This window comes from Pseudomonas mandelii, from assembly GCF_900106065.1.
Classification (GTDB): domain Bacteria; phylum Pseudomonadota; class Gammaproteobacteria; order Pseudomonadales; family Pseudomonadaceae; genus Aquipseudomonas; species Aquipseudomonas mandelii.
Genome location: NZ_LT629796.1, coordinates 5,661,613 through 5,719,283, shown reverse-complemented (window position 1 = coordinate 5,719,283; position 57,671 = coordinate 5,661,613). Strand labels below are relative to the sequence as shown.

Genomic DNA, 57,671 nt, shown 5'->3' with positions numbered 1-57,671 from the left:
TGAACATTTTGCCCGCAGCTGGGAAGACAAAGGTTTGCTGCGCGCCGTGCGCCGGGATGACCTGAGTTTTGATGTGGCGTTTCATCTGGCGCGCCATCGTGCCCAGGTGCCGGGGGATGCGCAGAAAGCCTTTGAAGAAGACCTGCTCGCCGCGTTTGAATGAACACGCACGGACCTGTGGCGAGGGAGCTTGCTCCCGTTCGGCGGCGCAGACGTCGCAAGATCTGCACACAAGGTGTGGTTGAAGGAATGCCGGGGGCCGCTACGCAGCCCAACGGGAGCAAGCTCCCTCGCCACAGCTCCGTGTGTATCGTTTGCCCTCGGTGCCCGCTGCTGGCATCCTGCGCCTCCATTTTTTGACCTGGCCCCTGGCGCTTTCCTCGTGACCTCTTCCGAACACGCAAAACCCCAGCCCCGTTCCGACCTGATCTACGGCCTCAACGACCGCCCACACCTCACCGCCACGGTCTTCGCCGCCTTGCAGCATGTGCTGGCGAGTTTTGTCGGCATCATCACGCCCACCCTGATCATGGGCGGTGCTCTGGGCCTGCAAAGCGAAGTGCCGTACCTGATCAGCATGGCGCTGTTTGTCTCGGGCCTGGGCACCTTTGTTCAGGCGCGTCGGTTCGGCCCGATCGGTTCCGGCCTGTTGTGCCTGCAAGGCACCAGTTTCTCGTTCATCAGCGTGATTCTCAGCGCCGGGTTCATGGTCAAGGCCCGGGGTGGCGGCACCGATGAAATCCTCTCGACGATTTTCGGCGTGTGCTTTTTCGCGGCATTTATCGAAGTGGTGTTGAGCCAGTTCATCGGCAAGCTGCGGATGCTGATCACACCCGTGGTGACCGGCACCATCATTACCCTGATGGGGCTTTCGCTGATCAAGGTCGCGATGACCGACATCGCCGGCGGCTTTGGCGCGGCGGACCTTGGCGCGGCCAGTCATCTGGGGTTGGCGGCGTTGGTGCTCGGCACGATCGTGGTGCTGAACCGGGTCGATGTGCCGTTCCTGCGCCTGGGGGCGATTGTCATTGGCCTGACCCTCGGTTACGTCGTGGCCTGGCTGATGGGCGACGTCAATTTCGCCAGCCTGCCCGACGTGCCGCTGATGAGCGTGCCGGTGCCGTTCAAGTACGGCTTCAATTTTGACTGGGTGGCGTTTGTGCCGGTGGCGGTGATTTTCCTGGTGTCGCCGCTGGAAGCCGCCGGTGACCTGACCGCCAACTCGATGATTTCCCGGCAACCGGTCAAGGGTCCGATTTACATCCGCCGGATCAAGTCCGGCCTGCTGGCTGACGGCCTGAACTCGGCCATGGCGGCGGTGTTCAACAGCATGCCGATGGTGACCTTCGCGCAAAACAACGGAGTGATCCAGCTCACCGGCGTGGCCAGCCGTTACGTGGCGTTCTTCATCGCCGGCCTGCTGGTGTTGCTGGGGCTGTTCCCGATGATTGGCGCGGTGCTGCAATTGATGCCCAAACCGGTGCTCGGCGGCGCGGAACTGGTGATGTTCGGCACCGTGGCGGTGGCCGGCATCAAGATCCTCGCCGAGGCCGGTCTGCATCGGCGCAACATGCTGATCGTGGCGATTTCCATCGGCATGGGCCTGGGGGTCGCAGCGGTGCCCGAAGTGCTGCGCGAGCTGCCCAAGGCGCTGCACAACATCTTCGAATCACCGATCACCGTCGGGGCGTTGTGCGCTATCGTGCTGAACATCTTCCTGCCCGAGGAATTCATCGAGCTGGAAGAGGACGATTTCGATCCGGAAGCGTCGATCTTGCAGGTCATGGAAAACCCCGATGTCCCGGCCAAGGGTGAACCCCCACGGCCTGCGGCAGTCGCACAGTTGAACCGCTAGAAAGCTCGAGGTCTGAGCCCGTGGCGGCTCAGCCCTTTTATTTATGAGAGCGTCTACATGCGCAGCGTCCACGCCGTCATCCTTTCTCTGCTGTTGCTCTCCCTGAGCGCCTGCGCCCTCTTCCCCCATCGCGATCCGTTGAACATCAACGTGGTCGGCATCGAGCCGCTGCAAAGCCAGGATATGGAAGTGCGCTTTGCCGTGAAGATCCGGGTACAGAACCCCAACGAAACGCCGATCGACTACAACGGCGTGGCGCTGGATCTGGAAGTCAATGGCCAGCCACTGGCGTCCGGCGTCAGCGATCAGTCGGGCTCGATTGCACGCTTTTCCGAAACCGTGCTGAGCGTGCCGGTGAGCGTTTCGGCGTTCTCGGTGTTACGCCAGACGTTGGGGCTGAGCCAGACGCAGACACTGAATAATCTTCCCTACGTGTTACGCGGCAAACTGGCGGGCGGCTTGTTTGGAACGGTGCGCTTCGTGGACACCGGGAAGCTGAGTTTGCCGGGGTCGACAGCCGGAACTCGGTCATACCGACAATGAATATCCCCTGTGGGAGCGAGCCTGCTCGCGAATGCGGTGTGTCAGAAAACACATGCATTGACTGACACTCCGTCTTCGCGAGCAGGCTCGCTCCCACAGGGGTGATGCTGTTCAACCAGTGACGGTTATGCGGTGCAACGGACGCCGGGCCGGGCGCGCGTAGTGACCGATCACGTCGTAGTCCTAACGCGCGCGACTTGATCTTCTAGCGCCAATCCAGATAACGAAACAGTTCCTCCTCCTGATCAAAGTGCAGTCGCACGAGGGTATCCAGACGAATCAACTGATGCTGGATCTCATCAGCAGATGCCGTTGCGGGGTCGGAACTGAAGTCGTTACTCATGCGCGTCAGTAAATGGATAAGGCGAAAAATCTCCCGGTGAGCGTGGCTCATAGCCGACATCGGGTCCTCGCCCGGCATGCTTCGCGTCAGCAGCGGGTACAGTATGTTTTCATCTTCGTGTTCATGCTGCGCCAGTGATGTTTGCAGCTTGTCGACCAGTTGCACCAGGTCGGTCTGTGCTTGCGCCAGTGGACGCCGGGCGAAGTCATTGGCCAGTTGATGCAGATCGCTCAGTACGGTGGAGAGTTGCTGGTGTTCATCTTGCAGGCGATCGATATGTTCTGCGGCAAGCTTTCGTTTCCTCAGCACCCACAACGGCCCCAGTGCCCGCAAGGCGTTAAGGATAATCACCACGTCGATACCCTCCTGCACCACGGCGCCAATCAGCGGCGGCAGGTAACCGAGGGCCGCCACCGCCATGGCCAGCAACGACATCCCCATGCCGACCAGCACACCCTGACGGGCGATGTAGCGGGTGCGTCGGGCAATGTCCAGCGCCTCGACCAGACGATCCAGCCGATCCACCAGCAACACAACACCTGCGGCTTGTGCAGAAGCAGTGGCACCGCTGGCCCCCATGGCTACGCCGACGGTGGCCGCCGCCAGGGCCGGGGCATCGTTGATGCCATCACCGACCATCAGTGTGCTGGTGCGCAGGCAACCTTCCTGTACAGCACGCACTTTATCCTCAGGGGTCAACCCGGCACGCAGCTCGTCAATCCCGGCAGATAGCGCAATCATCTCGGCGGTTTCCAGGCGATCCCCGGTGAGCATGACTATCTTTTCGATGCCCCGATTACGCAGTCGATGCAGAGTCTGTGGCGTTTCGCGCCGAACCTTGTCCGAGAAAACCAGCAGGCCCGCGAGTTGCCCATCCACATCGATGAAGCTTCCACTGCACGCCAGGTAATCCATGTGGCGCAGCATGGCGGCGACCCAGTCAGTTTCAGGGGCGTCTTTGTGAGCGAAAGACAACGAGCCGAAACGCACCTGCACGCCATCGACTTGCCCACAAAGTCCAGAGCCGGGGCTTTCTTCTACTTCCTGTGGGACGCTCAGAGGCAATTGACGCTGATGCGCCGCCTCAACGATGGCCTGGGAGACAGGGTGCGTCGAGGCCTGCGCCAGCGAAGCGGCCAGGCCAAGCAGGCGCTGCGGATCGACCAGTCCGTTGACCTCTATCGACTGCAGACGGGCATGGCCGCTGGTCAGCGTGCCGGTCTTGTCGAGGAACACCTGCTTGACTCCGGCCAACGCTTCCAGGGTCACGCCGTCCTTGATCAGTATCCCGCGCCGCGCTGCCCTGGAAATCCCCGACATGATGGCAATCGGTACGGCCAGAATCAAAGGGCAAGGTGTGGCCACCACCAGTACCGCCAGCGCTCGCAAAGGATCACCACTCAATTGCCAGGCCAATCCGGCAATCAGCAACGTCAGCGGGATGAAGAACAATGCATAGCGGTCGGCCAGGCGCACGAAAGGTGCGCGTGAACGACGTGCCTCCTCGGCCAGCCGCACTATGCCGGCATAGGTACTCTGCGCGGCCGTTCGCGTGGCGATTATCAGGATGGGGGCACCGACATTGGAAACGCCGCTGGGCAGTTGCTCTCCTTCTCGACGGGTGACGGGCAACGACTCACCGCTGAGCGCCGATTCGTCCAGAATGGCCGCAGGACTTAGCAACCGACCGTCGACCGGTATCACCTCCCCCAGCCGCACCAGCAATGTCTGATTCAGCTGGACCTGCTCAACGGGGATCTCGCGTAAGCCGCCCTCCTCCTGCAGCCAGGCAAAACGTGGCGCCCGGTCGATGAGCGCACGAAGCTCACGGTCGGCGCGTTGCTTGGTGAAAAACTCCAGGGTCCGTCCGGTCGCCAGCATTAACGCAATCACCGCTGCCACCAGTGTCTGATCAAAGACCAGGGCGGCAGTGATCGACAGCAGCGCGATCAGGTCGACACCGGCCTCGCGCCGGGCCAGGCGCCTGACGATTTCAAGGAGCAGTACCGCAGCCATCACCAGACTTCCGGCGGCCCAGCACCTCGATGCCCAATCAGGTGCTTGCGCAACATACGCAATGCCGCCGGCCAGCAGCGTCAGTGCGGTGAGCAGCAACAGAACAGGGTCCAGCCACTTACTGAGCATCGAAGTGAGTTCCTCAAAAGCGATTTGCAGGCCTCGCTGTAAAACAGCTGTCGCTCATCGAGGTATAGCTTAGGACTCGAATGTCTTTCGTGTCCCCGGCGCGCCGCAATTTCAGCGCTGGACACAACAGAAGTCGCGGTTGTGCCCGGACGAACCAGGTGTAAACCTGTTTCAGGACTAGACAGTGCAAAAGGCTGAAGCAAGGCGTGCGTTAACGCTGCGATCACATCTTCTCTTCCACGAACGAGTCTGATTGTCTGACCGCCAGAATGCTGCCCTGCAACGAATACAGCGCGCGCTCCATAGTGCTGCCGATGAATCGATTAGTACCCACCCGATGCAAGGTGCCCATCACCACGACGTCAGCCTGGTAATCATCGACAAATGCACTGATCACCGGCATCGGCAGCCCCATGAAAAAATGCCGGCGCTCTGGAGCAATGCCATAGCGCTCAGCCAGGGTGTTGAAGGCCTGATGAAGGGACGCTCGCAACTCATCCATGAAGGCCACATTCCAGCAGCCGGTGATCAGCGGCGTATCGCCATTGAATGCAGGCGATAAGTCATAGGCGTAAAGCAGGTGCAGCGATGCGTCGCATTGCACGGCCAGCGTATGAGCTGCCTGAATAATGGCATCGTTCACATCACGGATTTGTGTGACCGTATCAAACAGGTCCACAGCGGCGACGATCTGATGAGGCAACTCATCATGGACCTGGTTGACCAGGTGCAACGCAACGGGACACCCGCGCAGCAAATGGTAATCCAGAGGTGTGACGAACACCCGTCCAAGTACCGGGTCCACCGTGACATCCTTGATGACCAGGTCGGGCTTGAGCTCTTCTACACACTTCACGATGTCGAGCAGTGGTTCGCAGGTGAAGACAACTTGCACGTTCACGTCCAATCCCTGTGCATTGAGCCCCTGAAGTGTCTGGTCCCTCCAGTGGAGATAATGGCGCTGATATCGCTGGTCCCCCTCCTCGTCTCTGTTCTCTTCCCACACATGCGCCATGGCCGCCGGTTCGATAAAGGCTCGTACATCCAGCATGGCTCCACTGGCCCTGGCCAGGGCGATGGCACGCAGCAAGGCTGGGGCCTCTTTGAGGTTTGGGTTGGCGATCAGCAGCAAGCGTTGATAGTGGGCCATGACACACCTCGTCTATACACCGGCCCATAGCGTGGCCATGTTCAAAGACTGCGCTCGTTGCGCCCTATGCCTGTTTGATTTACATCAAATCCAGGCAATTGAGTGCACTGTCACAAGAGATCTGATCCAGATCATATTCAGGCGCAGTCAGCGGAGTAGAAAGAAGTGAATCGCGAGATTTGCCACTGCGCGCCAACCTATGAAGACGGCTGGAGGATCGCATCATGCTCACTGTCAAAGACCATAATGATCGGGCCTCTGAAGCCTATTCCAAAGTCACTGGGAAATACTGGATCGAAGCGCTCAAGGATGGTCGTCACGTGTTGATCCGGCAACTGACGGAAAAAGACCGCGAGCGAGAGTACCGCTTCATCAAACATCTGTGCCCTGAGTCCCGGCACATGCGCTTTCTCATGCAGAGCAACGAACCCGGCAACAAGCAGTGCCTGGCATACATCGCACTGGTCCACGAAAATGGCCAATTGATCGAGATCGGCGTCAGCCGGTATGTCGCCACGGGCGAATACAAGTGTGAATGTACGGTGACAGTCGCCGATCAATGGAAGCGTCTGGGTTTGGGTACGCTATTGCTGGAACATTTGATCACGGCCGCGCGCAAGAACGGTTTTCACCAGATGTATGCGCTCGACGCCTCCAGCAATGCCCCGATGCGCGACCTGGCCAGATCACTGGGCTTCGAGACGCGCGACGATCCCTACGATACCCGTCAGGTGATTCACTGCCTGTACCTGTAAAACAACGGGTCTGTTGAAGCACCTTGATCCGGCGACTCATATAAGCGGCCTATTGACCCGCCAGGCGAGGAATCTGGCCCCCGACACCTTCTCTCAAGCCTTTGCACCCTTTATTGACGAAACTCAATTGTTCATCTGGAGCAAGGCGTAGGAATAATCAAACAGGTGATGAATCGACACAAAAGTTTGCGTTTAAACACAATGTGTCGAGGACCTGCGGATCGATCTCCGGCGGTTGTGCGCAAGCGCAATACCGCTGGCGGTAACCCACCCTTACGGGGACGACGGTCATGAACACACCCTCCCAAGACATGCTGGATAACCTGTATGGCTCACCTCGGCACATTGACCAGGCTGCCATCGCACCGCTTCTGCGCCAATACGCTGAGCCTCTGCCGGCGCTGGACTCATCCGCCTTTGGTGAAATGTTCGATCGCTATGCGGATGCGCGCGTGGTGATGATTGGTGAGGCCAGTCATGGCACCAGTGATTTTTATCGAACCCGGGCAGCGATCACCCAAAGGCTGATTGAGCAACACGGGTTCAACATTGTGGCCGTTGAAGCCGACTGGCCGGACGCCGGCCATGTCGACCAGTATGTCCGGGGGTTGGCACACTCGGCGTGGAAACGTCACATCTTCAGCCGATTCCCGACCTGGATGTGGCGCAACACCGACGTGAGAGCATTCGCCCACTGGCTGCATCTCTACAACCACACCCTCGCCACTGAACGTCGCGTCGAGTTCCGCGGGCTGGACGTCTACAGCTTGCGCAACTCCATCCATGAGGTGCTGAGTTATCTGGACCGGGTCGACCCACAGCTGGCCCACGAGGCCCGGCGGCGCTATGGCTGTCTGACCCCTTGGCAGGATGATCCCGCGTTGTATGGTCACTTCGTCGAACGTGCCGGCTTGATGCCTTGTGAGCAACCGGTGATTGAACAGCTCGACGCCATGCTGGCCGAACAACTGGCCGGGCTTATCCAGAACGACGAGGCCTTCTTCAATGCGGCGCAAAACGCTCGGGTGGTGCAGGCGGCGGAACAGTATTACCGTGCGATTTATCGAGGGTCGACCGCCTCGTGGAACCTGCGTGACCGGCACATGTTCGACACACTTCGGGCACTGCTTGAGCACCGGGGTCCACAAGCCAAAGCCGTGGTCTGGGCGCACAATTCTCATATCGGCAACGCGGCTGCGACGGAAATGGGCTGGAAGGGTCAGTTCAACATCGGTCAGCTGTGCCGCAGTGCTTATGGGCGCGATGCCGTACTGATCGGCATGAGCACCGACCGTGGCCAGGTGGCCGCAGCCGATGACTGGGACGGCGACATGCTCATCAAGGACATCCGGCCCTCTCGCCCGGACAGTTGGGAGCACCAGTTTCTCAAGGCGGGTGTGCCGGCGTCATTGACCGACTGGCGAGACCCAACGCGCAAAGCGCTGCGCCGTGTGCTGTCCAAACCGTTGCTGGAACGGGCCATCGGGGTGATTTACCGCCCTGAAACCGAGCGTGGCAGTCACTACTTCGAAGCGACGCTGGCCGAACAGTTCGACGCCATGATCTGGATTGAACAGACCCAACCCGTGACAGCACTGGCGCTACCGAAAAGCCAGAGACTCGAACCGGAAGACGAAACCTATCCGTTTGGCGTGTGAGGCCGATCAGGCGTTGTCAGGCGGGGTCGTGCAAATACTTCTCGAACCAGTCGCCAGCGAGTCTGGCGACTTCTTCAAGGGCTCCAGGTTCTTCGAAAAGATGAGTCGCGCCCGCCACAATTTCCAGCTGCTGCTCACACCGCAAGGCCTGACTGCTTTGATCATTCAGTTCGAGCACCACCGGGTCCTGGGCACCTACGATTTGCAGAGTGGGTGCCCTCACCTGCGACAATGCCGCCCCCGCCAGGTCGGTGCGCCCTCCGCGGCTGACCACCGCATGCACCACCTCCGGGCGCACGGCCGCCGCCAACAACGCCGCCGCAGCACCGGTGCTTGCGCCGAACAGACCGATTCGCAGCGAGTGCAACTCCACGTCCCGACCGACCCAGTCGATGACGTCCACCAGTCGCCTGGCGAGCAAGGCAATATCGAAACGCAGCTCCCCGGTGAGGTTGTCCAGGCGTTGCTCTGGCTCCGTGAGCAGGTCGAACAGCAGCGACGCCAGCCCCCGCTTGGCCAAGGACTCTGCGACAAACTGATTGCGTGGGCTCAGACGGCCACTGCCGCTACCGTGCACGAAGATCACCAGACCGTCAGTCTGCAGCGGCAGACGCAGATCGGCCGATAACTCAACCTCACGCAATTCCAGCTGTCGAGATTGAGGCTTAATCATCGAAAGGTTCCCGCGAGGCGGAATCGGTGGCGGCTTCTCGCTGCCAGGCCCGTTGCAACAAATCAATGACTTCTTCGTCCGAGGTCTGGGGGAAACTCAAGTACCAATACCCGATCGACATCATCCATTCAGGTATGAGTGGGCAGATCACCTCATCGACTTCGAAGCTCAGCGTGTCCACCGTTTCCCGCGGCGCAACCGGTACGGCAACGACGATACGAGCAGGTGCCTGCATACGCACCGCGCGGATCGCCGCCATCATCGAGGCGCCCGTCGCCAGGCCGTCATCCACCAGAATCACCACCTGCCCCTTGAGCTGCAAGGGTGGCCGGGCGCCCCGGTACAGGTGCTCCCGCCGCTGCAATTCCCGTGTTTCACGCGCGACCACGGCGTCGAATGCGGCCGGGGAAATCGGGTGAGCCCGCAGCGCTTCTTCATTTCGGATCTGGATACCGCCACTGGCGATGGCACCCATGGCGAACTCGGGGTTGGACGGCACGCCCAGTTTGCGCACCAGCATCAGGTCCAGGCGCACGTCCAGGGCCTTGACCACTTCATAGGCAACCGGAACGCCGCCACGGGGCAAGGCGAGGACGATGACATCGGGTCGATGGGCGTATTTGAGCAACGGTTCCACCAGACGTCGACCGGCTTCTGCCCGGTCCTCCAATGTGGTTTGTAATGAGGGGCTTTGACTCATGAAAAACCTCCTCAGGCGATGACGCCTGTCGTTTCGTTACACCATGGCCTTGTCCGGCTAGACTGCCAGAACACTGCAAGGCACCTGGTACAGAATATGTTCGGTCGTGCTGCCCAGCAGCTTCTCCAGGCCGTGGTACTGGACTCGGCCCATCACGATCACATCCACCTGCTGCTCGTTGGCAAAATCGCTCAACGCCGCGACCGGATGTCCGAGAACAAAATGCCGACGGTCAGAGGGGACGCCGTACCGACCGGCCAATTTGCTGAACGATTGTTCCTCGGTGGTGCGCAACTCTTTGGTGATGTCTGGAAGCGCCAGCCCCCCCATGTCTGCCAGATAGACCCCTGAAAGATCGCAGGCATACAGCAGGTGCAGCTCGGCATCGCACTGCAACGCCAGATTGGTGGCTTGCTGAATGATCCGCTCGTTCAGCTCGCTGTCCGCAGGCGCCGTATCCGACGCGTCAACCGCCGCCACGACCTTGCGCGGCAAGGCATGACCACCGCCGCCCACCAGATAGACTGGTATCGGGCAGTGGCGCAACAAATGCCAATCCAGCGGGGTGAAGAACGCGCGTTTGAGCGCTGATTCGTGCTGCACTTCTTTGATCAGCAGGTCGGGCTGCATTTCCGTGACGTGATCAAGAATGTCTTGCTTCATGTCGTCGGCCCACATCACCTCTGTCGTCACTTTGAGCCCCAGCGCATTGAGATTGGTTGCCTGGTTTTTCAGCCAGTCGCGATGGTCCTGAAGGTAGCTTTCCCGGGCTTTTTCCTGCACGCCTTCGTCAAGCAGTGACAGTATCTCCAACGGCTTTACAAGCGCAGCAATATGCAAGCTCGCGCCGCTGGCCTTGGCCAGAGCGGCCGCATGGTTTATCGCTGGGGAATGGCGCAGGGCCGGGTTGATGATGAGTAACAAGCGTTGATATTGGCTCATGATCTGACTCCATACAGGGGGACTCGACGTCCATCGCTGCCCCATTGCTGAGACTAGTCGTAACGCCTGCGCCGGATCAGGCACCCGCGTTGATTCAGCGTCCTCTGTTGATGTCGCCCTGGCGTTGATTTATATCAAATCCCCGCGTAACGCCGTTCATTGGACCAATGCGGGTCATGGATCGGGCTTTCATTTCACCGTACTTGATCAATATCAACAGGGCCGGGCCGAGCAGGATTACGTTGGCAAAATGGGACGGCATTTTTGCTGTGCTCAGGACTTTGATGCTTGCCGGTTCCTTGATGGTGTGATGCCCCCACCGCACCGGCTTTCGACAGGAGACGACAATGTCGACCCAACTTGCGAGTCAGCGTTTGCGCTTGTACGACAGCGATGAACTCGATGGCGTGCTGCAGGCGATGGCTCGCCAAGCGGCGATATTGTTGCCGCCCGCTCAATCGGCACTGATTGGCATCCAGCGTCGCGGCGAGCCGCTGGCACAGCGCTTACAGCAGCATCTTTCGCGTCAGACCGGCCAGCCAGAACTGCCGCTTTACCCCCTGAAGGTCAAGCGTTATGCCGATGACCTCAAGGTCCTGCATGCACAGACGGAATTGACTGAGAACCCACTTCTGGGCGAGCTGGACCTTGCCAATACCACCCTGCTTGTTGTCGACGATGTGCTTTTTGAAGGCCACTCCCTTCTGCGCACCTGTGCCTATTTGGCGCAGCTGGGCGCTCGTCGGGTCTACACTGCGGTATTGGTTGACCGGCATGTTTGCCAGCAACCGATCCGTGCCGACATTGTCGGCGTGCACCTGCAAGTTGCCGCCCATGACATCGTCGAATGCAACGTCCCGCCCTACGAAATGGAGTTCTGCATTGAAGTGTTGCGTCATGGTGCTGCCCGATGATGGCGCAACTGTTCGATAAGCCTCAAAGGAGCCAATGCATGCTCACCGACCGCCCGCTTCTTTTTGCCCTGCAAGGCAGTGAGCACTATGCAACACGCGTCGCGCAGCGGCTTGGCTGCCAACTGGCCCTGCATGAAGAGCGCGACTATGAAGATGGCGAACATAAATGCCGACCGCTGGCGTCGGTTAACGGTCGCGAGGTCGTGGTGTTCCATGCTTTGTATGGGGATGACCGGCAGAGCGCTAACGATAAGTTGTGTCGCCTGTTGTTCTTTTGCGGAGCACTCAAGGATGCCGGCGCTCGCCATGTGCAGGTCGTAACACCCTACCTCTGCTATGGACGAAAAGATCGTCGCAGCCAACCTCAAGACCCCACGATCACCCGCTACCTGGCGGCCATGATTGAAGCCTGCCACGTTGATCGTCTGGTTGCCCTGGAGGTGCATAATCCGGCCGCGTTCGACAATGCCTTTCGCATTCCAACGTGGAACGTGCAGTGCACAGAATTATTCGCCGAGCATTTCGCCAGGTTCGTCGGCGACGCCGACGTGGTGGCGGTGTCCCCGGATTCCGGTGGTGCCAAGCGCGCCGAACAGTTTCGTCAGGCCCTCGAACGACATCTGGGACGCTCAGTGGGCAGTGCGCTGATGGAAAAGCACCGTGCTCACGCGACGCTGACAGGCGCCCTGTTGGTGGGCGACGTATCGGGTAAGACAGCCATTGTTTTCGACGATCTGATCAGTACCGGTGAAACGCTGAAGCATGCGGGCCTTGCCTGTCAAAAGGGTGGAGCCAGCCGATTGTTTGCCGCGGCGACCCATGGTTTGTTCACGGCGGGCAGCCATCTGTTCGACAAGCCGCTTTTCGAGCACATTGCGATCTCTGACAGCGTGCCTCCATTTCGCCTATCCCCCGAGTGCGTGACGCAGCACGTGCACGTAATCGACAGCACCGCCCTGATAGCCACCTTGCTGGCTGAAAGTGGAGCATTCGATACCGTTTGAGCAGATGAAGAGGCCGATCAAAGACAATGGGGAGTGCCTGACGTTGAAAAAGATGAAAATCAACACAGCATTCACACTGATGGAGCCAGGCCCGGTGGTCTTCGTCACCACAAATGATGGCCGCAAGAACAACATTATGACCATCTCGTGGACCATGGTGATGGGCTTCACGCCGATTTTTGCCATCACCACCGGGCCCTGGAACTATTCGTACGCCGCGCTTCTGAAAACCAAGGAGTGCGTCATTTCAATCCCCACTGTCGATTTGATCGATTGCGTTATTGGTGTGGGAACCTGTTCTGGTGCCGACACAGACAAGTTTGCAACCTTCGGATTGACGCCCGTGAAAGGCAAACATGTCAGGTCACCCTTGATTAAGGAATGCCTGGCCAATATCGAATGCAAGGTTGTCGATATCATCGAGAAACACAACATTGTTGTCCTCGAAGGCCTCGCCGCCTACATCGATGAGTCACGCAAAGAGACACGAACCCTTCATTCAGTGGGTGATGGTTCCTTTGTCGTGGACGGACGCAAACTGGATAGAAGAGAAATGATGCAGTCGAAGCTACCAGAGGGTGTCCAGGTGGTTAGTCAATGATAATGAGCGCCACCGGCGTCCACTTGGCAGGCAATGAACAGTCATCGACGAGTCACTGACCTGGTGCGTTCCCGAGCGTTAATAAAAGCCTTCCGGGTAATACGTTGAGACCTGTCAGGTGAAGGCGAGCCAGCGTCAACGTTGCCACGCAATAAGTGCATTTTCCGCTGGCAGAAAGGCGTCTGAGTGCCAGGCGCGTACCCGAGGGGTGTAGCCATCCACGGGCCGCGTGGCAGCGACCGAGGTGGAAAAGATATAGCCTTGGATGGCGCCGGGTATGGGGCCGACAGCGTTCATCGGCAGGCATTCTGCCGGGTGTCCATCGCACGGGGCGGCATAGAGTTCCACCCTTACCCACTCCGGTGCGATCTCCCCCAGATAGACCGGCACGCTGATGTACAGCCACTCGCCGTCGTGTTTCGCATCGACCGTGCCGAAATGTATGTTGTCCCATCCCAAGGCAACCGCCTTGTGCCAGGCATGAAGCCCACGTGCGAGTTCAGCCTTATCCTTGCTACGGCGTCGGAACGCCTGGATCGCCGGTTGGTAACAACAACCCAGGTATTCGAGCAGCATGCGATTGCTACTGAATTGCGGCCCCAGTTGCGACATGCTGGCGCGCATGCGTTGCACCCAGTCTCGTGGAATTCCCTGCGTGTCGCGTGTGTAAAAGGTGGGCACTACTTCTTCTTCGAGCAGGCGGTACAAGCACTCGGCGTCGGCTACATCGTCGCTGGGGGCGTCGTCGCCGATTGCCCAACCGCAGGTGGGCTGGTACGCCTCCGCCCACCAACCGTCCAGTTGGGACAGGTTAAGTCCGCCATTGACCAGAACCTTCATCCCACTGGTGCCACAGGCTTCCCATGGTCGTCGCGGTGTATTGATCCAGACATCGACGCCTTGCACCAGATGTTGGGCCTGTTCAATGTCGTAATCCTCCAGGAACACGACATGCCTTCGCAGATTTGGACGATGAACAAACTCCATCCATGCCTGGATCAGCTGCTTGCCCTGCTCGTCACTGGGATGGGCTTTACCGGCGATGATCAGTTGGACGGGTCGATGCTCATCGGTTAGCAGGCGGCTCAGGCGCTCCGGGTCATGCAGCAACAAATTCGGTCGCTTATAGTCGGTGAATCGCCGCGCGAAGCCGAGCGTAAGGCAATTGGGATCGAGCACCTGCGCGGCTTCTTCGACCCGCTGAGGTGACTCGCCACGCTGTCCAAGGTGCCATGCCAAACGGTGACGCGTGTAATGCACCAGATCGCGGCGTTGCTCGGCGGCCATCGTCCACAAGGCCCTGTCATCACTGTGGGAGACCGTCCCTGAGAGAGACTCCACCGTGCCGAGCCAACGTTCCTTGCCACAGGTGCTAGTCCATAGGTGATCGGACCACACCGAATCCCAGGATGGCACATGGACGCCGTTGGTAATGTGCCCCACAGGTATCTCTTGAAGCGGCCAGCGTGGATAAAGATCACTGAACAATTGACGGCTGACCTCGCCATGCAAACGACTCACGGCATTGCACTGGGCGCACCCACGCAATGCCAGAAAAGCCATGTTGAACGGCTCATCGTCGTCCGCCGGATCACGCCGGCCCAACGCAAGCAGCTCGCGCAATGAAATGCGACAGTCTTCGAGATACTCACGCGCGTACTTGTAAATGAGCGAGGGTGGAAATAAGTCGAAACCCACAGCCACTGGCGTATGCGTTGTGAATACGTTACCTGCACGCGTTGCCCACCATGCTTCCCAGAACGATGTACCCATCTTGTGCATAAAGCGACGGGCACGTTCCAGCACAAGCAGTGCGGCGTGACCTTCGTTAAGGTGGCACACGTCAACGTCGATACCCAGTGCGTCGAGTACCGCCCAGCCACCAATGCCGAGCACCACTTCCTGGAGCAAACGCATTTCCGAGCCGCCGCCATACAACTTAGAGGTGATACCGCGGTCGGCGGGCCCATTGCGCAGATCGTTACTATCCAGCAGATACAGGCGCGTACGTCCGACAATGGCCTGCCATATACGCAAATACAAAGTGCGACCGGGAAGTTGCAGCACGATTTTCAGCCAGGCGCCGTCATTTCCGATCGTTGGCTGAATCGGCAGGCTGGTGGCGTCGTTGTAAGGATAGGCCTCATGCTGCCTGCCTTGCGCGTCGATGTATTGCCGAAAATAGCCTTCCTGATAGAGCAAACCCACCCCAAGTATCGGAACGCCCATGTCGCTCGCCGTCTTCAGATAATCTCCTGCAAGCACACCGAGTCCGCCGGCGTAGAGCGGAAAGGCCTCACTCAAACCGTACTCCATGCTGAAATAGGCGATCCGCGCCGAATCCCTGGCCCCTTGCTGCTGTGCATACCAGCCTGAGTCGTCGAGATAACGCCGGTGCTCTGCGATGGCGTGCGCCAGTTTCTGCGAGAAGTCAGGATCTCGGCAGAGTTCGTCAAGACGCTGCTGCGAAGCATTCTGCAGAATCATCCACGGATTATGGGTACGCACCCAAAGTTCTGGGTCAATCGATTTCCACAGGTCGTCGAGTGCATGATTCCAGGTCCAGCGCAGGTTAAGCGCGAGTTCGGTCAGTGCGCAGAGTTGCTCTGGCAACTCACGTGGCAAGAAGGCGAACACGTCGATACCTCAATGTAATCGGCAGTTTTGCGGATCTTGATCAGGCGTGCCATGAGGCAACGGTTTTACGGTGTGCGATTAAGTGACAGGCGCTTTTCCACCGCCAGAACATGCCGAGTGGTGGCGAGCACTGCATCCGGATTCAGGCTTATCGAGTCGATGCCAATTTCCACCAGAAATTCAGCCATCTCGGGATAGTCAGACGGCGCCTGTCCGCAAATACCGGAGTGGCGGCCGTTACGTTTTGCTCCCTCCACCGCCAGGCGAATCATCTGTTTAACCCCCGGATCGCGTTCATCGAAATCGAAGGCGACGATTTCCGAATCGCGATCCACGCCGAGCGTCAGCTGGGTCAAGTCATTGGAGCCGATGGAGAATCCGTCGAACAGTTTGGCGAAGGCGTCGATCAGGATGACGTTGTTGGGGATCTCGCACATGACGTAGACCTCCAGTCCGTTTTCTCCGCGCTTGAGGCCATGGCTGGCCATCGCTGCCAATACCTTTTCGCCCTCCTCCACTCTGCGGCAAAAAGGGATCATCAACTTGACGTTAGTCAGGCCTATCTCGTCGCGCACCCGCTTCATTGCCGCGCATTCCAGCGCAAAACCTTCGGCATAGGCACTATGGGTATAACGGGACGCCCCACGAAAACCGATCATTGGGTTGTCTTCTTCCGGCTCGAAATACTGACCGCCCAGCAGGGTCGCGTATTCGTTGCTTTTGAAGTCGCTCATGCGCACTACGCAGGGTTTTGGATACACCGCCGCCGCAATTGTGGCCACGCCTTCGGCCAAGGTCTTGACGAAAAAATCTGCAGGATCATTGTAAGCAATGCTCAAGGCCGCGATTTTTTCACGTGTTGCGTCATCCACCTTTTCCGGGTGTACGAGCGCCATCGGATGCACCTTGATGTATTCATTAATAATGAATTCCATACGCGCCAGACCAATGCCATCCACCGGTAGCGAGGCAAGACTAAAGGCCTGATCAGGATTGCCCAGGTTCATCATAATCTTTGTTTTTGGATGTCCCAGCTCGCTGAGATCGGTGTGCTGAATGTCAAAACCCAGAATGCCTTCATAGACATTTCCGGTTTCGCCTTCGGCGCAGCTAATGGTGATCGGTGTGCCGGTTTCTATTTTGTCTGCCGCGTTTGCGGTTCCCACGATGGCGGGAATGCCCAGTTCACGCGAGACGATGGCGGCGTGACAAGTACGTCCGCCCCTGCTCGTCACGATAGCCGCGGCAGTTTTCATGACAGGTTCCCAGTCGGGTGCCGTGGTATCTGAGACCAGCACCTCGCCCGGTTGAAAATCACTGAGATGCTTGGCATCGTTGATGACACGCGCCTTGCCGGCGCCAATTCTGGTGCCGACCGCCCTGCCCTTAAGCAGCACTGTCGATCTTTGCTTGAGATGGTAAATCTCAAGCACGTTGCCTTTCTTTTGCGACTCCACCGTTTCCGGTCGCGCCTGCACTATATATAACCGGCCATCGATGCCGTCTTTGGCCCATTCCATATCCATGGGTTTGTAAAAACCGGCTTTGCCCGAATAGTGGTTTTCAACCTTGATGGCATAGTCGGCCAGCACCATCACATCCGCATCAGAGATGCAGAAGCGGGTTCGTTCTTCGCCGGGCGTATCAATATTCTTGGTGTATTCCACCGCGATAGTGCCGGTATTGAGCTCGCCGGCAAAAATCATCTTCTTTGCTTTGCTACCCAGGCTGCGCTTCAAGACAGCACGATAACCCTGCAGAAAGCTGGGTTTGTGCACATAGAAACTGTCGGGGTCTATCGTGCCCTGCACGACATTCTCGCCGAGCCCCAGCGCGGCATTGATGAAGACGACATCCCTGAAGCCTGTTTCCGTGTCCAGCGAAAACATCACGCCACTGGCCCCTATATCGCTACGCACCATCTTCATGACCACGACGGCGAGATAGACCTTGTAGTAATCAAAGCCATTGTCGTATTTGTAGTGGATGGAGCGGTCGGTAAAGTTGGACGCCAGGCAACGTTTGTAGGCATCGAGCAGATCACCGTCAGTGGCGATGTTGAGATAGGTATCGTTCTGCCCGGCAAATGAGGCCTGCGGCGAATCCTCGGCGGTCGCCGAGGACCGCACCGCCAATGAAATGTTTTCGCCGTATTCCTGTTTGAGTTGGGCATAACTTTGCAAAATCGCCGTCTTTAGATCTTCCGGCAATGAACAGCCATATACGATCGCCCTCGCCTTTTTCCCCCGCGCCTGCAAATCCTTGATGTTGTCGGGGTCGAGTCCGTCAAGTGCCGCATGCAGAGGCTGCCAGGCGCCATTGTGATCAAGCACATAACGATACGCCTCAACGGTGATGGCAAAACCGTTGGGGATGCATACACCCTCAGTCGTGAGGTTCTGGTACATCTCACCCAGCGAGGCGTTCTTGCCACCGACCAGCGATACATCGTTGATACCCAGCTCTTTGAACCAGCGGATATGTGAATGCATCACGATATTTCTCCATTTGATGGGGGGAGACTTTGTCGGCCGCTTCTACTTGATATAGAGCTTTATGGCTTGATGCCGTCTGCGTGTGTTGATTTAGATCAATGAGCGCCCTTTGAGCAGCAATAGCCGGGAGTATCAGCCCGCTTTTTGATGTATGCAGAGGGCGTAGCTGGACGAGAAGTACCGCCGCTACCAAGACCTCACCGTCTGCAATGGCTGCCAGCTCTGGTCACCTGCGCCGATTGAGCGTTGAATGATGTAGCCGAGCCGTCCGCCATCCTATTCAGGATCAAACCCATGACCCGTTCTGTTCCTGTAAACGCCGACGATCTGGAGCGACTGCATAATCGATCGTTCGAGGAAATCGTCATCGGCGAGTCCGCCTCTCTGGAGCGCACCCTGACAGCTCAAGACATTCAGCTGTTCGCACTGGTCTCGGGCGATGTGAACCCGCTGTACGTCGATCCGGAATTTGCTGCCACCACCCACTTCAACACTGTTTTCGCCCATGGCATGTGGGGGGGAGCGTTGATTTCGGCGTTGATTGGTACGCAGTTGCCAGGGCCCGGTTCGGTGCCCTTGGGGCAAACCCTCAAGTTCCTTGCCCCGGTACGCATCGGTGACACACTGACGGTCTCGGTGACGGTTACTGCTCGCGACGTAGCGCGGTATCTGCTCACGCTGGCCTGTACCGGCATCAATCAGGAAGGCGTGGTCGTGCTGGAAGGTGAATCCCTGGTCCACGCGGCCGGCGAGCATATCGATGTGCATCGAGCCAGCCTGCCGGGTATAGAACTGCGCCACAGCGCCGACGGTCTGAATCGTTTGTTGCAAGCCTGCCAGACGCTGGAACCGATCCGCGTTGCGGTGGTACATCCATGCGACGAGGTGAGTTTCGAGGCGGCCCTTGATGCCCGCGATGCTGGGTTGATCGACCCGGTCCTGATTGGCCCAAGAGGCAAACTAGAAGCCTTGGCGGCCAAGGGCGGCCACGACCTTTGCGGTCTCACCATTGAATACGTGCCCCACAGCCATGCTGCCGCCCTGCGCGGTGCGCAAATGGCCCGTGATGGTCTAGTCGAAGCGTTGATGAAAGGTAGCCTTCACACCGACGAATTGATGTCCGCCGTGGTGCCGTCGTCGGCGCTACTGCGTACCAAGCGGCGCATCACCCACTGCTTCGTGATGCAGACGCCTTTTTATCCGCGCCCCTTCATCATCACCGATGCAGCGATCAATATCGCGCCGGCGTTGGTCGACAAAGTGGACATCGTGCGTAACGCCATCGATCTGGCACATATCCTCGGCGTCAGTAATCCCCACGTGGCGATTCTCGCTGCCGTGGAAACGGTGAATGCCAACATGCCCGCCACCCTTGATGCCGCAGCGCTGTGCAAAATGGCTGATCGCGGCCAGATCACTGGCGCGGTCCTTGACGGGCCGCTGGCGTTCGACAACGCCATCTCCCTGGCGGCGGCGCGTATCAAGGGCATTCACTCAGCTGTTTCCGGTAAAGCCGACATTCTCGTCGTGCCTGATCTGGAAAGCGGCAATATGCTCGTCAAGCAACTGGAATACCTGGGCGGTGCCTCCAGCGCGGGTATCGTGCTTGGCGCCAAAGTGCCGATTGTCCTGACCAGCCGCGCCGACTCCGTTGAATCGCGCATCGCGTCCTGCGCCATCGCCGCGCTGGTCGCCCATCACTATCGGGTCACCCCGCCATGAACGACACGGATAACGGTGAAGTGATCCTGGTCCTCAATGCGGGGTCGTCGAGCATCAAGTTCGCCCTGTTCGACGCCACCTGCAGCCCTTTGGCTCGCACACCACTGTGGCGCGCAAAGGTCGACGGCATCACGGGGCCAAACTCGGTGGTCAGCGAAAACGGCGGCGACGATCAGCCACTGACCCTCGATGCAAAACATCCTTATCACGATGCCCTTGGGTATATTCGTGAGCGGTTGCGAACTCAACTGGTAGGCCGTTCGATCAGGGCCATCGCCCACCGCGTCGTGCATGGAGGGATTAAATACTCGAAACCGGTATTGATCGACACGCAGGTGCTGGCCGACCTTAAAAGCTACATCCCGCTAGCCCCTCTGCATCAGCCCTTCGCACTGGAGGCCATCGAAACGCTGCTGCAAACCCACCCCGACCTGCCACAAGTGGTGTGTTTCGATACCGCCTTCCACCAGACCCTGCCAGACGTGGAGAAAATCCTGCCACTGCCTTGGTCGGCCTGGGAAAGCGGCTTGCGTCGTTACGGGTTTCACGGACTTTCCTATTGCTATCAATCCATTGCGCTCGCCGAACGTTATGGCGATCAGGCGCGCGGCCGGACGCTGGTCGCGCACCTGGGCAGCGGTGCCAGCCTGTGCGGTATGCGGGACTTGAAAAGCGTTGCCACCACCATGGGTTTCTCAGCGCTGGACGGTTTGATGATGGGCTCCCGCTGCGGGGCGCTGGACCCTGGCGCGGTGATTTTCCTGATGGAAATCTGGAAGCTGAGCCTGGAGCGGGTCAGCCATATTCTGTATCACGAGTCTGGCCTGCTGGGAGTTTCCGGCATTTCCAGCGACCCGCGCGAACTGCTCAAAGTCGAAGCCACTGAGCCTCGCGCGGCCATGGCCCTTGCGTTGTACCTGCGCCGGTTCATCCACGAAGCCGGTGCCCTTGTCGCGGCACTGGGTGGTCTGGACATGCTGGTGTTCACGGCAGGTATTGGCGAACACAACGCGGCGATTCGCTCTCGTATGTGCGCTGGCCTGCAGTATCTGGGCGTCGAACTGAACGAAACGGCGAACCGGGCCAATGCCTCAGTGATCTCGACCCCGGCCAGCCGAGTCAAGGTGGTGGTCGAAGCCACCAACGAAGAATGGGTCACGGCGCTCGATGCCCTGCGCCTGACAGAGCCAGCCAATCAGCAAGGTCGATCCGCCCCGCGCCTAATCCCCTGAAGGATTCGATGGCTCGCCGACAAGTGCTGTAAAGCACCGGCACCCCGGTCAACCCGCCGACGGTGATCGTTTGAGCTCAAATGAGGTGCCGATCGTGGGGCTGCCCCGGACAACAAGGCGCTCAACGGCCTGACATCAGTTTTGTGCGCTTTGAGGTCGACCGCCACCGCCATCGCGTAAAAACTTCTTGAGTGAGGTCAGCGAACGGGTATTGAGCACATCGTGTTTTTCCAGCCAGGCTCGACGCGCCTGAGCGACGCCGTAGCGCAAACAGGAAAAATCCGCGGCGCGATGGGCGTCCGAATTGATGCTGATGAGCACGCCTTGATCCTTGGCGTATTGGCACTGAAGGTCAAACAGATCCATGCGCTGGGGCTGCGAGTTGAGTTCCAGGCAGCAACCACGCTCAGAGGCTGCCTTGATGATTGCAGGCAGGTCCATGTTCAGGGGCGCGCGTTCATTGATCAACCGACATAGGGGATGTGCCAGTACGCTGAAGTAGCGATGATCCATGGCCCTGAGCAGGCGTTGGGTTTGTTGATGCAGCGTCAAGCCGAAATGACTGTGGACGGCGCCCACCACCAGGTCCAGGCGCCCCAGAATGTCATCTGGCAGATCCAGGCGACCGTCTTCGAGAATGTCGACCTCAACGCCCTTGAGCAAGGTCATGCCCTGCAAGCGGGCGTTGAGCGCATCGATCTGGTCGATTTGCTTCAACAATCGATCAATGTCCAGGCCATGGGCCACCCTAAGGGACCGGGAGTGGTCGGTAATCGCCAGGTATTCCAGTCCGGCGTGCTGCGCCGCAAATGCCATCTCTTCCAGGCTATTGCCTCCATCCGAGTCACGGGTATGAGCATGCAAGTCACCTTTGAGGTCGCTCAACTCAATCAGCCTCGGTAAACGACCTGTCAGTGCCGCCTCGACTTCACCGCGATCTTCGCGCAGTTCCGGTGTGATCCATACCAATCCCAAGGCCTGATAAGAGCGTTGATTCGTATTGCACGTCCTTGACTAACAGGTCGGGCTTTTTCCCGCGCGATTCCTCAAGCAGTGACGATTTTACGAAAGCGGCAATATGCAAGCTCGCCACGGTAGCCGAGTTCAGCGCTAAATGCCGGTGAGGCACATGCTGTGCGTGTTTTGCGATCAGCCGACCCAGCGAATCTCCGGCGCCTTGTGCGAGACCGGTGCAGGCGCCGATTTCGGATGGCCAACGATAATGGGCGCCACTGGCGTCCACTCGGCAGGAAGGCCCAGTGCATGCTTCCCCTGTGGCGTATCAAGAAAACGTTGGGCGAAACCGATCCAGCAGGTACCCAGCCCGTCAGCGTACGCAGCGAGCATCAGGTTTTCGGCAGCCAATGCGCAGTCTTCGACGATCCACTGACCTGGCGCGTTCCCCGAAATAAGGATGAGTACTGGCGCGTGGTAGAAGATGTGAAAGTTTTCGTCATTGAGTAACGAATGGAAGTGCGCGGAATGGGGGCCAGCGGGCATCGTCTTGAGCATGTAGGCCTTTGCTTCCCGCGAGATCCGATCCAGCACTGCTTGGTCTCGGATCACCGTGAACGTCCACGGTTGTTGGTTGACCGCGCTGGGCGCCTGGGCAGCGGCATTGATCAAACGACGAATGACATTTTCATCAACGGCTTCTGTCGTGTATTCACGCGTGGAGCGCCGGCCGGAGATTGCCTTGTCGATGTTCATGAGTGCATACCTCAAGGTAGGTCATTTCATAACGTCGTCCACTCACGCAGACCTGCTGCTGATTTAAATCAGATCAGGGCGGAACCGGTGGCAACCGACGATTCGATCGGCTCACCGTTTGAGTGGCAAACAATGCGTGACGGCACTGCTGCCCGGTACCTTCACCCCTTGCGGATCGAAGGCTCGGCTTCGCCGGATTTCGCCTTTTGCCCCAGATAGGCGATGAGCTTGTCCAGGGTGTCCACGTGTTGGTAATCGCTTTCAGGAATTGCAATTCCCAGGCTCCGATTCAGAGCCTCGATGACACGAAGCCAATCCATGGAATCCAGATCAACCTCTTCGCGCAGTGACCGATCAGATCGCAACTGCTCGATTTCAAGTTCCAGGGCAATGCTTTTCAAGGCTTTCAATACTTCATCGCGGATCATTTGCGGGTTCATATGCCCTCTCCTCAAAGCGCCTCTGGCGTCTGCAGCAAACGACGAACTTCGCCCAGAAAACGTGCGCCGTAATGACCGTCGCTGACTCGATGATCGGCGGACAAACTGCTAATGACAGTGGGCATGACACACAGCTGGCCCTCTTTCACCCAGGGCCGCTCACTGATACGACCGAAACCGACCAAGGCAACCTGGGGCGGATAGATCACCCCCAATACGCTGTCCACGCCCTGATCGCCGAGTTGAGTGACCGTCATGCCGGCGCCTCCCAGCTCGGAGCTGCGCAGGGATCCGCTGCGGGCGCGCTCGACCAGGCTGGCCAGTTCACTCATCAAATGAGTCAAGGATGTGTCCGCCACATGATGCAGCACCGGGGCGACCAGGCCACCCTGGCGCAAGGTGATTGCCACCCCAAGGTCGGTATCGAGTGCGGGCTTGAAGGCGTTATCCAGCCAGAAACCATTGAGCTGCGGATAGTCGCGCAAGGCCAGCGCCACTGCTTTGAGCAGCAAGACGCTGGGCAGCAGGCGCTCTTGAAGTGTGCTTTGCGCATTGTGTGCCTGCAGCCAGGCCATGGCTTTATCCAGGGCGATGGTTTCGCTGAGGTAGTAATGGGGAATCTCGCGTTTTGAACGAGTCATGGCCGCCGCAATGGCGTGCCGCATGGCCTGGTCGGGGTCCGGCGGGTGCGCCACATGAGCGGCTGCCTCGATGTCCTCCAGGGTAACGACTCCCTGTGGCCCATGGCCTTTCACATCAGCGGTGCTGACGCCTAGCTCGGCAGCACGCTTGCGCGCCGCGGGAGATATCCGCGGGCGTCTGCCGGACGATGCCTGCTCTTCGATCAGCAGCGGCGCCGCCGTCGTTGTTCGTCGCGCACTGTGCGGATCTTCGCCCGGTTCCAACAACCGGGCGATGGTGGTACCGACCGGGACTTTGGCGCCGATATCGATCAGCAGTTGCGACACCGTGCCCTCATGCCAGCACTCGACATCGATGGCGGCCTTGGCGGTATCGACGACGGCAATCACCTGGCCCGGCTTGACCACATCGCCCGGATGGACTTTCCACTCCAGCAACGTGCCTTCATCCATATCAGCCCCCAGAGAGGGCAATTTGAATTCGATCATCGTTTACCTTCCTGGCCTGATACTTGAATACGCCACGTCATTGCGCTCACCCTGATGTCCCCCGGCACAGTTCATGAGCGGCCGCGACGATCGTCGACACTTGTGGCAGGGCTGCCTCTTCCAGATGCCGGGGATAAGGTATCGGCACTTCGGCGCTGCACACCCGTGCCGGCGGTGCATCCAGCTCGAAAAAGCCTTGTTCTATGATCCGTGTAATGATCTCGGCGGATAGACTGCCGCTGCGCCATCCCTCATCGACCACCAGGGCCCGACGGGTCTTGCAGACAGAAGCCATCAAAGTCTTGTCATCCAGAGGGCGCAGGACACGCAGGTCGATGACTTCGCAATCAATGCCCTCCCCGGCCAGTACCTGCGCAGCCTCCAAGGTCTTGCCGAGTGTGCCGCCGTAAGTGATCAGGGTCAGGTCCTTGCCGGTTCGGCGGACCTTGGCGGAGCTGATGTCCACCGTCTCCCACTCGCCCGCATCACCCTCCAGGTTGTAGAGCTGGGCGTGTTCGAATATCAGCACCGGGTCCGGATCCAGCAGCGCTGGCCAGAGCATGCCGCGTGCATCTTCGATGGTCGCCGGCGCCAGGATTTTCAGCCCGGGAATATGGGCGTACCAGCCCTCCAGGCTGTGCGAATGTTGCGCCGCAAGCTGGCGTCCGGCGCCTGTCGCCATGCGCACAACCAGGGGCACGGAGAACTGTCCACCGGACATGTGCCTCAAGGCAGCAGCCGTATTCATCAACGGATCGAGGGCGAGCAGACTGAAGTTCACGGTCATGATTTCGACAATCGGCCGCATGCCCCCCAAAGCCGCCCCTATACCGGCTCCCACGAAACCCAGCTCGGACAATGGCGCGTCTCGAATGCGCTCGGGGCCAAACGCCTCAAGCAACCCCAGGGACACGGCATAACTGCCACCGTAGCGACCGACGTCTTCGCCCATCAGAAATACCCGTGGGTCCCGCTGCAGCGCCTCACGTATTGCCTCGCGCAGCGCCTCGCGATAGCTCATACGAATGCTCATGGCGCCGCCCTTGGGGTGTAGACATCGCGAGACAAATCCTCGAGCGGCTCCAGGCTACCGCTTTCGGCATAAGTAACGGCGGCTTCCACTTCAGCGTCCACCTGGGCGAGGATCGCCAGAAATCCGGGTTCGTCCAAAAGGCCCTCGGCCTTAAGCTGTGCACTGTACGTATGGATCGGCCCATGGGTCTTCCATTGCTCCACCTCGTCCTTGTCACGATACAGCTGTGGGTCGAACATCGAATGGGCGCGAAACCGATAGGTGCGAAACTCCAGAAAAAAAGGCCCACGCCCCGCACGGATGTGTTCAACCGCATCACGAGCGGCGTCATACACCGCGATCACGTCCATGCCATCGACGGACCGGGTATCGACTTTGTAGGCCGAGGCTTTCACACACAGGTCCGTTTGCGACTGCGAACGGTCCAGGGCAGTCCCCATCGCATAGAGGTTGTTTTCACAGCAAAACAGCATCGGCAGTTGCCACAATGCGGCCAGGTTGATGGACTCGTGGAAAGCCCCTTCCGCCATCGCGCCTTCACCAAAAAAACAGGCTGAAAGACGCGCTCCACCTTGCATACGTTCAGCGAGTGCCAGACCCACCGTCAGTGGCAAGCCACCCGCGACAATGGCATTGCCCCCGAAGAATCGTGTCGTGGCATCAAACAGGTGCATTGAGCCGCCGCGCCCTCGCGAGCATCCTTCCTGGTGCCCATACATTTCGGCCATGATTGCTTTCATGGGGACGCCCTTGATCAGGGCGTGGCCATGTTCGCGATACGTCGCGACCACCGCATCGTTGGCTGCCAGTGCATGCAGTACGCCGACGGCGACCGCTTCTTCACCGATGTACAGGTGCAGAAAGCCACGAATCTTGCCCTCCCCGTACAACTCGCCAGCGCGCTCCTCAAGACGACGGATACGCACCATGTCCCGCAGCAGGTCGAGAGCAATGTCCTGGGACCGCGGTGGGAGGCTCATGGCGGGCTCTCCATGCTGGAAGTGTCGCCTTCAGGCAAACCCAGTTCCCGGGCCTTGAGCAGACGCCGCATGAGTTTTCCGCTACGGGTGTGCGGAAGCACTTCCACAAATTCCAGTTCCTTGGGCGCAACGACCGCCCCGAGGCGCTTGCGTCCATGACCGAGCAACTCGTCGTGCAGGGCCTGGCTGGCAGTGAAACCACGCTTGAGTGAAACAAAGGCTTTCACGGTTTCACCCAACAGCGGGTCGGGCTTGCCGATCACCGCGGCCTCGGCTACGGCCGGGTGTTCCATGAGGGAGCTTTCAACTTCGAACGGACCGATCAGGTGACCCGCCGACTTGATGACATCGTCGCTGCGACCAATGAACCAGTAGTAACCATCGGCATCGCGACGCACGAGATCGCCGCTCAGGTACCACTCGCCGACAAAGCAGTGACGATAACGCTCCTCCTGCCCCAGGTAGGTACGGAACATGGCAGGCCATGGCTGTTTCAAGGCAAGGTCACCGACCTCGTTGTCACCCAGAAACGCCAGTCCGCCCTCTTCTCCTCGAACGACGATGGCCGCCTCGACACCCGGCAGCGGCTTACCCATGGAGCCTGGTTTGATGGGCATGGCAACCGTGTTGGCAATCATGATGCCGCCGGTTTCGGTCTGCCACCAATTGTCGTGGATCGGCAGCCCAAGCACCTCTTTGCCCCACCAGACAGCCTCGGGATTAAGCGGCTCGCCGACACTGGCAATAAACCGCAGACTCGGAAAACGATGGCCGCGCGCCAACTCCGCACCCGCTTTCATCAGCAGGCGAATGGCCGTCGGGGCGGTATACCAGACCGTCACCTGTTGCTTCTCAAGTATCCGGTACCAACGCTCGGCATCGAATTCGTTGCCCTCGACCACACTGGTGACGCCCAGCAACAACGGGGCAAAGATCCCGTAGGAAGTACCCGTCACCCAACCCGGATCGGCGCTGCACCAATAGACATCTTCGGGGTGCAAGTCCAGGGCGTATTTCCCGGTGACGCGGTGGGTCAGCGCCGCGCCATGGGCATGCAACACGCCTTTCGGAGTGCCTGTCGTGCCGCTGGTGAAGTGTAAAAGTGCGGGGCTGTCGGCGGTCGTATTGGCAACGGTGAAGGCTTCCTCTGCCTGCGCCAGCAGCTGATGCAGATTGAGCGTCCCCTCGATCTGCGCCGTATCGCCACCGTTTTCGTCGTACAGCAGCACATGTTTGAGGGCCGGCAAACGCTCGCGTATGGCCGCGACCTTGCGCCGGTAGAGGGTTTCGCTGGTCAGCAACACACTGCCTTCGCCAAGACGCATACGGGTTTCGATGGGCTCCGGGCCGAACGCACAGAACAATGGCGACACCACGCAACCGAGTTTCAGGCCACCGAGCACCCCCAGATACAGTTCCAGCCCTCGGCCACAGAGTACAAATAGTCGCTCGCCGGGCATCACGCCCAGCTTTTTCAATACATTGGCAAACCGGTTGGTCAGGATGCTCAGTTGGGCGTAACTGATGTCGCAACTCCCCCCGTTGCGATCAAGAATGCGCAATGCCGTATGCCGTCGATGCGCACCCTGCGCATGACGATCCACGGCCTCATACGCCAGGTTCAAACCGCCGCCCGGCAAACCGGCCAGCGCATTGGCTTCCACCTGCCAGGAAAAGGCCTCCCGAGCTTGCACGCTATCGAGCCAATTCGGCGCTAACGGCAAGTTGGCCAGGGTTTTCTTAATGATCGCTGGATGCATGTTTGCCACCTTGAGTCGTCTTCGGTCCGTCCCTAGACCGCCAGGACACTGCAGGGCACCTGATACAGAATATGTTCGGTCGTGCTGCCCAGCAGTTTCTCCACCCCGTGGTACTGGACTCTGCCCATCACGATCACATCTATGTTGTGCTTGTTGGCGAACTCGCTCAGCGCCGAAACGGGATGTCCCAGAATGAAATGTCGACGGTTAGCAGGCACACCGTACCGACCGGCGAGTTTCAGAAACGATTGTTCCAGCTCTTTGCGCAGCCCCTTGGTCAGCTCCGACAGTTTCAAGCCACCGCCCAATTCCTCCAGGTAGTCTTCCGTAATGTCATAGGCATACAGCAGGTGCAACTCGGCATCACACTGTATGGCGAGGCTGGAAGCCTGGTGGATAATGCGGTCATTCAACTCACTGTTCTCAGGCCCACCCGCCGAAGCATCAACCGCCGCCACAATCCTGCGCGGCAGGACATGGTGAGCCCCGCCCACCAGATAAACCGGTACCGGACAGTGGCGCAGCAAGTGCCAGTCCAGCGGGGTGAAAAACGTGCGCTTGAGCGCTGATTCTTGCTGGATTTCCTTAATCAACAGGTCGGGCTGCAATTCCTTGACGTGATCCAGGATGTCTTGCTCCATGTCATCAGCCCACGCCACCTCGGTGGTCACCTCGATCCCTCTGCCACGCAGAAGTTTGGACTGGTCCTCCAGCCAATCGTGATGGTCCTGCAGGTAACGCTCCCGAGCCTTTTCCCGGTCGCCTTCTTCGAGCAGCGACAACAGTTTCAACGCAGGAATCAACGTCGCAATATGCAAACGTGCACCGCTGGCCCTGGCGAGCGCTGCTGCATGGTCGATTGCCGGAGAATGGCGCAGGGCCAGGTGGAGGATGAGTAACAGTTGTTGATACTGGCTCATGGTCTGACTCCAGGCAGAGGGTTCAACGCCTGCCGTTGGCCTCGTAGGGCTCAGCCGTTGCGTCCACGCCGGACCAAGCACCAGCGCTGATTCAGGTTGCTCCGCCGGAAAGTGCCTGACGTTGATAAATATCAACTACCGACGTGAGCCCCCATAAGAGGAGCAGCCTTTCATTCCACCGTACTTGATCAATATCAATCGGAGCGGGCCTTCCCTTCTTCACACTGCCGAAAAGTCCGCAGACGACGTGGAGGCGAGAATGCACACCCCGCAAGACGAGGTCATAGCCTTTCTTTCCAGGCCGTCCAGCTATGGCACGTCAAACCAGCCCGTGGAGCGTATCGAGACCCATGGTTCGGTGATTTTTCTGCATGCCAACCGCGCCTACAAACTCAAACGCGCCGTGGCGTTTGCCGAGCTGGATTTCCTCAGCCTGGAAAGCCGCAAAAACGCCTGTGAGGCAGAGTTACTGCTCAATCGACGGACTGCGCCGACGCTGTATTTGAGCCTGTGTCCGATCAATCGCCAGGCGAATGGCCAGTTGGCGCTCAACGGTTGCGGACCAGCGGTTGACTGGCTCGTGGTGATGCGCCGCTTCGCTCAGGATCGGCTGTTTGACCGTATGGCCATTGAAGGACGTCTGACTGAACCGATGATGGAACAGTTGGGGGCTGAGATCGCCCGCTTTCATGCCAATGCACCCATCACTCCTTCTTACGGTCACATCCCGGACCTGTATGAAGAAATCGAGAAAAACCATCGGGAAATGTCTCGCTACCCACCCATCCTCGATTTCGCGACAGTCACCGCGATTGCTCATACCTCCCGGACCCTGTTGGAGTCGTTGACCGGCTGCCTCGAAGATCGCCGCCGTGAGGGCCGCGTTCGCCGTTGCCATGGTGATATGCGCTTGGCCAATATCTGCCTGCTCGACGGTCAGCCCACCCTCTTCGATGGCATCGAGTTCAGTGAGCGGCTTTCCTGCATCGATGTGCTCTACGACCTGGCTTTTGTGCTGATGGACCTGCAACACCATGGCCTGAACAGGTTAGGTGCTCGGCTGTTGTCCAGTTACCTCAACCACAGTGATGTGCAGGAAGACTGCAAACCCTTGGCGTTTTTCCTTTCTTTGCGGGCTGCCACGCGCAGCTTCTCCCTTGCGGGTGCAGCGCTACGTCATGCCGATCCGGCCAAGCGATACGAGAAAAAAGAAAAAGCTGTCCAGTTGATGCACCAGTCACTGAGTTACTTGCACGGCGAAAACCCGATTCTCAATCACCTGGCGATGTCTGAGGCGGCCTCCTATACATGACGTTACCCACGATGGGCGTTTCATTCAGGGAAAGGGGCCTGGGCTGGTGATTCCTTTTCCGGAATATCCGTCATGGTCGCCTCGGTCAGCAGCAAGATACTGGCGACTGAAACAGCATTTTCGAGGGCAATACGCACCACCTTGGTCGGGTCAATGATGCCGGCTTCGTACATGTCGACATAGCAATTGGCAGACGCATCGAAGCCAATGTTCCCAGGTTCCGCGAGCATGCGCGCAACCACGACGCCGGCATCCACTGCCGAATTTTCAGCGATGAGTCTGGCCGGAGCTTCCAGCGCCCGGCGAAGAATCTGCAAGCCGGTCCTGGCATCGCCCTCATATCGGGCCTCTTCGGCTGCGATAATCGGGACGGCCTTGAGCAACGCAAGACCACCCCCCGGCACAATGCCTTCGGCGATCGCCGCCCGGGTCGCTGAGATGGCATCATCCAGCGCATCCTTGCGCGCCTTCATTTCGGCTTCGGAAGGCGCCCCGACCCGGATCACCGCAACACCGCCAGACAGCCTTGCCAGTCGTTCCTGAAGCTTTTCACGGTCGTAATCGCTGGTGGTACTGTCTAGTTGCGCACGGATCTGCTGCAAACGCGCCTCGATGGCCTCGCGCGTACCGGCGCCCCCTATCAGCGCCGTGCTGTCTTTTTGCACCACGACTCGATGTGCACGTCCCAACTGGTTCAGTTCCACCTGTTCCAGAGTGACGCCCAGTTCGCTGGAAACCACCGTTGCCCCCGTCAGAACGGCCATGTCCTGCAACATTTCCTTGCGCCGATCACCAAAGCCCGGAGCCTTGATCGCCACCGCTCGCAGAACACCGCGTATCTGGTTGACGACTAGCGTGGTCAACGCCTCTCCCTCGATATCATCCGCGATCAAAACCAGTGGTTGCCCGCTTTTAGCCACGAGTTCAAGCAAGGGCAGCAAGTCTTTGAGTGCACCGATCTTATGGTCACAAAGCAGCAAGTAGGCGTCATCGAGTTCGACCTGCATCTTCTCGGCATCGGTCACGAAATAGGGTGAGACATAACCCCGGTCAAACCGCATGCCTTCCATGACTTCGACCACTGTTTCGGTGGTCTTGGATTCCTCGACACTGACGACGCCTTCAACGCCGACCTTTTCCAGGGCGTCTGCCACCAGCTGACCGATGACGGCATCGTTATGCGCCGACAGCGTGGCGACCTGGGCCTTTTCCTTGGGGGTGCTGACCGGACGTGACTGGGCGGCCAGGGATTCGACGACCAACGACAGCCCGCGATCCAGGCCGCGCTTGAGGTCGATTGCACTGGCACCCGCGACGACGTTACGGATGCCATCGGCCAGGATTGCATGGGCCAGCACCGTTGACGTACTGGTCCCGTCCCCTACCGCATCGCCTGTGCGTTCGGCCGCCTGACGCAGCATTTGCGCGCCCAGGTTTTCCTCGGGGTCGAGCAAGTCAATGCGTTTGGCGATCGTGACGCCATCATTGCAGACCGTTGGATTGCCCCATTTACTCTGGATCAGCACCGATTTTGATTTTGGCCCCAACGTCACTCGCACGGCGTCTGCCAACTGTGTGGCGCCACTCAGGATTTTCTCGCGGGCTGCAGCACGAAACACGATTTTAGTGTGAGCCATCAGGGTGTTCTCCTGGCCAGTTTTACAACAAGTGCGTTTTGGCAGCTTCTATGAACTGGCCCGGGCGACGTTGACTTTTATCAACAAACTCACAACGCCACCGCGCCCCAGACGGCCCAAACAATGCGCGCACCGTCGGGATGACCGACTGTCAGTTCACGTCCCGGAATTGACAAAGATCAATTCGCGCAGCAAGAAACAGAGTCCAAATGAAGGTGTGTGTTCAGCAGGCTGAAAGGAGAAGGGATCTGTTTTTCAGTCACGGTTTCACGGTTACAGGTGAGATCTTTTCCCATTTGATGCGCGAGGAGAAAAGCCATGGACAAGTTTCAGCAGAGTCAAAAAAGCAAGCTGTTCAAAACATCCACTCATGACCCCTATTGCTCGCAGCGGGTTGAAGGTTCAGCCATCTGCCCGCAGTGTGACGCGGTCTATCAAGCCGGGAACTGGACTTGGAAACACCCCGAAAACACGGTCATTCATGATGCGCAAACAGTGACGTGCCCAGCCTGCCGACGCATCGATGACAACATGCCAGCGGGGACGCTCACGTTATCGGGCAGCTTCTTGCTCAAGCATCGAAATGAAATCATCAACCTGATCAAAAACACCGAAAAAAAGGAAAAAGCCGAGCATGCCCTGGAGCGCATCATCGGCCTTACCGACTCAGCGGCTGCTCTAATCGTGACCACGACCGGCATCCATCTCGCGAATCGCCTGGGCCATGCACTGGAAGCCGCGTTCAAAGGGAACTCTGATTACCGGTACGGCGATGATAAGTATGGCTTGAGCGTCAACTGGACACGTGACGAATAGAACCGGGCGCGGTTGTCTCAATATGGAAAGTTGAGGGGGGATCAGGACACCGAGCTCACCTTCTTGTGCTTCCAGAAGGAGTACGACCATGGCCATCAATGAATCAGCCTCGCCGCATGCAACCAACCTTAAATCGATCAGCCATAGCAGGGCGTTGTTTTTTGAAGCCGACCGTTTGAACGATCAAGCCTACACATTGTTGAACGAGCCCGTTTCGGCGCAGACCATCCATAAATTTTCTGACGCGAAAAAACGGGCGGATGAAAAATACCGACAAGCCTGGCAGGAATGGTTGCATACCAGGGACAAGAACAACCGATGACAGCACGTGAATGCTGTTGGGTCAGCAGCGTGGCCAGCCATGGCATGGCGTCCGGCGTCAGCGATCAATCGGGCTCGATTGCACGCTTTTCCGAAACCGTGCTGAGCGTTTCGGCGTTCTCGGTGTTGCGCCAGACGTTGGGGCTGAGCCAGACGCAGACACTGAATAATCTTCCCTACGTGTTACGCGGCAAACTGGCGGGTTTGGAACGGTGCGCTTCGTCGACACCGGAAAACTGAGCTTGCCGGGGTCGACAGCCGGAACTCGGCCATACCGACAATGAATATCCCCTGTGAGAGCGAGCCTGCTCGCGAATGCGGAGTGTCAGTCAATACATGTGTTTTCTGACACACCGCATTCGCGAGCAGGTTCGCTCCTACAGGGATGATGCTGTTCAACCAGTGACGGTTATGTGGTGAAACGGACGCCGGGCCTGGCGCGCTCGTCGACGCTCAACTCGAACACATCCGGGCGCGCGTAGTGACCGACCACGTCGTAGTCATAACGCGCGCGGACCAGGTCGTCGGTGTCAATTTCAGCGGTGAGCAACCCGGCCCCGTCACGCAACGGCCCCGCCAGAATGTCGCCCATGGGCCCGACGATCACACTGCCGCCCGCAATCAGCGGCCGATCCGCCGGCCAGTTGGCAATCTCCACGCCCAGGGCTTGCGGTGAATCCTGAACCTGGCAAGCGCTGACCACAAAACAACGGCCTTCATGAGCGATGTGGCGCATGCTGACCTGCCACATCTCGCGCTCATCCACGGTCGGCGCGCACCAGACCTCGATGCCTTTGGCGTACATCGCGGTGCGCAGCAGCGGCATCATGTTTTCCCAGCACACCACCGCGCCGATTCGCCCGACCTGGCTGTCGATCACCGGCAACGTCGAGCCATCGCCCTTGCCCCAGATCAATCGCTCAATGCCCGTGGGCATCAGTTTGCGATGCTTGGCGACCAGGCCGGCCTGCGGATCGAAATACAGCGCCGTGCAATGCAACGTGCTCCCGGCGCGCTCGATCACGCCGATGACCAGGTTGGCCCCGGTGCGCGCCGACAACCCGGCCAGGGCGTCGGTTTCGACCCCGGGCACGTCGATGGCGTTGGCAAAATAGCGGGCAAACGCTTCGCGACCTTCCGGCAGTCGGTAGCCCAGCTGAGTGCCGAACGTCTCGCCTTTGGGATAACCCCCGAGCAACGCTTCGGGCATCACCACCAGCGCGGCGCCGGATTCGATAATCGCGTTTTCCCAGGCAAGAATCTGTTCCAGGGTCTCGGTCTTGCCGCCGGGCAAGGCGCCGATTTGTAACGCTGCGACAATGGATTTTGGCATGGCGATCTCTCCGAAAGCGTTGAGGTGTTGCCCATTCTCATGCGCCACGGGATCATGAATAAAGCCCGACTCACTGCTGAATGATATGAGCCAAATGAATATCGCCACTGTTGACCTCAATCTGCTCAAAGTTTTCGAAGCGCTGCATGAAGAGTCCAGCGCCAGCCGTGCGGCGTTGCGCCTGGGCGTGACGCAATCGGCCGTCAGCGCGGCGTTGCGGCGACTGCGCGAGCTGTATGGCGATCAATTGTTCGTGCGCACCGGCCGTGGCCTGGCACCGACGCTCAAGGCCAATCAGTTAAAACCGGTGGTGAGCGATGCGCTGAACAAATGCCGTCAGAGCCTGGCAATGGTCGATCCGGCGGCCAATCATTACGACGGGCGCTCGGTCACGGTGGGGTTATCGGATGATTTCGAGGTGGCCTACGGCCGGCGATTGATCGAGGCCATTGCGCGCAGCGCGCCGAAGTTGCGCCTGATCTTTCGGCAAACCCACAGCCAGATCGTCGCCCAGGCATTGATGGAACGCAGCATTGATCTGGCGATCACCGCGGGCGGGTTCAGCGAGCGGTTGCTCAGTCGTCAGGTGCTGGGTGAAGGCAGTTATTCGTGCCTGGTGGATCCGCTCAGCCTGGCCCCGGGGCAACAGACTCTCACGCTTGAGGAGTTCGTCGCCCGCGAGCACATTCTGGTGTCGTCCGGCGGCTTTATCGGGATCACCGATGAGGGGTTGGCGGCGCTGGGGCTGAGTCGGCGGGTATGCGCCTCGACCACCCACTTTGCGGCGTTGCCACACTTGCTCAAGGGCAGTCAGGCGGTGGCGACCATTCCGGCCCACGCCGCTCAAAGCATCGCGACGCTCTGCGGTCTGGCGCTGCTGCCCTGCCCTTTGGCGTTACCGCGCTACCCGATCGAACTGGGCTGGCGCACCAGCACGCAGCTCGATCCGGTGGTGTTGAAAGTGCGCGAGGCCATTGTCGCGAGTTTTGCGTGAAGGCAGGCCTTACTTGGCGGCCATCAAGCGATTCACTTCACTGCGCACCATATTGGCGAATTCCGGGGGCGACATGGCATCAAGTTCGGCGCGAACCCATTCAGCCCATTTGCCTTTGCGCTTGGCGCGTTCGCCAAACAACCGCGCGGCCTCGCCCTTGGATTTGCCAAGGTTGCTTTGCCAGAGGTCGAACAGACGGGATTTCTCATCTTCAAGCGCTGCGCGCTCAGCCAGGGGTTTGTCGGCCAGATTGAAGCTCATGGGAGTTACCTGCTGCGTAAAATAGGCGACATCTTACACTGTAGGACGAAATATCCGACTCGGGATTTTTCCTTGGCGTACAGTCAATACGCAAAGTCGCTGCAACTTTTTCAGTTGCCGCAGACTCCATTGTTCACTGCCCATTTACCTGCAAGGAGTACCCAATGGCCCGGAAAACCGCCGCACAAACCGCCGAAGACCAGATCAAGGATCAGGCATTCAGCGAACTTCAGGCACTGATCGAAGAATCGGAAAAACTGCTCAAAAGCAGCGCTTCTCTGGTGGGTGAGGAAGCCGAGACCCTTCGCGGGCAAATCTCTCAGAAACTCCAGCAGGCCCGGGATTCGGTCACCAGTGTTCGTGACCGCACCAAACCGGTGGTCGACGCGACAGAGACCTACATCGGTGGCCATCCATGGCAAACCGTGGCCATCTCCGCCGGGTTCGGCCTGGTGGTCGGGTTGCTGCTGGGCCGCCGTTAAACAGAAACACATCGAACCTGTAGGGGCCAGGCTTGCTGGCGAAGGCGATTTCAAATGCGCCTTCGCCGGCAAGCCTGGCTTCTACAAAAAACGTTTCAGAGCCCTGCCAGTTCTCGCAGGTTAGCCAACGTCTGAGCGTTCAGCTGAATGCCTTGAGCGTTGGACTGAGCTCGCTGGTGGTGACGTCGATCACCCGGCAGGCGCTTGAGCCCTACGCTGTGCATCTGACGCACCAGTTCCTGGCTGCGTTCGGCGAAATTCTGCCCGGCGGCCTTGCTCGGATCGATCACGATCAGCAGTTGGCCGGTCCATGGCGTTTTGGCTCCCGGATGGTTCTTCCAGTCGAACTCGAAGGAGAAATTGCCGCCGGTCAGGGCCGCCGCCAACAATTCGACCATCATCGACAGCGCTGAACCCTTGTGCCCACCAAACGGCAGCAGCGCGCCCCCCTCCAGAATCGCCTTCGGATCCTCAGTCGGCTGGCCAAGGCTGTCCACGCCCATGCCTGCCGGCAAGCGTTCACCTTTTTGCGCGGCAATCTGCACATCGCCATGGGCGATGGCGCTGGTGGCCAGGTCAAAGACAATCGGCTCACCGTCAGCCCGGGGTGCGGCGAAGGCGATCGGGTTGGTGCCGAACAGCGGCCGGTCGGCGCCGTGGGGCACCACGCACGTCATGCTGTTCACTACGCTCAGCGCCACCAGCCCTTCATAGGCAAACGGCTCGACATCCGGCCACAGTGCCGCGAAATGATGGGAGTTGCGGATCGCCAACACCGCAATCCCGGCGCTGCGGGCCTTTTCCACCAGCAGAGCCCGGGCGGCCGCCAGCGCGGGTTGGGCAAAACCGTTAGCCGCGTCGACCCGGACAAACCCCGAGGCGACGTCCTCGACCACGGGCACGGCCTGGCCGTTGACCCAGCCGCTCTTGAGTGTCGAGACATAACCTGGAATACGAAACACGCCATGGCTGTGGGCGCCATCGCGTTCAGCGCCGGCGCAGTTCAACGCCAGGGTCTTGGCGACATCGGCGGAGGTGCCATGGCGCAGGAAAATTTGCTCAAGCAATACAACAAGCGCGTCGAAATCGAGCGATGGGGTGGTCGAACTGACGGCCACTTCGGGCGTTGCGGTCATCTGAAGCTCCAGTTTTATTATTGAATACGGGCACCAGGGGAAACGAGGTTGCTCGGCAACCAACAGCAGACGTCGATTAAGCGCTGTTGTACCGGCGTCCTGTCAAGTCTCGAGCACCTGATCGGCTCAAGCAATATGTACCGCACCGAAGCACTCCGCTGACCTTAATGTTTTTCCTCAACCAATAGCCTGCGATGGCCACTGATCGCAGCCAATGAGGAACATCCATGACCACCCCCGCTGAGCCCTATTTTTTCGACGAGGCTGAACGCGCAGCCAATGCCAGACAACCCGGTGAACGCGAAAACACGCTGAACTTCACCCTCGACGACCTGAAATGGCTGAAGCACGTGTATTTGGCCACCCACGCTGCTCGCGTCGCGCAAAAAGAGCCCATGCAGGCCTGCCAACTGTTGTTGAAAGTAACCGGCAAAACAGACATTCCATTGGCCGGAGCCTTTGCCCTGAGCCGGCCCGAAAATGGAGAGGTCATCCTTTACACACCGTGGAAAGGCTTGATCAAGTTTGCCGATATGGCCGACCTCAAAAGCAAACTCAAGGAATGGCTGACGCAGGCCACAGGCAAACGCGAGCTGTTGCGCTTTCTCTCCATCGAACAACGCAGCGCTTTACCCGCCGCCACCGTTCCCGACATTGCCACGAAAGACATCGAAGACGCGGTGTTCCAGGATCAGCAACTGACCCTCGATCACAATCAGGAACAGAACATCAAAGCGATGAAGGCTGAGCTGCTGAAGACGCCAACCCTGCAATCGATGCTCGATGACACCCTCAAGCACGCGTTGCACAAGGCATTTCCCGCGCTGGACCAGCGTCTGACCCGGCTCAAGAGCTTCGTGAAGACCGTTTCAGCCTTCGACGGCAACGAAGACCTGCACACAATTTCCTCGATCCCTTTGAGCGATGCACTTCTGCACTTCTATCTGACCAACCAGTGGCCCACCGGCGATTCAAGAGTCTTCGCCAATCCCGAGCACAGCGTCAGCAACGACGCGGATAACCTGACGTGGGAAAGCGCGGTGAAAGAAATCGCGCAGAGCTTCACGCCGCACTTGCACAGCCTGCTCGCCTTGTTCTGGAACACATCCATGAGCACAGGCCTTTCACGCTTGGCGTTTTTCACCGAGGGCCTGCGTGACACCTTTCACCTGAAACTGCTGCACCAGCGCCAGAACGGTGGTTTGACCACGCAGGAATACCTGCGACTGATGAACGTCAGCCTTCCGCCTGACGCGCACGACCCTCTTCGCATCGAGAAAATACGAGTGACCGCACCCTTCAGGCATTTTGCGGAGCTGGCCTCGACCTTGATGATCGGAGGCACCAACACCCTGGGTTTTCTGTACTCCCCTTCCCGAGGCATCGAAGCGACGAACAATCTGCCGGCAGTCAAAAACATCGTGCTGGAGATGATGAAAACCGAAGGGCATGAAGACACCTTGCTCAACTTCATGTCGCTGGACGAACGCGCCACCTTTCTTGCTTTGGAGCCGGTTGAGCGTGTGGTTGAGGGCAAACCGATCGTTGGTCCGGTGTTCAATCACTTGATGGCCGACATCCTCGGCAAGCAACGGGACAACCTGTCTCATGCGCTGAGCCGCTTGCGCGAAAGTGAAGGTACGCTCGACCCCCATGCCTTGCTCGACAGCGCACTGGATGTCCGGGGGTTGATCGATGACCGTCTGCTGGCCTCCGACCCTTCAGGACGCTGGAGTACACGCGTGGATCGGCGCCTTGGCGCGCAACCGGCCACCGTCCGCGCCGAGTCGGCCAGGGAGGAGTTGTCGCGGCTCGATTCCGTCGAACAGGCGCTCGATCAACTTCTGGATAAACACCCGGCTATCTCCACGGCAACCCGCTCGATCACTGACGCTGAGCGCGTCCTGAGTGACTCCGTGGCCAGCTTGCAATCGACGTTTTCTCATACGTTGTCAACGGCTTTGCGCAGTGAACTGAAGCTGCGTGCCGTCACCCGCACCTTGAGTACAACGGAGCAGGCAATCATCAAAACCGTGCTCGACAGCCCGATACACCTGCAGCGAGCGGCATTGAACGGCTTTCTGCCGGACGTGTTTTCCCTGGCGCTCAAGGCCGGCGATGCAGCGGATCCGTTGAAGCTGGCCAGCTGTTTTGTCCTGACTGAACGAGGCGGCCAGGATCCGGTGCATTCGGGCAAGGCGATTGTGTGGACACCTGCGTTGGGGTTTGAAGCGTTCAAAGGGCTGACGCCGTTGCTGACCGAACTCGGTCGACGCCTCGCCGACGTCAACCATCGCTCAATGCTGCTGGAGAACCTTGGTCGCAGCGAGCGTTTGCCTGGCCGGACTTACACGTTGGCGCCTCTGCAGCGGGTCTATGGGCATTTTCTTGATTACCTGCAAAAACCTTATGTGCACCTCGATGAGCCGTGCCTGACCGATGCGCTGGCAACAAAGCTCTCCGCGACGCCACTGACCCATCTCCTGGATCTTGTCTCGCTGCGTAAACCGATGACAGGGCTTGACCGTCCGATGGACATTGCACAATCCCTGACCACCCGGCAAAAACTGCCGGCATGGCTGGCCCAGGCATCCGTCAAAGAGCTGATTGTGCATGCCGAGCTGCTTCAGCAATACGTCGATAATGTGAAAGACGACCAGGATTACCTGACCGGCCTGCGGTCACTGCAACGCACGGCGCACCATGGCCTTGAGAAACAACTCAAGGCGGACGGCTTCAACATCGACCCTGACACTGTCCGGGTGCAAATCAACGCCCGCCCGACATCGACGGCCCACACCCAAACCCTGACCGACTTTGCCTTGACTCATCTCAAGTCGCTGGACCCACTCCATTTCAAACTGGTATCGCTTGATAGCACCGTGATTCCCGAGGGGATGAACGAGCGCTACATCAAAGAGCTGATCCGCAACCTGAAACCGGGCGACCATCAACAGAAAATAGTGAACGACGCCCTGGCCGACACCCCGGCAAACGCAGAGCGCCGCAAGCGCTTCTACACACAATTGCCCTGGCAATTAATGCATTACGCCCACGCGGAAAAACTTCAGGAGCGCCTGAGCGAGACCGGGTTTGATCTGATCCGGCAAGTCATGGACATGCCCGACGCCCTCGCCCGCGCGGCGGTCGACGGTGCCCACGCAATCATCCGTCCGCTTGAGTTCCTGGGTATCAGGCAGGCCCAATCGATCAAAGTGCCCGGTGTCTATCTGATCGGCTCGACGGCGGATCGCACTGGAGCGCAGGTGCTGATTGCGCCTCACAGCCCTGGGCACGGGATGAAAGAATATGAAAACGAAGCCCAGCTGCTGACAGAACTGAAGACCCGCGGACCGCTGCTCGACTGGCTACTCCTGAATCTGCAGAACCCTGACCGGACGCTGCTGGAAACCCGGATGGCGACCCCCCATCACCGCGTTGCCAGAGCCACGTCGTCGAACATCACCACGCTGGCTTCCCAACCGATCAAGGGGAACCTGTTCAAACACCTGCTCAATGACAACGTCGCCTTGTTGGGCCGATTGCTCGGTTGCCAGTCCGATGAGCGAAAACAAGGCGAATGGGCAACCATCAAGCATGTACTGGGCGAAGACCTGCACGAGGCCTATACATTTTTCATGGGCAAGCTCGCCTACCCGGAGACGGTGTGGCGCAGTTACCGCGACATCAAGCAATCTGCCGAAGACCTGCAAACCCATCGGTGGGGAGCCGCCGTAAAAGCGTTCATCAGCGGCGTGGCCGAACTTTCCACGCTGCGCCAGACACTGGGGGATTCAACGCTGCGGTCGTCGACACCGGCCCTACCGGCACCGGAAAAACCCGATACCCGGCTCAAATGGCAGGACATCGATGTCACGGGCCCCGAACGCACGAAACTCGCGCGCCACGAAAGCATGAACGTTGATCTGGGTTCGCTGACTTCAGACGCCACGCTTGGGCTCTACACCCACCCAACGACAAAACAACACTACGGGCCGGTTGAAGGAAAGGTGTATCCGGTCATCAAGCGCGGCAGCCGATGGCGCATCGGCGACACACGCGAGCTGGGCCCTCATCTGCGCCAGAACGAATCGAAGCAATGGTTGCTTGATGGACGAGAGTCGGCGCCTCGCTTCAGTCTGTTCGGACGCCTGGAGACTGCGAGATCGGTGTTTGATGGCATGAACGTCGATGCCTCGGGCATGTCCCGTATCCGACGATTGTTTCCACAGAAGGCCCGTCAGATTGACGAAGCGCTGGACCTGGCAACGACCTACGCCTGGAACAGCTACCGAAACCTGCAACAACTCAAATCCTCCGACGAGACCGTCACGCCCGTGCATCAGCTCATCATGGATTTCCTCGGTGTGCAGCATGTGCTGCCCGCACATGTCGAGCAGCTTGAAAAAGTCATTGGCGACGTTTTCGCAGCGTTGCTGGAGCCGTCACTGAGAAAACCGAAGTCCAGTCGTTTTGCCGTCGGCAGGCTGACCGAAGACGCCCAAAACACGTTTGCCTTCATTGTCGCCAAAGACAAAAACCGCAGAATTCACCTTGCAGAAAGATTCTTCGACCTTAGATTCGATCACTACCGTCAACACCTGACCGACGCGGCCTTCCCGATCGACACCCATGCACGGGCGGTGACGTTGATACATGAGTTGTCGCACATGGCCTGTCAAACCGAGGACATTTCCTATCTCGATCCCGGCAGGCCGTTCACCGACCTGATTGGAACAGCCACCCCGCTGGCCACAGAGCTCAAACGTGCGTTGACCCACGTGCAGAAAACGGCGCTTTCGATCCAGACCCCTTATACCCGGCTGTTCATGACCCAAGATCCTGATACCGGTGTGTGGGAAGATCTGGGCAGTAACTCCGACAAGGAATCCGATCGGGTGAAGGACCATATCCTGGCGTTGACTGGCGCAGAAAACCTCAGCGGAGCCCGCGAAACGTTCAAGAAAAACCCGCTGGTCAGGCTGACCGTACAGTTGGGCAACGCCGACAGTGTGGCCTGGCTGGTCAGTCATCTGGGCCGTGAACTGCACGTCAGTACGCCCTGATGTCAAAAATAATTCTCATTTGATGGTTAATTGCCATGACGGCTGTTCTCGCAGACTTCCCCTCAAGGTTAGAATGCACGAAATCAGGATGAGTCAATGACCGACAATTCTCTCTCGCAAGCCGAATATGACGCCATCACCGATGCCGCTGCGCACTGGTGCATGCGTCTGCACGCCGTCGACTGCACCGCCGAAGAGCGGATCGCCTTCGAACATTGGCGTGATGTTCATCCGCTGCATGCGTTCGAGTACGAAGCCATGCTCGAGATCTGGGAAGTCGCGGGGGATTTGCCGCGTCCCGAAGCCGTTACATCGGTAGCTCGCTTCAAACAGGCCGCTCCTTGGCGCACGGTCGGCATCGCCGCCGCCGTGTGCGCCTTGGCGTTGCCGCTGGCGGCGTACAGCGGCTGGAACATGGGCTGGCTACCGAATTCGTATCAGCATTTCGAAGCGAGTGACACGGTCCGTCAGGTCACCCTGAGCGATGGCAGCCAGGTGGAGCTGAACCTCGGCAGCGAACTGATCTTCAGCAACTACAAGGATCAGCGCCGGGTCACGCTGGAAAAAGGCGAGGCCTTCTTCAGCGTCAGCCACGATCTGGCTCACCCTTTTGTTGTCAGGGCAGCGGACGGCAGGATTCGCGTCACCGGGACCAAGTTCAACGTCTGGATGTACGAGGATCAGGTACGCGTGAACCTGATTGAAGGCTCGGTGCTGGTGAGCAGCAACGATGACCTTCCGGGGGATGGCTTGCGCCTGGGGCCGGCGATGCAGGCGCGTTATAAACACGGCGACTTCACGCCGCAGATCAATCAGACCTACCCCAACGACAATTCCCTGGCGTGGCGCAGTGGCAAACTGGTGATCGATGATCTGGCGCTGAACGATGCCCTGCCGTTGATCAACCGTTACCTGAGCAAACCGGTCATGGTCGCTGACCACAGCACCGGCACGATTCGCCTGGGTGGCATCTACAACATCAAGGAATTGAACAACCTGGTGGCGTCCCTGCCCAAGGTGCTGCCGGTCTACCTGACCCGTAACAAGGAAGGTAATCCGGTACTCAATTCGATCCCGCAACAAACCCCTAAAAGCTGAAAAGGCCGCAACCCTCAAGGGGGTGTGGCCTTTTTTACTGCTTGAATCGCCCTCTTACTGAGCGGCGACCTTCCCGGCTTTTTCATCCTGCTCGCGGATCGTCTGCGCCTGATACTGCGGATCTGAGGTTATCTGCTGCTCGGTAAACGGCAGCGGGCTCAACTGCTTCTTCGAAAAGGCAACGGTCTGATCCCGTGAGTACTTCGACGTCGGGTCGCTGGACAACGAGAAAGCCAGCAGGCCTTGGGCGTGCGGCCCCTTGTCATCAAAGGTCACCACTTGCAAATAGCTGGTGCCGCTGATGACTTCAAGTTTGCCGTCGGTTCTCGGAACACTCTGGATGGCGTTGTACACGCCAAGCGTGCCTGGGCCGCCGTGGATCGGCGTCTGTTGCCCACCGCTGCTGACCACCTGAATATCACCCCAACGGCTGTCATCCTTGAGCCCCAGTTTTTCCACCTGTTCCACCGACGCCAGCATCGCCTCGCGAATCGCCTGGGTGACCTGCGAATTATCGAGCGCCAGGCCACGGGGCGTGTGCTGCGGATCTTTCGGGTCGAACGCCACTCGCCAGATATCCGGGACTTGCTGCAACGGTTCCATGACATTCTGGAAGTGTACAAAGCCGAGTCCGCTGTCCAGATTCGCACTGCGGTCCCAGGTCTTCAGGCTCGCGCACATCGGAGCGAGCGTTGCTGCATCGGCACCCAGATCGTTGGCGCAAAATTGCAGCAGGTCCGGCATCACTTGCCCGGCCTGGTACACCTGATCGTCCATCACCATCCGTTGCAGATCCGCCGCCGAGACCGGACCGGCCTTGCTCAGCGTGCTCAACCGGTCCAGAGCGAACCGCGAGCGCAGCCCCAGCGGCTGGCCTTCCTGACTGATCAGGGGCGAGAAACCGGTGAGCGGTTGCGCCGGGTTGGCCATCCACGCCGAATCGTTGGAGTGTTGGACGTAGTCCCTGCGTTGCAGTTGCGGCAACTTGTCCGCCGCATAAATGCCTTTTTGCGCGGCGTTCGGGTCGATGTCCCAGGCACAGGCGCTGTTTGAACCATCGAGCACGATCAACTGCAACCCGACGCGCGGGTCGCTGCACTTGGCGAGTTTGTCGGCACTGACGTTCGGCACCACCGACAGGTTCATGTACAGCGTCTGCCCCTGATCATCCACCGCCAGGGTATTGACCCACGGGATACCCTGAATCTTGTGGACCGAGGTCTGTAGATCCTTGAGGCTGGAGGCCTGGTTCATGGCGTACCACTGCTGCAACACCCGGTCGTTTTCCAGGTTGGCATCGCGCAGGCTGTAGGCGTACTGATTGTCCCAGTCGAGTTTTCCGGGCCACTGCACGATCGGACCGAACTGCGAGCTGTAGACCACATGGGACACCGCTTTGGTCTGGCCGTCGGGCTGTTTCACGTTCACCGTCACGGTCTGCTTGTTCATCGGCAGTGACTGGCCGTCGAGCAGATAACGGGTCGAATCCTTGGGATCAAGTTGCAGGCGATACAGGGTGAAGTGCTTGGACGTGTCCACCGTATGGGTCCACGCCAGGTGTTGGTTGAAACCGATATTGATCATCGGCAACCCCGGCAACGCCGCGCCCATCACGTCCAGCTTGCCGGGAATGGTCAGGTGCATCTGGTAGAAGCGCATCCCGCCAATCCACGGGAAATGCGGGTTGGCCAGCAACATCCCACGGCCGTTGAACGAACGTTCGCTGCCGACCGCCACCGCGTTGCTGCCGCGATCCAGCGCGAACCGCTGCATGCGCGTGGCCGCCAGCTGAAATGACGACCCTTCGCCCGCGGCCTGAGCAACGGCCTTGGGTGGCGTCGCCCCCGCCAACGCTTCGGCGAACTGCCCTGCTCCACCTTCGACCAACAGGCGGCGGGTCAACTTGACCAGGTCCTGCGAGGTGATGTCGCGCACCCATTCGCCCTGGCACTGCTGCGGCAAACCCTGTGCACGACGCTCGGTCAGCGAGCGGTTGTATCCGGCCACATAACCGTCGACCAGATCACGCACTGCCTGAGTTTGCGCCTTCCAGAACCCGGCGACGGCTTCTGGGGTATTGAGCCAGGTGAAGAACAGGTCGCTGACCTGGTTCTCGCGCTCCTCGACCGTCAGCTGATCCGGGCCGAAATAGCGTGAGCGCTCGCCATTGACGGTGACAATCTCATTGGCCAGCAAGCACAGGTTGTCCTGCGCATAGGCGTAACCGATGCCATAACCGAGTCCACGCTCGTTCTCGGCGCGAATATGCGGCACACCAAAACTGGTGCGGCGAATGTCGGCGCTGGCCTGCTCCGGCGCATTGCGTGCATTTGCCGCAAGACTCAGCCCTACCAACATGCCCGCAAGGCTCAACCTGGTAAATTGCCTGGAAATAATCACGCTCGCTCCTGATCGAAAAGACAAACACCCTGCGTCAAACACGCATCGCGCCTTCCCCTAGGAACGAAACCCACGGCAAAAATTTAGGCCCTGAAAGGCGCTTTAACCAGCCTGCTCACAGGACGCTGACGTGACGGTGACGAATTTTCTACATTCGATCCTTCATTATTTGCCGTGCTCATACGTCTTATTGAATGAGAGCACCCATCACATTTCCTGGCCGGCTCGGAAAAGGAGTTTTTGCATGTACAACTCGCAACTGCCAACGGACGGTAGTCACGCGCCCAAGCGTTCAGCCATGGACTCCGGGGTCTTCAGTCAACGAGGCGAGCGTAATGGTAACGAGCGGATCAGATTGCTGCTCAAAAGCTTCGGCCTGCGAACCAGCCTGATTCGCCTCAAGGTCATCGACGCCTTGCTGACCGCCGCCGAAAGCGAGCGCAGCCTGGGCGTGCGAGGCGTGCACGGCCATTTGCTGGACCTGGATATTCCCCTGTCCTTTCTGAGTGTGCGAGAAGTGTTGAAACGCTTGTGCAGCGAAGGCGTGATCACCCTCAATGCCGACAAAAGCTACAGCCTGCATCCGCACGCTGTAGCCATGCTCCATCGCGACTGATCAGGTCAAGGTGCGTCGCTCAAGGCTTGACCTTGCGACGCATCACACCATTGACCACCACCACGATCACCGCGACGCCGATGGCGATGTACTGAAACAGCTTCTCGCTGATGACGCCTGCGTTTTGCAGATACGAAAGGCCGAACATGATCCCCAACACCACCAGGGAGATCAGAATCGAGTATTTCAAACGTTGCGACTGAGTCATTGCGAATTCCTGAACCTGAAAAATGTGTCCGGTTTGTATCCGAAAGCATGCCAAGCCCCTACCTTTGTGCAGGAATGGGACGCTGCAAACGGGGTCTCATGTTACAGCCGATGAAGAGATTTGGCTTTATTACGGCGATAACCATGAGGATTTTCAAATGTTCCGTCGAATCACACGGCTGATTCCCCTGCTCGCGCTGCTGATGCTGAGCGGCTGCATCGTTTTCCCCCACGGTGGCCGGCACGGCGACCACCATTACGATCGCGGTGGACCGGGTTATTACCAGCATCGATAACGTATGACGCGTAAGTAATTGAACATCCGCTTGTAAGAAAAGCGGATATCCCGTGATTGCTGAACCAATGCCCGCCCCGTTGCGGGCATTTTTCGTACATACACTTTCCCTTCTTTTTTTACTGCCCTCCCCCCATCGAAACCTGGCGAAAACTATTGAAGCTTTCAGTCTTAATAGTCCGTTTGAGGTATTCATACCCGCTTGATTAATCTTGGCGCATCGCAATAAGACCCACTATTTAACTTCACGAAGAAGAACAGGGATGCCATGCACAAACCGCTCATAAATATTAGCCCCTATCAGGTGTTCGGCTTTTGCCTTGCCATTACTTTTTTTGAACTTCTGACGTATATGGCCAGCGACATGATCATGCCCGCCATGTTGACCGTCACTCATGATCTGAATGCCAGCGGGAGACATGTCCCCTACGCCTTCAATCTTTATCTGGCGGGCGGCATTCTTCTGCAATGGCTTATTGGGCCGCTGTCGGATCAGTTCGGTCGCCGACCGATGTTGCTCATCGGTTGCGGTTTATTCGCCCTGTCCTGTGCCGCCGCGTTCAGCGTGCACAGCATTTATGCATTCAACGGCTTGCGGGTGATTCAGGGCATGGGGCTGGGATTTGTCATCGCGGTCAGCTATCCAGCCTTGCAAGAAGTGTTCTGCGAAGCCGACGCAGTAAAAATCATGGCGTTGCTGGGCAACGTTGCATTGCTCTCTCCGCTGCTGGGGCCTTTGCTCGGCAGCCTGCTGCTGGAGTGGTTGTCCTGGCGGCAGCTGTTTTTACTGCTGGGTATCGGCGGCCTGTTGGTCTGGCTCGGGCTTTACCTGTTCATGCCGGAAACCGTGGGTACCTCGCGTCATGACGGTCAGCGACTGGCGGCGGTGCCGTTCGAATGGCGCGGCACCGTGCGCCGTTATGCCGCCTTGCTCGGCAACCCGCGATTCCTCAGCGCCTCGGTCGCGCTGGGGGTCATGAGCCTGCCCTTGATTGCGTGGATCGGGCTGGCTCCGCTCCTGCTGATTCACAATCAGGGACTATCACCCTTGCAGTACGGCCTGTGGCAGATCCCGGTGTTTGCGGCCGTCATTCTCGGCAACCTGATACTCAATCGATTGATCGCCGACACTGAATTGCCGCAACTGATTCGATACGCGTTGTGGCCGTTTTGCGGCGGACTCCTCGCCTTGCTCGCCAGCAGTTTCTACGGGGCGTCTACGCCTTTGCTCATCAGCGCCCTGGCCGTTTATGCCATCGGCCTTGGCATGAGCAACGCCGCCCTGTACCGGCTCGCGCTGTTTTCAAGCGACGACAGCAAAGGCCTGGTCTCGGCCATGATCGGCATGATCTCGATCGCCGTCATGGGCGGCGGCGGCTCGCTGATTGCGGCGGCCGGTGCCGGTGACAACCACGAATCCTTCGCCCTGATGGCGGCTATTGCAGGGCTCATGTGCCTGCTGCCCTTGCGCCTTTTTCTGCGGCGTTCTCACCTCCCGCTTGCTGCCTGACTCCACCCGAAAGGTCCTTCGATGATCCATTTAACCCACACCGATGCGCTTTGCGCGTTAACGCAACCCTATTGCCTGGATTCCGTGCCTGAAGGCCTGTTCGAGCGGGCCATGGGGGAAATCAGCCTGTTTCATTGTCACCACACGCCTGGCTATGAGCGCTGGCTCAACAGCAACGGGCTGGTCGCTCAAGACCTGGCGACACTGGATGACTGGTCAAGACTACCGCCGATTTTCGCTCACTATTTCAAACGTCACCTGTTGTTCGGCCCTACGGGCGAAGGCGCGCTGGAGCTGACATCGTCCGGCACCAGTGGCCAGAAAAGTCGCCTGCGCTATGACCGGCGCAGCATGGCGGCCGCCCAGGGCATGGTGAGCCACATTTTTCGCCATTACGGCTGGGACACTCCGGACAGTCCCTGCAACTACTTGCTGCTGAGCTATGAACCCAAGGCTGCGATCACCTTGGGCACTGCGTACACCGACCAGTTTCTGTGCAGCTATGCGCCGGTCAACCGCATCGCTTATGGATTGCGCCTGACGGGCAACGGTCACGCGTTCGATGTTTTTGGGGTGATCCGCGCCTTGCAGGAATTCGCCGAAGAAGGATTGCCGGTGCGCATTCTCGGCTTCCCGGCGTTCCTCTCCCACGCGTTGCAGCACATGGAAGACACCGGCGTCGCGGATCTGAAGCTACCGGCCGAGTCCCTGGTGTTTCTCGGGGGGGGTTGGAAAACCCAGGCCGCACAGGAAATTCCTTTGTCGCAGTTGTATCAACGCATCCACCGCCAATTGGGCATCGACCTGTCCCGCTGCCGGGACGGTTACGGCGCTGTCGAGCATGCCGTGCCCTACATCCAGTGTGCTCGGCAGCATTTCCATGTGCCGGTGTATTCGAAGGTCTTCGTGCGCAACCCAACCAGTTTCACTGTTCAACCCTACGGTCAGCGCGGCTTGTTGGAGTTCGTGTCGCCGTACATTTCGTCCAGCCCCGCGCACGCCGTTGTCATGGGCGACCTGGCGACGCTGCACTCTGGTGCCAGCTGCGGATGCGGCTTGCAGACCGACTGGTTTGAACTGCACGGACGCGCCGGAACGACCGCCAGCCGAAGCTGCGCAATGGCCGCGTCTGAACTGATTGAAGGAGCCTGACATGTACTTGATCAATGGTGAACTGCGGGACGATATCACCCTCGAGACAGCCCTCGAGCAACTGTATCCACAATTGCCACAGCGGTTGAATGCACCGATCGACAGCGACACCGTCATCGACGCAGCGGCTCGATTTGCCCTGCAATTGCAAGCTGGCCGACTGGATGTGCCCCTCGACAACGATCAACGATTGGGGCTTGTCGACTTCTGCCAACGCAGCCACCTCACCACCAAACTTGAACGTGAGTTGGGTGTGCAACCGCGTTCGTTACGGCGTATTGATTACCGGCAAGCCTGTTTTGAAAGCTGGCATCCGCTGGGGCTGGTGGTGCACATCACGCCGGGCAATGCGCCGATGCTGGCGTTCTGCGCGGTCCTGGAAAGCCTGTTGGCCGGCAACATCAACTGGCTGCGCCCCAGCTCCAGCGATCAAGGATTGACCGCCCGGTTACTCGCCGCGCTGGTGCATTGCGACACCAGTGGCCAGTTGGCTGATTTCATCGCGGTGCTGCCGGTCAGCACGGCTCAGATAGCGCAACTCTGCACCCGCGCCGATGGCGTCGCCGCCTGGGGTGGTGAAAACGCGCTAAAAGCGATTCGTCAGCAGATCCCGGCCGGGTGTCGCTGGATCGATTGGGGCCACAGGATCAGCTTCGCTTATCTGTCGCCCGAGGCGGCGAGCGATTCGGCGCTGGACGCGCTGGTGGATGAAGTGTGCAGTCTGGATCAGCAAGCTTGCTCCAGCCCGCAATGGCTGCTGGTAGACAGCAACGATCCGGCGGTTTTGCTGGACCTGGGTGAACGTCTGGCCAAAGCCTTTACACGTCGTTCCTCACATTGGCCGGCGCTGGTTCCTACTGACCAGGAGGCTTCGGAAGTCACCACCCGTACCGCGATGGCGAGGCTGGAACACTGCTTTGCGCAGCAGACTGGTCAGGTCTGGACCGGCCCGGGATGGAGGGTCATCTGGGATCACCATCAGACGCTCGCGCCCTCGCCGCTGTTTCGTACACTGCTGCTCAAACCGGTGCCGCAACACTTGATCGCCGAGACGCTATTGCCTTGGCGCACCGTCCTGCAAAGCTGCGTGTTGATGTGTTCTGCGGTGCAGACGCCCGGGTTGGTGCGCTCGCTGGTCAATGCCGGCGTCACGCGTATTGCCCCGTGCGGGCTGATTCATGACGGTTACCCTGGGGAACCCCATGACGGCGTCTACGCGCTGTCGCGCTTCAGTCGCCGCCTCTCGGTGAGTCTGTCGCCTGAGGCCGTGCCTGGCCGGGCAACACTCGACGCGCTGCCAACCGCTGCGGATACACGCCATGAGCCGATCATGGACAAAAACACATTCATGACCCAGCCGATCAACGCCATGGCCCAGCTGTTTTTCCGCTCTGGGGGCAGCAGCGGCACGCCAGCCCTGGCCGGGTTCAGCTATCAGGACTTTCAACGGCAGATGCGCGCGGCGGCAGACGGCCTGTTCGCCGCCGGTCTCGACCCGTCAACGGATCGGGTGATGAACCTGTTTTACGGCGGCAGCCTGTATGGGGGATTCTCCAGCTTCACCAAGGTTCTGGAATTGATGGGCGTTACACATTTCCCCATGGGGGCGCCGCACGATGATGACTTCAGCGAAATGGCCCGAATGATCGTGGATCATCGCATCACCGTGCTGATCGGCATGCCGAGTACGTTACATCGCTTGTTTTTCAACGAACAAAGCCAGCTTCGCGCGTACTCGGGCATCAGCAAAGTGTTCCTCGGCGGCGAGCACCCTGGCCAGGCCAGCCTGCGCCTGATGGAAAGCTGCGGAGTCTCGACGATTCGCTCCGCGATTTATGGCTCGGTCGATGCCGGTCCGCTGGGGCATGCCTGCGCGGCAACGGCAGACGGCGTCTTTCATTTGATGTGCGATACCCAGCATCTGGAAATCGTGCATCTCGAACACGATTCTCCGGTGCAAGCCGATGAGATCGGCCGGCTGCTGTTCACCTCTCGGGCCCGGCAAGGCCAGGCCGTGCGCCGGTATGACGTGGGGGACACCGGTCGCTGGATATCCGGAGCCTGCCCTTGCGGGCTCGACTCACCGCGATTCGAATTGCTGCAGCGCCACGGCAAGCTGATACGGATGGGCACGGAATTCATTTCACCGTCGGCGCTGCAGGACAGCCTCGGCCTGCCCGTTCAACTTGTGCTGGACCACGCCTGCGATGGCAGCGAGCGGCTGAAGGTTTTAGTGAACCTGGAGGCCGAAAAGGCGTATGAAAAGTTATTGACCCACGCCGCACTGACCAATGCCGTGAATGCCGCGCTGATCACGATAGAAGTTCACGAGTGTGCTGAATCCGAATTCACCAAAAACAAACACAGCGGAAAAACACCGTTGGTTATCGACAACAGACATTAAACATCTCGTTTGTCTTTTAATCTCACAACGCCTGATAAAAAAAAGAGAACCCAGTGAAAACAACTTATTCGCTTGAACAACTCTTGCCTTATATAAGGCAACACTCAAACTTCTATCGCAAACACCTGCAACACTTACCGGCAGAAGGTATTACTTTAAAAGACCTGCCGCTGACCAATGTGGCCGACTATTGGGCTGACAGTAACGACCTGAATCATTGGCCTGTGCTGACCGGCAACATCGAAGACGCGTTGGTGTTTAAAACCGGCGGATCCACCAGTCAGGGCAAACTGACGGTTTACTCGACCCGCGAGTGGCAAGCCTTGGTCAGTACGTTTGGAAACAGTGTTTCCTCTCAACTGAAGGACGGTGACAGGGTCGCCAACCTGTTCTTTTCCGGCGATCTCTACGCCAGTTTTCTGTTCATCCACGACTCGCTGGCGCACGTCAAAAGGTCCATCTGTGAGTTTCCGTTCACCGGTGAAGTCAGCATGGATGTCCTGGCGGATGCGCTGGATCAGCACCGGATCAACGTGCTGGTGGGTGTGCCGGCGCAGTTGTTGAAATTCGCCGCATACCTGAATCAGCATCAGCGGGTGCTGTGTGGGGTTGATACGTTGCTGTACGGCGGCGAAAGCCTGTTCGGCCCGCAATTGGCCATCCTCACCCAGGTATTTCCCAATGTGCGCATCGCCTCAATCGGCTACGCCAGTGTCGATGCGGGCCTGATCGGCGCGACAAGCCGCGACTGCGCCTTGGGCGAGCATCGGGTATTCGAACCCCAGACCCTGCTGGAAATCGTCGACGAACTGACCGGTGAAGTCATTGAACAATGCGACCACACCGGATTATTGCTGGTGACCAACCTGACCCGCCAACTCATGCCGCTGCTGCGTTATCCGGTAGGCGACCGCGCCTGCTGGCGTGAGCCCGCCAACACCCCGATGCGCAAATTCGCCCTCAAGGGGCGTAGTGCCCATAGTCAGCGGGTTCGTGTGGGGTCGGCGTCGTTGTTGATCGACGAAATGCGACAGATCGTCCAGCGCGTTGCTGGCACCGACCAATGGCAATTGCGCATCGAACATGACGGCTACAAGGACATCGTCAGTGTGACATGGGTGCCTGACGCAAACGCCGTGGCCACCGCCCCACGATGCCTGGCATTGTATGAAGCGCTTATGGCCCATTACCCCGCGCTCGATCATCTGAATCGCGAAGGGCTGCTGGAGTTGCGAGTGCTGTCCTGCAACGTCACCGACCTGAAGCTTCACCCTCGTTCCGGCAAACAGATGCGGGTCCTGGATTTGCGCCCCTATGACGCGCCATCGCTGGAGACTGCGTGATGTCTCATCTGATTTTTCGACGCTACCGCCCTTCCGATGCCCGTGCCGTGAGCCAGTTGTTTCGCGAGGTTTATGGCGATCATTACGTTCAACCGGATGTTTACCTGCCGCACATGATCAGCCAGCACACCGCCGAGGGTCGCTGGAAATCGATGCTGGCGGTGGATGATGTACGCGTTCTGGGGCATGCCGCGTTATGCCACGAATCGTCCCCGCAGAGCGCGGAACTGGCTCTCAGCGTGGTGCATCCCGCGGCGCAGGGGCAAAGTATCGCGACACGCCTGGGCCGGGAGTTACTGTTGCAGGCCGGGGCACTGGGCTTTAAGAGCGTCCTGATCAAGCAAGTGACCCACCATCCGTACACGCAACGCATGGCCGCAAACATCGGTTTCCACAGCACGGGAGTGCTGCCCGACTACGTTCCTTCGCCCTTCGCCGAACCGCACCCGGAAACCATTGTGATGGGCTGCCACGTGGTCGAAGGGCAGGCGCGTCCTCTTCCCGACATTCCCTGGCCCGAACGCTACCGGGGGTTTATGCAGCACCTGAGTTCGCTGTTCGGAACCCATCCAGAAATGCCCCCACAACCTTCGATACCCTTGCAGATCAAGCAGCACCATCACCGCTTCGACATGGTCATTCACCGTCTGACCAAACGTCTGCTCGACCAGATCCGGCAATTGCCCGGTCACTGGATGATCTCGACCCGACTTGCGCTGTCGCGACACTTCGCCGAAGACTTGCGCAGTTTGACGACGCTTGGCTTCTCGTTTACCGGGTTGATGCCCGCTCCCGGCAGTCATGGATGGTTTGCCCTGTTTCATCGAGGGGCGCGGCCTCAGTCCCTCAATCTGCATTTCCCCTACATGCAACAGTTGCACGACGATTTGCAGCAAAACACCGAAGCACTGGGCAGCGCTCGCTCAGCCGCTTAAGTCTTTTCGGTAAAACTCATTGCCCGGCTGCGCGCAAAGCTCCACCAGCCAGTCGACAAACACCCTCACCCGCCGGGACAACTGGCGGTGTGGGGGATAGAGCGCCGTCAACGGCATGCCGGGGGGCAGCGTCGCGTTCAATACTTCGCACAAACGCCCTTCCTTCAATTGGCGGGCGACGTGGTAGTACGGCGTCTGGATCAGTCCGTAACCCGCCTCACAAGCAGCCAGGTACCCGTCGGCACTGTTGACCGACACGTGCTTGGGCAGGTCAATCAACCGGAGTTGATCATCGACCATGAATTCCAGCCCGAACCGCTTGCCGGTAGTGCCGGAGAAATACTCCACCATCTGATGGCCCTCAAGGTCAGCCAGATTGTGCGGGGTTCCATGGCGCGCCAGGTACTCGGCGCTGGCGCAGGTGATCTGGTCGAGCATGACCAGCGGCCGCGCCACCAGTGACTCATCCAGCGCCGCCCCGCCGCGCAGCACACAATCGACGCCTTCACGAATCAGGTCGACAGGTCGGTCATTCAAACCGATATCCAGTTCGATCAACGGATAGCGGCGAGTGAACTGCGGCAATGCCGGAATCACGATCAGGCGCCCGATCCCGGACGGCATGTCCACTCGAAGCAAGCCTTTGGGGTTGTTGCGGGCGGCGGAAAACACCGCTTCGGTTTCCTCCAGATCGGCCAGCAACCGCACGCAACGGGGGTAATAGGCTGCGCCGTCGAGGGTCAGGCTGATCTGCCGCGTGGTCCGTTGCAGCAGTTGCACGCCAAGGTGAGCCTCAAGTTGCTTGATCAGGATGGTCACCGACGCGCGGGGCAATTGCAGGCTGTCCGCCGCTTTGGCAAAGCCGCCCAGCTCGACGATTCGGGTGAACACGCGCATGGCGTTAAAACGGTCCATTGTCAGGCGATCCGGTTGATTATTTAGAAATTGCGAACAGTGATAGCAGTTGTAGCCGGTTTATCTTGTTTCTGTCGAGGTCAACACTGGAGGCTTACACCACAGGGAGTTCATTTCATGCAAACACGTCAATTGGGCAAAAACGGCCCACAGGTTTCTGCCATCGGTTTGGGCTGCATGGGCATGACCGATTTCTATACGACCGGTGTCGATACCCGTGAAGCCACCGCCACCCTGCATCGGGCGCTGGAGTTGGGGATCAACCTGCTCGACACCGCAGACATGTACGGCCCGCACACCAACGAAGAGTTGATCGGCAAGGCCATCGTCGGCAAACGCGAGCAGGTGTTCCTGGCCAGCAAGTTCGGCATTGTCCGCGATCCGTCCAATCCCGGCGCCCGGGGCGTCAACGGCCGACCGGACTACATTCGCACGTCTATCGACGGCACGCTCAAACGACTGGGCGTTGAAACCCTGGATTTGTACTACCAGCACCGGATCGATCCGCAGGTGGCCATTGAGGAAACCGTCGGCGCCATGGCCGAGTTGGTCAAAGTCGGCAAGGTGCGTTATCTGGGCTTGAGTGAGGCGTCAGTGGCCACGCTGGAACGGGCACACAAGGTTCATCCGATCAGCGCCCTGCAAAGTGAGTATTCGCTGTGGAGCCGTGACCAGGAAGAGAACGGTTGCCTGGCTGCGTGCCAGCGTCTGGGCATTGCGTTCGTCCCTTACAGCCCATTGGGTCGTGGCTTTCTGACGGGGGCACTGAAAAGCCCGGATGACTTTGCCGCCGACGATTACCGGCGCTTCAGCCCGCGCTTTGAAGGGGAAAATTTCGCGAAAAACCTGTTGCTGGTGCAGCAGGTACAAGCCTTGGCAGCCGACAAAGGGGTGACGGCGGGCCAATTGGCGCTGGCCTGGGTGCTGGCGCAAGGTGACTACCTGATCCCGATTCCCGGGACCAAACAGCGTAAATACCTTGAAGAAAACGTTGGCGCACTGGAGGTGAAACTCAGCGACCACGACTTGCACGCCCTGGAAGCGATTTTCCCGGCCAATGCCACTGCAGGCTTGCGCTATCCAGAGGAAGTCATGAAGTTACTAGATCGGTAACCAACGCCTGGCCCACTCGGTCTGAGTGGGCCGGCACTGCGAACATCAAGCCTTGGATCTGACGCCACCGTCGGTAGCAGGCACCGTTGTACCGTTGCCCTTGCCGTAAGCCTGCAGGTTCTGCAGCACATAAATCGCCGTCTTGTATTCCGGAATCAGGCCGGCGGCGTATCTGTCGCCCTTGATGCTGTTGTTCTGGATGGTGTCCAGTTGCGTAGCGAAATACTCCAGCGCATTGAATTTTGCATCCGGGTCTTTCTGAATACCAAACCGGTCGAATTTGTCACCGGCGTTCATCAACGTCATCGACGTGATATCGGAGATCAATCCCTTGCCTCGCAAAAAGGCGCTGAGATTGCCCAGCTGTTTGGCGGAGACATTTTCCGGGTCAAAGCCTTTCACGTTCCGATGGATTTTCTGCTCATCCATTTTCGCCGTGTTCAGCGCGTTTGGATTGGTCCCCACCAGTGCCAGCATCTGCTTGACCCTGGCGCTGTGGGTGACAGGTTTGCCCCCGCCCGTATCCTGAACCAGCAACCCTGCCTTGGGAGTCCAGGCCCCTGTGTAGCCGATAGTCATGAATGAACTCCCGACTGCGTGACCATAAAAAATTCCTTGTTAAGTCCAGTTTTAGAGCCGCCGAGTATCGGCCTGGCAACTAGCCATACCAACAACTTTTTTCCAGTTTTTACAATTTTTGTACATGTTAGATACAAAGCACCAAGCGCCTTGTTTCATTGGTCTACACATTCTTTTCAAAAGAGGTCTAGCCAACTAATCAGCCTCTTGTACGTCTTGGTTAGTTTATTTGTATCAACATCGACACTGTCCGGCCCTTGACCGCTCGTCACCCTGCCCCTTTCTAGCACGCTCGTACCTAAAGCTCGTCCCTTGCAAGCCGATAGCTCTTCGAAGCGCCGATTTTCATTCCGAAAACCACAATAAGAACGCTGCACAAGGACCGGTCCCATGCCCGCATTCCG

The 57,671-nt window shown here is 58.7% G+C and carries 48 protein-coding genes and 2 pseudogenes (2 of these 50 only partly in view); 27 read left to right on the top strand and 23 right to left on the bottom strand.

The window, feature by feature from the left end; genetic code table 11:
- The 3 genes from BLU63_RS26580 to BLU63_RS26570 all read left to right on the top strand — a co-directional run.
- A protein-coding gene (locus BLU63_RS26580; RefSeq protein WP_010460591.1) for a LysR family transcriptional regulator crosses the window boundary here: on the top strand, positions 1–163 show its 3' portion. It extends 731 nt beyond the left edge of the window; the window shows 163 of its 894 coding nt (coding positions 732–894); the start codon falls outside the window, past its left edge; the stop codon is at positions 161–163.
- Between the two features lie 219 nt (positions 164–382).
- Positions 383–1,855, top strand: coding sequence for a nucleobase:cation symporter-2 family protein (locus BLU63_RS26575; protein ID WP_083376673.1), 1,473 nt, complete (start codon positions 383–385; stop codon positions 1,853–1,855).
- Positions 1,856–1,912: 57 nt separating this feature from the next.
- Positions 1,913–2,398 (top strand): LEA type 2 family protein, encoded by a 486-nt coding sequence (locus BLU63_RS26570; RefSeq protein ID WP_010460595.1) that lies wholly within the window; start codon positions 1,913–1,915, stop codon positions 2,396–2,398.
- Between the two features lie 205 nt (positions 2,399–2,603).
- On the opposite strand, the gene BLU63_RS26565 is transcribed toward BLU63_RS26570, so the two are convergent.
- On the bottom strand, positions 2,604–4,886 hold the full coding sequence (locus tag BLU63_RS26565; RefSeq protein WP_083376672.1) for a heavy metal translocating P-type ATPase: 2,283 nt from the start codon (positions 4,884–4,886) through the stop codon (positions 2,604–2,606).
- Between the two features lie 223 nt (positions 4,887–5,109).
- Positions 5,110–6,036: a universal stress protein gene (locus BLU63_RS26560; RefSeq protein WP_083376671.1), complete on the bottom strand. Its 927-nt coding sequence runs from the start codon at positions 6,034–6,036 to the stop codon at positions 5,110–5,112.
- A 224-nt stretch (positions 6,037–6,260) separates the two neighbouring features.
- Here BLU63_RS26560 and BLU63_RS26555 point away from each other — a divergent pair, with 224 nt between their 5' ends.
- Both BLU63_RS26555 and BLU63_RS26550 read left to right on the top strand, forming a co-directional pair.
- Complete coding sequence (locus tag BLU63_RS26555) at positions 6,261–6,791, top strand: GNAT family N-acetyltransferase (protein ID WP_083376670.1); 531 nt, start codon at positions 6,261–6,263, stop codon at positions 6,789–6,791.
- 290 nt (positions 6,792–7,081) lie between these two features.
- The gene (locus tag BLU63_RS26550; RefSeq protein WP_077747783.1) at positions 7,082–8,449 is read left to right on the top strand and encodes an erythromycin esterase family protein; all 1,368 of its coding nucleotides are present in this window, start codon (positions 7,082–7,084) and stop codon (positions 8,447–8,449) included.
- 16 nt (positions 8,450–8,465) lie between these two features.
- On the opposite strand, the gene BLU63_RS26545 is transcribed toward BLU63_RS26550, so the two are convergent.
- From BLU63_RS26545 to BLU63_RS26535, 3 genes are read right to left on the bottom strand one after another with little or no spacing between them, the layout of a single operon-like run.
- Positions 8,466–9,122, bottom strand: a complete 657-nt coding sequence (locus BLU63_RS26545; protein ID WP_083376669.1) for a dienelactone hydrolase family protein — start codon at positions 9,120–9,122, stop codon at positions 8,466–8,468.
- On the bottom strand, positions 9,115–9,822 hold the full coding sequence (locus BLU63_RS26540; RefSeq protein ID WP_083376668.1) for a phosphoribosyltransferase: 708 nt from the start codon (positions 9,820–9,822) through the stop codon (positions 9,115–9,117). The genes BLU63_RS26545 and BLU63_RS26540 overlap by 8 nt, the downstream gene beginning before the upstream one ends.
- 57 nt (positions 9,823–9,879) lie before the next feature.
- Positions 9,880–10,764 carry a universal stress protein gene (locus BLU63_RS26535; protein ID WP_083376667.1) on the bottom strand — a complete coding sequence of 295 codons (885 nt, stop codon included), beginning with the start codon at positions 10,762–10,764 and terminating at the stop codon, positions 9,880–9,882.
- 347 nt (positions 10,765–11,111) lie between these two features.
- Between BLU63_RS26535 and BLU63_RS26530 the strand changes: the two genes are divergently transcribed.
- The 3 genes from BLU63_RS26530 to BLU63_RS26520 are packed head-to-tail and all read left to right on the top strand — an operon-like array spanning position 11,112 to position 13,283.
- A complete protein-coding gene (locus BLU63_RS26530) occupies positions 11,112–11,678 on the top strand; it encodes a phosphoribosyltransferase family protein (RefSeq protein WP_083376666.1) in 567 nt (188 codons plus the stop codon).
- A 38-nt stretch (positions 11,679–11,716) separates the two neighbouring features.
- On the top strand, positions 11,717–12,682 hold the full coding sequence (locus BLU63_RS26525; RefSeq protein ID WP_083376665.1) for a ribose-phosphate diphosphokinase: 966 nt from the start codon (positions 11,717–11,719) through the stop codon (positions 12,680–12,682).
- Between the two features lie 52 nt (positions 12,683–12,734).
- Positions 12,735–13,283, top strand: coding sequence for a flavin reductase family protein (locus BLU63_RS26520; RefSeq protein ID WP_197678990.1), 549 nt, complete (start codon positions 12,735–12,737; stop codon positions 13,281–13,283).
- 135 nt (positions 13,284–13,418) lie between these two features.
- Here BLU63_RS26520 and glgP read toward each other — a convergent pair whose 3' ends face one another.
- Entirely contained in the window at positions 13,419–15,920 is a 2,502-nt protein-coding gene (glgP, locus tag BLU63_RS26515) for an alpha-glucan family phosphorylase (RefSeq protein ID WP_083376664.1), read from the bottom strand.
- 65 nt (positions 15,921–15,985) lie between these two features.
- Entirely contained in the window at positions 15,986–18,412 is a 2,427-nt protein-coding gene (gene ppsA, locus BLU63_RS26510; RefSeq protein ID WP_083376663.1) for a phosphoenolpyruvate synthase, read from the bottom strand.
- A 297-nt stretch (positions 18,413–18,709) separates the two neighbouring features.
- Here ppsA and BLU63_RS26505 point away from each other — a divergent pair, with 297 nt between their 5' ends.
- Together BLU63_RS26505 and BLU63_RS26500 are read left to right on the top strand one after the other, a co-directional pair.
- On the top strand, positions 18,710–20,137 hold the full coding sequence (locus tag BLU63_RS26505; RefSeq protein ID WP_083376662.1) for a bifunctional enoyl-CoA hydratase/phosphate acetyltransferase: 1,428 nt from the start codon (positions 18,710–18,712) through the stop codon (positions 20,135–20,137).
- On the top strand, positions 20,134–21,369 hold the full coding sequence (locus BLU63_RS26500) for an acetate/propionate family kinase (RefSeq protein WP_083376661.1): 1,236 nt from the start codon (positions 20,134–20,136) through the stop codon (positions 21,367–21,369). Before BLU63_RS26505 ends, BLU63_RS26500 begins: the two co-directional genes overlap by 4 nt.
- Positions 21,370–21,504: 135 nt before the next feature.
- Here the strand turns inward: BLU63_RS26500 and BLU63_RS26495 are convergent, their stop codons facing one another.
- The 8 genes from BLU63_RS26495 to BLU63_RS26460 form a co-directional block, all read right to left on the bottom strand.
- On the bottom strand, positions 21,505–22,338 hold the full coding sequence (locus tag BLU63_RS26495) for a PHP domain-containing protein (RefSeq protein WP_231990914.1): 834 nt from the start codon (positions 22,336–22,338) through the stop codon (positions 21,505–21,507).
- A gap of 180 nt (positions 22,339–22,518) precedes the next feature.
- Complete coding sequence (locus tag BLU63_RS26490) at positions 22,519–23,079, bottom strand: nitroreductase family protein (RefSeq protein WP_083376660.1); 561 nt, start codon at positions 23,077–23,079, stop codon at positions 22,519–22,521.
- Positions 23,080–23,240: 161 nt separating this feature from the next.
- The gene (locus BLU63_RS26485; protein WP_083376659.1) at positions 23,241–23,519 is read right to left on the bottom strand and encodes an acyl carrier protein; all 279 of its coding nucleotides are present in this window, start codon (positions 23,517–23,519) and stop codon (positions 23,241–23,243) included.
- A gap of 11 nt (positions 23,520–23,530) precedes the next feature.
- Entirely contained in the window at positions 23,531–24,649 is a 1,119-nt protein-coding gene (locus BLU63_RS26480; protein WP_083376658.1) for a dihydrolipoamide acetyltransferase family protein, read from the bottom strand.
- 46 nt (positions 24,650–24,695) lie between these two features.
- Positions 24,696–25,682 carry an alpha-ketoacid dehydrogenase subunit beta gene (locus tag BLU63_RS26475; RefSeq protein ID WP_042932032.1) on the bottom strand — a complete coding sequence of 329 codons (987 nt, stop codon included), beginning with the start codon at positions 25,680–25,682 and terminating at the stop codon, positions 24,696–24,698.
- Complete coding sequence (gene pdhA, locus BLU63_RS26470; protein ID WP_083376657.1) at positions 25,679–26,662, bottom strand: pyruvate dehydrogenase (acetyl-transferring) E1 component subunit alpha; 984 nt, start codon at positions 26,660–26,662, stop codon at positions 25,679–25,681. The genes BLU63_RS26475 and pdhA overlap by 4 nt, the downstream gene beginning before the upstream one ends.
- Positions 26,659–28,422 (bottom strand): acetate--CoA ligase, encoded by a 1,764-nt coding sequence (gene acsA / locus BLU63_RS26465; RefSeq protein ID WP_083376656.1) that lies wholly within the window; start codon positions 28,420–28,422, stop codon positions 26,659–26,661. Before acsA ends, pdhA begins: the two co-directional genes overlap by 4 nt.
- 32 nt (positions 28,423–28,454) lie before the next feature.
- Entirely contained in the window at positions 28,455–29,342 is an 888-nt protein-coding gene (locus BLU63_RS26460; protein WP_083376655.1) for a universal stress protein, read from the bottom strand.
- Positions 29,343–29,601: 259 nt separating this feature from the next.
- Here BLU63_RS26460 and BLU63_RS26455 point away from each other — a divergent pair, with 259 nt between their 5' ends.
- Complete coding sequence (locus BLU63_RS26455; RefSeq protein WP_083376654.1) at positions 29,602–30,654, top strand: phosphotransferase; 1,053 nt, start codon at positions 29,602–29,604, stop codon at positions 30,652–30,654.
- 20 nt (positions 30,655–30,674) lie between these two features.
- Here BLU63_RS26455 and groL read toward each other — a convergent pair whose 3' ends face one another.
- Entirely contained in the window at positions 30,675–32,291 is a 1,617-nt protein-coding gene (gene groL, locus BLU63_RS26450) for a chaperonin GroEL (RefSeq protein WP_083376653.1), read from the bottom strand.
- A gap of 318 nt (positions 32,292–32,609) precedes the next feature.
- On the opposite strand from groL, the gene BLU63_RS26445 reads away from it, so the two are divergent.
- The 3 genes and pseudogenes from BLU63_RS26445 to BLU63_RS26435 form a co-directional block, all read left to right on the top strand.
- Positions 32,610–33,107 carry a BCAM0308 family protein gene (locus BLU63_RS26445; RefSeq protein WP_010460640.1) on the top strand — a complete coding sequence of 166 codons (498 nt, stop codon included), beginning with the start codon at positions 32,610–32,612 and terminating at the stop codon, positions 33,105–33,107.
- A gap of 88 nt (positions 33,108–33,195) precedes the next feature.
- Positions 33,196–33,429, top strand: a complete 234-nt coding sequence (locus tag BLU63_RS26440) for a hypothetical protein (RefSeq protein ID WP_083376652.1) — start codon at positions 33,196–33,198, stop codon at positions 33,427–33,429.
- 44 nt (positions 33,430–33,473) lie between these two features.
- A pseudogene (locus tag BLU63_RS26435) lies at positions 33,474–33,712 on the top strand (LEA type 2 family protein); the annotation flags it as partial.
- A gap of 125 nt (positions 33,713–33,837) precedes the next feature.
- Here BLU63_RS26435 and BLU63_RS26430 read toward each other — a convergent pair.
- On the bottom strand, positions 33,838–34,761 hold the full coding sequence (locus tag BLU63_RS26430) for a carbon-nitrogen hydrolase family protein (RefSeq protein WP_083376651.1): 924 nt from the start codon (positions 34,759–34,761) through the stop codon (positions 33,838–33,840).
- Positions 34,762–34,846: 85 nt separating this feature from the next.
- On the opposite strand from BLU63_RS26430, the gene BLU63_RS26425 reads away from it, so the two are divergent.
- Positions 34,847–35,755 (top strand): LysR family transcriptional regulator, encoded by a 909-nt coding sequence (locus tag BLU63_RS26425; protein WP_077747761.1) that lies wholly within the window; start codon positions 34,847–34,849, stop codon positions 35,753–35,755.
- 9 nt (positions 35,756–35,764) lie between these two features.
- Here the strand turns inward: BLU63_RS26425 and BLU63_RS26420 are convergent, their stop codons facing one another.
- The gene (locus BLU63_RS26420) at positions 35,765–36,016 is read right to left on the bottom strand and encodes a hypothetical protein (RefSeq protein WP_010460650.1); all 252 of its coding nucleotides are present in this window, start codon (positions 36,014–36,016) and stop codon (positions 35,765–35,767) included.
- Positions 36,017–36,180: 164 nt separating this feature from the next.
- On the opposite strand from BLU63_RS26420, the gene BLU63_RS26415 reads away from it, so the two are divergent.
- Positions 36,181–36,498, top strand: a complete 318-nt coding sequence (locus BLU63_RS26415; protein ID WP_010460652.1) for a DUF883 family protein — start codon at positions 36,181–36,183, stop codon at positions 36,496–36,498.
- A 95-nt stretch (positions 36,499–36,593) separates the two neighbouring features.
- Here the strand turns inward: BLU63_RS26415 and BLU63_RS26410 are convergent, their stop codons facing one another.
- Positions 36,594–37,634: an Ldh family oxidoreductase gene (locus tag BLU63_RS26410; protein ID WP_083376650.1), complete on the bottom strand. Its 1,041-nt coding sequence runs from the start codon at positions 37,632–37,634 to the stop codon at positions 36,594–36,596.
- A 227-nt stretch (positions 37,635–37,861) separates the two neighbouring features.
- Here BLU63_RS26410 and BLU63_RS26405 point away from each other — a divergent pair, with 227 nt between their 5' ends.
- Both BLU63_RS26405 and BLU63_RS26400 read left to right on the top strand, forming a co-directional pair.
- On the top strand, positions 37,862–42,700 hold the full coding sequence (locus BLU63_RS26405) for a dermonecrotic toxin domain-containing protein (protein ID WP_083376649.1): 4,839 nt from the start codon (positions 37,862–37,864) through the stop codon (positions 42,698–42,700).
- A 96-nt stretch (positions 42,701–42,796) separates the two neighbouring features.
- Positions 42,797–43,798, top strand: a complete 1,002-nt coding sequence (locus BLU63_RS26400) for a FecR family protein (protein WP_010460659.1) — start codon at positions 42,797–42,799, stop codon at positions 43,796–43,798.
- A 54-nt stretch (positions 43,799–43,852) separates the two neighbouring features.
- Here the strand turns inward: BLU63_RS26400 and pvdQ are convergent, their stop codons facing one another.
- Entirely contained in the window at positions 43,853–46,198 is a 2,346-nt protein-coding gene (pvdQ, locus tag BLU63_RS26395) for a bifunctional acylase PvdQ (RefSeq protein WP_083376648.1), read from the bottom strand.
- Positions 46,199–46,442: 244 nt separating this feature from the next.
- Between pvdQ and BLU63_RS26390 the strand changes: the two genes are divergently transcribed.
- Positions 46,443–46,814, top strand: a complete 372-nt coding sequence (locus BLU63_RS26390) for a hypothetical protein (RefSeq protein WP_010460662.1) — start codon at positions 46,443–46,445, stop codon at positions 46,812–46,814.
- A gap of 19 nt (positions 46,815–46,833) precedes the next feature.
- On the opposite strand, the gene BLU63_RS26385 is transcribed toward BLU63_RS26390, so the two are convergent.
- Positions 46,834–47,022 carry a hypothetical protein gene (locus tag BLU63_RS26385; RefSeq protein WP_010460665.1) on the bottom strand — a complete coding sequence of 63 codons (189 nt, stop codon included), beginning with the start codon at positions 47,020–47,022 and terminating at the stop codon, positions 46,834–46,836.
- 157 nt (positions 47,023–47,179) lie between these two features.
- Here BLU63_RS26385 and BLU63_RS33110 point away from each other — a divergent pair, with 157 nt between their 5' ends.
- The 6 genes from BLU63_RS33110 to BLU63_RS26360 all read left to right on the top strand — a co-directional run bounded on the left by BLU63_RS33110 (position 47,180) and on the right by BLU63_RS26360 (position 54,660).
- Positions 47,180–47,317, top strand: coding sequence for a hypothetical protein (locus BLU63_RS33110; protein ID WP_010460667.1), 138 nt, complete (start codon positions 47,180–47,182; stop codon positions 47,315–47,317).
- A gap of 267 nt (positions 47,318–47,584) precedes the next feature.
- Positions 47,585–48,826 (top strand): MdfA family multidrug efflux MFS transporter, encoded by a 1,242-nt coding sequence (locus BLU63_RS26380; protein ID WP_083376647.1) that lies wholly within the window; start codon positions 47,585–47,587, stop codon positions 48,824–48,826.
- A 21-nt stretch (positions 48,827–48,847) separates the two neighbouring features.
- Entirely contained in the window at positions 48,848–49,978 is a 1,131-nt protein-coding gene (locus tag BLU63_RS26375) for a LuxE/PaaK family acyltransferase (protein WP_083376646.1), read from the top strand.
- A 1-nt stretch (position 49,979) separates the two neighbouring features.
- Entirely contained in the window at positions 49,980–52,382 is a 2,403-nt protein-coding gene (locus BLU63_RS26370) for an aldehyde dehydrogenase family protein (RefSeq protein WP_083376645.1), read from the top strand.
- Between the two features lie 53 nt (positions 52,383–52,435).
- Complete coding sequence (locus BLU63_RS26365) at positions 52,436–53,725, top strand: phenylacetate--CoA ligase family protein (protein ID WP_083376644.1); 1,290 nt, start codon at positions 52,436–52,438, stop codon at positions 53,723–53,725.
- Entirely contained in the window at positions 53,725–54,660 is a 936-nt protein-coding gene (locus tag BLU63_RS26360) for a GNAT family N-acetyltransferase (RefSeq protein WP_083376643.1), read from the top strand. The genes BLU63_RS26365 and BLU63_RS26360 overlap by 1 nt, the downstream gene beginning before the upstream one ends.
- Here BLU63_RS26360 and BLU63_RS26355 read toward each other — a convergent pair.
- Complete coding sequence (locus BLU63_RS26355) at positions 54,649–55,575, bottom strand: LysR family transcriptional regulator (protein WP_083376642.1); 927 nt, start codon at positions 55,573–55,575, stop codon at positions 54,649–54,651. The two genes, BLU63_RS26360 and BLU63_RS26355, sit on opposite strands and share 12 nt — an antisense overlap.
- A gap of 117 nt (positions 55,576–55,692) precedes the next feature.
- Here BLU63_RS26355 and BLU63_RS26350 point away from each other — a divergent pair, with 117 nt between their 5' ends.
- Positions 55,693–56,688, top strand: a complete 996-nt coding sequence (locus BLU63_RS26350; RefSeq protein WP_077747752.1) for an aldo/keto reductase — start codon at positions 55,693–55,695, stop codon at positions 56,686–56,688.
- A 45-nt stretch (positions 56,689–56,733) separates the two neighbouring features.
- On the opposite strand, the gene BLU63_RS26345 is transcribed toward BLU63_RS26350, so the two are convergent.
- Complete coding sequence (locus BLU63_RS26345; protein ID WP_010460681.1) at positions 56,734–57,267, bottom strand: hypothetical protein; 534 nt, start codon at positions 57,265–57,267, stop codon at positions 56,734–56,736.
- A gap of 390 nt (positions 57,268–57,657) precedes the next feature.
- Between BLU63_RS26345 and BLU63_RS33905 the strand changes: the two are divergent.
- A pseudogene (locus BLU63_RS33905) lies at positions 57,658–57,671 on the top strand (cache domain-containing protein); its annotated part runs 1,114 nt beyond the window's last position; the annotation flags it as partial.

Bases quoted from the DNA above. Each gene is read 5' to 3' on its own strand.
- BLU63_RS26455 (WP_083376654.1), top strand. From the start codon at position 29,602: ATGCACACCCCGCAAGACGAGGTCATAGCCTTTCTTTCCAGGCCGTCC.
- groL (WP_083376653.1), bottom strand. From the start codon at position 32,291: ATGGCTCACACTAAAATCGTGTTTCGTGCTGCAGCCCGCGAGAAAATC.
- BLU63_RS26475 (WP_042932032.1), bottom strand. From the start codon at position 25,682: ATGAGCATTCGTATGAGCTATCGCGAGGCGCTGCGCGAGGCAATACGT.
- BLU63_RS26485 (WP_083376659.1), bottom strand. From the start codon at position 23,519: ATGAACCCGCAAATGATCCGCGATGAAGTATTGAAAGCCTTGAAAAGC.
- BLU63_RS26400 (WP_010460659.1), top strand. From the start codon at position 42,797: ATGACCGACAATTCTCTCTCGCAAGCCGAATATGACGCCATCACCGAT.
- BLU63_RS26550 (WP_077747783.1), top strand. From the start codon at position 7,082: ATGAACACACCCTCCCAAGACATGCTGGATAACCTGTATGGCTCACCT.
- BLU63_RS26425 (WP_077747761.1), top strand. From the start codon at position 34,847: ATGAGCCAAATGAATATCGCCACTGTTGACCTCAATCTGCTCAAAGTT.
- BLU63_RS26505 (WP_083376662.1), top strand. From the start codon at position 18,710: ATGACCCGTTCTGTTCCTGTAAACGCCGACGATCTGGAGCGACTGCAT.
- BLU63_RS26540 (WP_083376668.1), bottom strand. From the start codon at position 9,822: ATGAGTCAAAGCCCCTCATTACAAACCACATTGGAGGACCGGGCAGAA.
- BLU63_RS26370 (WP_083376645.1), top strand. From the start codon at position 49,980: ATGTACTTGATCAATGGTGAACTGCGGGACGATATCACCCTCGAGACA.
- BLU63_RS26355 (WP_083376642.1), bottom strand. From the start codon at position 55,575: ATGGACCGTTTTAACGCCATGCGCGTGTTCACCCGAATCGTCGAGCTG.
- BLU63_RS26560 (WP_083376671.1), bottom strand. From the start codon at position 6,036: ATGGCCCACTATCAACGCTTGCTGCTGATCGCCAACCCAAACCTCAAA.
- BLU63_RS26385 (WP_010460665.1), bottom strand. From the start codon at position 47,022: ATGACTCAGTCGCAACGTTTGAAATACTCGATTCTGATCTCCCTGGTG.
- BLU63_RS33110 (WP_010460667.1), top strand. From the start codon at position 47,180: ATGTTCCGTCGAATCACACGGCTGATTCCCCTGCTCGCGCTGCTGATG.
- BLU63_RS26415 (WP_010460652.1), top strand. From the start codon at position 36,181: ATGGCCCGGAAAACCGCCGCACAAACCGCCGAAGACCAGATCAAGGAT.
- BLU63_RS26375 (WP_083376646.1), top strand. From the start codon at position 48,848: ATGATCCATTTAACCCACACCGATGCGCTTTGCGCGTTAACGCAACCC.
- BLU63_RS26520 (WP_197678990.1), top strand. From the start codon at position 12,735: ATGAAAATCAACACAGCATTCACACTGATGGAGCCAGGCCCGGTGGTC.
- BLU63_RS26430 (WP_083376651.1), bottom strand. From the start codon at position 34,761: ATGCCAAAATCCATTGTCGCAGCGTTACAAATCGGCGCCTTGCCCGGC.
- BLU63_RS26500 (WP_083376661.1), top strand. From the start codon at position 20,134: ATGAACGACACGGATAACGGTGAAGTGATCCTGGTCCTCAATGCGGGG.
- BLU63_RS26570 (WP_010460595.1), top strand. From the start codon at position 1,913: ATGCGCAGCGTCCACGCCGTCATCCTTTCTCTGCTGTTGCTCTCCCTG.
- BLU63_RS26525 (WP_083376665.1), top strand. From the start codon at position 11,717: ATGCTCACCGACCGCCCGCTTCTTTTTGCCCTGCAAGGCAGTGAGCAC.
- ppsA (WP_083376663.1), bottom strand. From the start codon at position 18,412: ATGCATTCACATATCCGCTGGTTCAAAGAGCTGGGTATCAACGATGTA.
- BLU63_RS26490 (WP_083376660.1), bottom strand. From the start codon at position 23,079: ATGAACATCGACAAGGCAATCTCCGGCCGGCGCTCCACGCGTGAATAC.
- BLU63_RS26380 (WP_083376647.1), top strand. From the start codon at position 47,585: ATGCACAAACCGCTCATAAATATTAGCCCCTATCAGGTGTTCGGCTTT.
- BLU63_RS26350 (WP_077747752.1), top strand. From the start codon at position 55,693: ATGCAAACACGTCAATTGGGCAAAAACGGCCCACAGGTTTCTGCCATC.
- BLU63_RS26545 (WP_083376669.1), bottom strand. From the start codon at position 9,122: ATGATTAAGCCTCAATCTCGACAGCTGGAATTGCGTGAGGTTGAGTTA.
- BLU63_RS26420 (WP_010460650.1), bottom strand. From the start codon at position 36,016: ATGAGCTTCAATCTGGCCGACAAACCCCTGGCTGAGCGCGCAGCGCTT.
- BLU63_RS26440 (WP_083376652.1), top strand. From the start codon at position 33,196: ATGGCCATCAATGAATCAGCCTCGCCGCATGCAACCAACCTTAAATCG.
- BLU63_RS26345 (WP_010460681.1), bottom strand. From the start codon at position 57,267: ATGACTATCGGCTACACAGGGGCCTGGACTCCCAAGGCAGGGTTGCTG.
- pdhA (WP_083376657.1), bottom strand. From the start codon at position 26,662: ATGAGCCTCCCACCGCGGTCCCAGGACATTGCTCTCGACCTGCTGCGG.
- BLU63_RS26530 (WP_083376666.1), top strand. From the start codon at position 11,112: ATGTCGACCCAACTTGCGAGTCAGCGTTTGCGCTTGTACGACAGCGAT.
- acsA (WP_083376656.1), bottom strand. From the start codon at position 28,422: ATGCATCCAGCGATCATTAAGAAAACCCTGGCCAACTTGCCGTTAGCG.
- BLU63_RS26390 (WP_010460662.1), top strand. From the start codon at position 46,443: ATGTACAACTCGCAACTGCCAACGGACGGTAGTCACGCGCCCAAGCGT.
- BLU63_RS26565 (WP_083376672.1), bottom strand. From the start codon at position 4,886: ATGCTCAGTAAGTGGCTGGACCCTGTTCTGTTGCTGCTCACCGCACTG.
- BLU63_RS26480 (WP_083376658.1), bottom strand. From the start codon at position 24,649: ATGATCGAATTCAAATTGCCCTCTCTGGGGGCTGATATGGATGAAGGC.
- BLU63_RS26535 (WP_083376667.1), bottom strand. From the start codon at position 10,764: ATGAGCCAATATCAACGCTTGTTACTCATCATCAACCCGGCCCTGCGC.
- BLU63_RS26555 (WP_083376670.1), top strand. From the start codon at position 6,261: ATGCTCACTGTCAAAGACCATAATGATCGGGCCTCTGAAGCCTATTCC.
- BLU63_RS26405 (WP_083376649.1), top strand. From the start codon at position 37,862: ATGACCACCCCCGCTGAGCCCTATTTTTTCGACGAGGCTGAACGCGCA.
- BLU63_RS26410 (WP_083376650.1), bottom strand. From the start codon at position 37,634: ATGACCGCAACGCCCGAAGTGGCCGTCAGTTCGACCACCCCATCGCTC.
- BLU63_RS26460 (WP_083376655.1), bottom strand. From the start codon at position 29,342: ATGAGCCAGTATCAACAACTGTTACTCATCCTCCACCTGGCCCTGCGC.
- BLU63_RS26360 (WP_083376643.1), top strand. From the start codon at position 53,725: ATGTCTCATCTGATTTTTCGACGCTACCGCCCTTCCGATGCCCGTGCC.
- BLU63_RS26445 (WP_010460640.1), top strand. From the start codon at position 32,610: ATGGACAAGTTTCAGCAGAGTCAAAAAAGCAAGCTGTTCAAAACATCC.